This is a genomic window from Saccharothrix sp. NRRL B-16348, assembly GCF_001280085.1.
Classification (GTDB): Bacteria; Actinomycetota; Actinomycetes; order Mycobacteriales; family Pseudonocardiaceae; genus Actinosynnema.
Genome location: NZ_LGED01000240.1, coordinates 1 through 57,671 on the forward strand (window position 1 = coordinate 1; position 57,671 = coordinate 57,671).

Annotated in this window: 50 protein-coding genes (1 of these 50 running past the window's edge); 26 read left to right on the plus strand and 24 right to left on the minus strand. The window is 71.4% G+C overall.

Going from position 1 to position 57,671, the window contains the following annotated elements; all coding sequences use genetic code 11:
* Positions 1-447 precede the first annotated feature (447 nt).
* The 5 genes from ADK67_RS37715 (at position 448) to ADK67_RS37735 (ending at position 5,923) form a co-directional block, all read left to right on the plus strand.
* Entirely contained in the window at positions 448-1,416 is a 969-nt protein-coding gene (locus ADK67_RS37715) for an MASE1 domain-containing protein (RefSeq protein ID WP_053721361.1), read from the plus strand.
* Complete coding sequence (locus ADK67_RS37720; protein WP_053721362.1) at positions 1,417-2,499, plus strand: lycopene cyclase family protein; 1,083 nt, start codon at positions 1,417-1,419, stop codon at positions 2,497-2,499.
* Between the two features lie 41 nt (positions 2,500-2,540).
* On the plus strand, positions 2,541-4,244 hold the full coding sequence (locus ADK67_RS37725) for a GGDEF domain-containing protein (RefSeq protein ID WP_053721363.1): 1,704 nt from the start codon (positions 2,541-2,543) through the stop codon (positions 4,242-4,244).
* A gap of 83 nt (positions 4,245-4,327) precedes the next feature.
* Positions 4,328-5,440, plus strand: coding sequence for a carboxylate-amine ligase (locus ADK67_RS37730; RefSeq protein ID WP_082404426.1), 1,113 nt, complete (start codon positions 4,328-4,330; stop codon positions 5,438-5,440).
* Between the two features lie 69 nt (positions 5,441-5,509).
* Positions 5,510-5,923, plus strand: a complete 414-nt coding sequence (locus ADK67_RS37735) for a CBS domain-containing protein (protein WP_053721364.1) — start codon at positions 5,510-5,512, stop codon at positions 5,921-5,923.
* Between the two features lie 357 nt (positions 5,924-6,280).
* On the opposite strand, the gene ADK67_RS37740 is transcribed toward ADK67_RS37735, so the two are convergent.
* From ADK67_RS37740 to ADK67_RS37775, 8 genes are all read right to left on the minus strand, one after another.
* Entirely contained in the window at positions 6,281-6,640 is a 360-nt protein-coding gene (locus ADK67_RS37740; RefSeq protein WP_053721419.1) for a metal-sulfur cluster assembly factor, read from the minus strand.
* Between the two features lie 77 nt (positions 6,641-6,717).
* Entirely contained in the window at positions 6,718-7,161 is a 444-nt protein-coding gene (sufU, locus tag ADK67_RS37745; protein ID WP_053721365.1) for a Fe-S cluster assembly sulfur transfer protein SufU, read from the minus strand.
* Between the two features lies 1 nt (position 7,162).
* A complete protein-coding gene (locus ADK67_RS37750) occupies positions 7,163-8,440 on the minus strand; it encodes a cysteine desulfurase (protein ID WP_053721366.1) in 1,278 nt (425 codons plus the stop codon).
* Positions 8,441-8,486: 46 nt separating this feature from the next.
* Positions 8,487-9,260 (minus strand): Fe-S cluster assembly ATPase SufC, encoded by a 774-nt coding sequence (gene sufC / locus ADK67_RS37755; protein ID WP_053721367.1) that lies wholly within the window; start codon positions 9,258-9,260, stop codon positions 8,487-8,489.
* 34 nt (positions 9,261-9,294) lie between these two features.
* Positions 9,295-9,615, minus strand: a complete 321-nt coding sequence (locus ADK67_RS37760; protein ID WP_053721368.1) for a non-heme iron oxygenase ferredoxin subunit — start codon at positions 9,613-9,615, stop codon at positions 9,295-9,297.
* Positions 9,612-10,787, minus strand: a complete 1,176-nt coding sequence (gene sufD, locus ADK67_RS37765) for a Fe-S cluster assembly protein SufD (protein ID WP_053721369.1) — start codon at positions 10,785-10,787, stop codon at positions 9,612-9,614. The genes ADK67_RS37760 and sufD overlap by 4 nt, the downstream gene beginning before the upstream one ends.
* 1 nt (position 10,788) lies before the next feature.
* Positions 10,789-12,234, minus strand: coding sequence for a Fe-S cluster assembly protein SufB (sufB, locus tag ADK67_RS37770; protein WP_053721370.1), 1,446 nt, complete (start codon positions 12,232-12,234; stop codon positions 10,789-10,791).
* Positions 12,231-12,932 carry a helix-turn-helix transcriptional regulator gene (locus ADK67_RS37775; protein WP_053721371.1) on the minus strand — a complete coding sequence of 234 codons (702 nt, stop codon included), beginning with the start codon at positions 12,930-12,932 and terminating at the stop codon, positions 12,231-12,233. The genes sufB and ADK67_RS37775 overlap by 4 nt, the downstream gene beginning before the upstream one ends.
* Before the next feature lie 110 nt (positions 12,933-13,042).
* Here ADK67_RS37775 and mptB point away from each other — a divergent pair, with 110 nt between their 5' ends.
* Positions 13,043-14,611 (plus strand): polyprenol phosphomannose-dependent alpha 1,6 mannosyltransferase MptB, encoded by a 1,569-nt coding sequence (mptB, locus tag ADK67_RS37780; protein ID WP_197289810.1) that lies wholly within the window; start codon positions 13,043-13,045, stop codon positions 14,609-14,611.
* 229 nt (positions 14,612-14,840) lie between these two features.
* Positions 14,841-18,488: a patatin-like protein gene (locus ADK67_RS37785; protein WP_053721372.1), complete on the plus strand. Its 3,648-nt coding sequence runs from the start codon at positions 14,841-14,843 to the stop codon at positions 18,486-18,488.
* A gap of 162 nt (positions 18,489-18,650) precedes the next feature.
* Here ADK67_RS37785 and ADK67_RS37790 read toward each other — a convergent pair whose 3' ends face one another.
* Together ADK67_RS37790 and ADK67_RS37795 are read right to left on the minus strand one after the other, a co-directional pair.
* Positions 18,651-20,672 (minus strand): glycosyltransferase, encoded by a 2,022-nt coding sequence (locus tag ADK67_RS37790; protein ID WP_053721373.1) that lies wholly within the window; start codon positions 20,670-20,672, stop codon positions 18,651-18,653.
* Positions 20,669-21,310, minus strand: coding sequence for a DUF998 domain-containing protein (locus ADK67_RS37795; protein WP_231648550.1), 642 nt, complete (start codon positions 21,308-21,310; stop codon positions 20,669-20,671). The genes ADK67_RS37790 and ADK67_RS37795 overlap by 4 nt, the downstream gene beginning before the upstream one ends.
* Before the next feature lie 122 nt (positions 21,311-21,432).
* On the opposite strand from ADK67_RS37795, the gene ADK67_RS37800 reads away from it, so the two are divergent.
* From ADK67_RS37800 to ADK67_RS37810, 3 genes are read left to right on the plus strand one after another with little or no spacing between them, the layout of a single operon-like run.
* Positions 21,433-22,371 carry an ABC transporter ATP-binding protein gene (locus ADK67_RS37800; protein WP_231648551.1) on the plus strand — a complete coding sequence of 313 codons (939 nt, stop codon included), beginning with the start codon at positions 21,433-21,435 and terminating at the stop codon, positions 22,369-22,371.
* 59 nt (positions 22,372-22,430) lie between these two features.
* On the plus strand, positions 22,431-23,150 hold the full coding sequence (locus tag ADK67_RS37805) for an ABC transporter permease (RefSeq protein ID WP_082404436.1): 720 nt from the start codon (positions 22,431-22,433) through the stop codon (positions 23,148-23,150).
* A 46-nt stretch (positions 23,151-23,196) separates the two neighbouring features.
* Complete coding sequence (locus ADK67_RS37810) at positions 23,197-24,150, plus strand: COX15/CtaA family protein (protein WP_053721376.1); 954 nt, start codon at positions 23,197-23,199, stop codon at positions 24,148-24,150.
* Here ADK67_RS37810 and ADK67_RS37815 read toward each other — a convergent pair.
* The 4 genes from ADK67_RS37815 to ADK67_RS37830 all read right to left on the minus strand — a co-directional run bounded on the left by ADK67_RS37815 (position 24,087) and on the right by ADK67_RS37830 (position 28,426).
* Positions 24,087-24,551, minus strand: a complete 465-nt coding sequence (locus ADK67_RS37815; protein WP_053721377.1) for a GbsR/MarR family transcriptional regulator — start codon at positions 24,549-24,551, stop codon at positions 24,087-24,089. The genes ADK67_RS37810 and ADK67_RS37815 overlap by 64 nt on opposite strands.
* 200 nt (positions 24,552-24,751) lie before the next feature.
* On the minus strand, positions 24,752-25,279 hold the full coding sequence (locus tag ADK67_RS37820; RefSeq protein ID WP_082404438.1) for a DUF742 domain-containing protein: 528 nt from the start codon (positions 25,277-25,279) through the stop codon (positions 24,752-24,754).
* 7 nt (positions 25,280-25,286) lie between these two features.
* Complete coding sequence (locus ADK67_RS37825) at positions 25,287-25,730, minus strand: roadblock/LC7 domain-containing protein (RefSeq protein ID WP_053721379.1); 444 nt, start codon at positions 25,728-25,730, stop codon at positions 25,287-25,289.
* Positions 25,727-28,426, minus strand: coding sequence for a sensor histidine kinase (locus ADK67_RS37830; protein WP_053721380.1), 2,700 nt, complete (start codon positions 28,424-28,426; stop codon positions 25,727-25,729). Before ADK67_RS37830 ends, ADK67_RS37825 begins: the two co-directional genes overlap by 4 nt.
* A gap of 330 nt (positions 28,427-28,756) precedes the next feature.
* On the opposite strand from ADK67_RS37830, the gene ADK67_RS37835 reads away from it, so the two are divergent.
* From ADK67_RS37835 to ADK67_RS37845, 3 genes are all read left to right on the plus strand, one after another.
* Complete coding sequence (locus ADK67_RS37835; protein ID WP_053721381.1) at positions 28,757-29,173, plus strand: DUF485 domain-containing protein; 417 nt, start codon at positions 28,757-28,759, stop codon at positions 29,171-29,173.
* Positions 29,173-30,747: a solute symporter family protein gene (locus ADK67_RS37840; protein ID WP_053721382.1), complete on the plus strand. Its 1,575-nt coding sequence runs from the start codon at positions 29,173-29,175 to the stop codon at positions 30,745-30,747. The genes ADK67_RS37835 and ADK67_RS37840 overlap by 1 nt, the downstream gene beginning before the upstream one ends.
* Positions 30,748-30,839: 92 nt before the next feature.
* Positions 30,840-33,335, plus strand: a complete 2,496-nt coding sequence (locus ADK67_RS37845; protein ID WP_157621324.1) for a tetratricopeptide repeat protein — start codon at positions 30,840-30,842, stop codon at positions 33,333-33,335.
* A 5-nt stretch (positions 33,336-33,340) separates the two neighbouring features.
* On the opposite strand, the gene ADK67_RS37850 is transcribed toward ADK67_RS37845, so the two are convergent.
* Genes ADK67_RS37850 through ADK67_RS37860 form a run of 3 tightly spaced genes read right to left on the minus strand, consistent with a single transcriptional unit; the run spans position 33,341 to position 35,337 of the window.
* Positions 33,341-34,192, minus strand: a complete 852-nt coding sequence (locus ADK67_RS37850; RefSeq protein WP_053721384.1) for an ATP-grasp domain-containing protein — start codon at positions 34,190-34,192, stop codon at positions 33,341-33,343.
* On the minus strand, positions 34,189-34,476 hold the full coding sequence (locus ADK67_RS37855; protein WP_197289808.1) for a hypothetical protein: 288 nt from the start codon (positions 34,474-34,476) through the stop codon (positions 34,189-34,191). Before ADK67_RS37855 ends, ADK67_RS37850 begins: the two co-directional genes overlap by 4 nt.
* 60 nt (positions 34,477-34,536) lie before the next feature.
* Positions 34,537-35,337 (minus strand): nucleotidyltransferase domain-containing protein, encoded by an 801-nt coding sequence (locus tag ADK67_RS37860; RefSeq protein ID WP_053721423.1) that lies wholly within the window; start codon positions 35,335-35,337, stop codon positions 34,537-34,539.
* A 108-nt stretch (positions 35,338-35,445) separates the two neighbouring features.
* On the opposite strand from ADK67_RS37860, the gene ADK67_RS37865 reads away from it, so the two are divergent.
* Both ADK67_RS37865 and ADK67_RS37870 read left to right on the plus strand, forming a co-directional pair.
* The gene (locus ADK67_RS37865) at positions 35,446-37,068 is read left to right on the plus strand and encodes a DUF885 domain-containing protein (RefSeq protein ID WP_231648552.1); all 1,623 of its coding nucleotides are present in this window, start codon (positions 35,446-35,448) and stop codon (positions 37,066-37,068) included.
* 94 nt (positions 37,069-37,162) lie between these two features.
* The gene (locus tag ADK67_RS37870) at positions 37,163-38,134 is read left to right on the plus strand and encodes a quinone oxidoreductase family protein (protein WP_053721386.1); all 972 of its coding nucleotides are present in this window, start codon (positions 37,163-37,165) and stop codon (positions 38,132-38,134) included.
* Positions 38,135-38,227: 93 nt separating this feature from the next.
* Here the strand turns inward: ADK67_RS37870 and ADK67_RS37875 are convergent, their stop codons facing one another.
* Positions 38,228-38,815 (minus strand): FKBP-type peptidyl-prolyl cis-trans isomerase, encoded by a 588-nt coding sequence (locus ADK67_RS37875; protein ID WP_053721387.1) that lies wholly within the window; start codon positions 38,813-38,815, stop codon positions 38,228-38,230.
* Between the two features lie 221 nt (positions 38,816-39,036).
* Here ADK67_RS37875 and ADK67_RS37880 point away from each other — a divergent pair, with 221 nt between their 5' ends.
* Genes ADK67_RS37880 through ADK67_RS37890 form a run of 3 tightly spaced genes read left to right on the plus strand, consistent with a single transcriptional unit; the run spans position 39,037 to position 41,408 of the window.
* Entirely contained in the window at positions 39,037-40,044 is a 1,008-nt protein-coding gene (locus ADK67_RS37880; protein ID WP_053721388.1) for a hypothetical protein, read from the plus strand.
* A 6-nt stretch (positions 40,045-40,050) separates the two neighbouring features.
* Positions 40,051-40,698: a hypothetical protein gene (locus ADK67_RS37885; protein WP_053721389.1), complete on the plus strand. Its 648-nt coding sequence runs from the start codon at positions 40,051-40,053 to the stop codon at positions 40,696-40,698.
* 59 nt (positions 40,699-40,757) lie between these two features.
* Positions 40,758-41,408, plus strand: coding sequence for an HD family phosphohydrolase (locus tag ADK67_RS37890; protein WP_157621326.1), 651 nt, complete (start codon positions 40,758-40,760; stop codon positions 41,406-41,408).
* Between the two features lie 503 nt (positions 41,409-41,911).
* On the opposite strand, the gene ADK67_RS37895 is transcribed toward ADK67_RS37890, so the two are convergent.
* The gene (locus ADK67_RS37895; protein WP_053721390.1) at positions 41,912-42,835 is read right to left on the minus strand and encodes a heme o synthase; all 924 of its coding nucleotides are present in this window, start codon (positions 42,833-42,835) and stop codon (positions 41,912-41,914) included.
* 255 nt (positions 42,836-43,090) lie between these two features.
* Here ADK67_RS37895 and tkt point away from each other — a divergent pair, with 255 nt between their 5' ends.
* From tkt to ADK67_RS37930, 7 genes are all read left to right on the plus strand, one after another.
* On the plus strand, positions 43,091-45,181 hold the full coding sequence (gene tkt / locus ADK67_RS37900) for a transketolase (protein ID WP_053721391.1): 2,091 nt from the start codon (positions 43,091-43,093) through the stop codon (positions 45,179-45,181).
* A 22-nt stretch (positions 45,182-45,203) separates the two neighbouring features.
* Positions 45,204-46,316 (plus strand): transaldolase, encoded by a 1,113-nt coding sequence (gene tal / locus ADK67_RS37905; protein ID WP_053721392.1) that lies wholly within the window; start codon positions 45,204-45,206, stop codon positions 46,314-46,316.
* A 25-nt stretch (positions 46,317-46,341) separates the two neighbouring features.
* Positions 46,342-47,958 (plus strand): glucose-6-phosphate isomerase, encoded by a 1,617-nt coding sequence (locus ADK67_RS37910; RefSeq protein WP_053721393.1) that lies wholly within the window; start codon positions 46,342-46,344, stop codon positions 47,956-47,958.
* Positions 47,955-49,496, plus strand: coding sequence for a glucose-6-phosphate dehydrogenase (zwf, locus tag ADK67_RS37915; protein ID WP_053721394.1), 1,542 nt, complete (start codon positions 47,955-47,957; stop codon positions 49,494-49,496). Before ADK67_RS37910 ends, zwf begins: the two co-directional genes overlap by 4 nt.
* Positions 49,493-50,662: a glucose-6-phosphate dehydrogenase assembly protein OpcA gene (gene opcA, locus ADK67_RS37920; protein ID WP_053721395.1), complete on the plus strand. Its 1,170-nt coding sequence runs from the start codon at positions 49,493-49,495 to the stop codon at positions 50,660-50,662. Before zwf ends, opcA begins: the two co-directional genes overlap by 4 nt.
* On the plus strand, positions 50,659-51,420 hold the full coding sequence (gene pgl, locus ADK67_RS37925) for a 6-phosphogluconolactonase (protein WP_053721396.1): 762 nt from the start codon (positions 50,659-50,661) through the stop codon (positions 51,418-51,420). Before opcA ends, pgl begins: the two co-directional genes overlap by 4 nt.
* 221 nt (positions 51,421-51,641) lie before the next feature.
* The gene (locus ADK67_RS37930) at positions 51,642-52,931 is read left to right on the plus strand and encodes a histidine kinase (protein ID WP_082404430.1); all 1,290 of its coding nucleotides are present in this window, start codon (positions 51,642-51,644) and stop codon (positions 52,929-52,931) included.
* Between the two features lie 175 nt (positions 52,932-53,106).
* On the opposite strand, the gene ADK67_RS52990 is transcribed toward ADK67_RS37930, so the two are convergent.
* Together ADK67_RS52990 and ADK67_RS37940 are read right to left on the minus strand one after the other, a co-directional pair.
* On the minus strand, positions 53,107-55,041 hold the full coding sequence (locus ADK67_RS52990) for a serine/threonine-protein kinase (protein ID WP_053721397.1): 1,935 nt from the start codon (positions 55,039-55,041) through the stop codon (positions 53,107-53,109).
* Entirely contained in the window at positions 55,038-55,847 is an 810-nt protein-coding gene (locus ADK67_RS37940; protein WP_157621328.1) for a hypothetical protein, read from the minus strand. Before ADK67_RS37940 ends, ADK67_RS52990 begins: the two co-directional genes overlap by 4 nt.
* Positions 55,848-55,951: 104 nt before the next feature.
* On the opposite strand from ADK67_RS37940, the gene ADK67_RS54185 reads away from it, so the two are divergent.
* Positions 55,952-56,800: a hypothetical protein gene (locus ADK67_RS54185; RefSeq protein ID WP_231648553.1), complete on the plus strand. Its 849-nt coding sequence runs from the start codon at positions 55,952-55,954 to the stop codon at positions 56,798-56,800.
* A gap of 73 nt (positions 56,801-56,873) precedes the next feature.
* On the opposite strand, the gene ADK67_RS37950 is transcribed toward ADK67_RS54185, so the two are convergent.
* From ADK67_RS37950 to tpiA, 3 genes are all read right to left on the minus strand, one after another.
* Positions 56,874-57,218, minus strand: coding sequence for an RNA polymerase-binding protein RbpA (locus ADK67_RS37950; RefSeq protein ID WP_015103628.1), 345 nt, complete (start codon positions 57,216-57,218; stop codon positions 56,874-56,876).
* A 74-nt stretch (positions 57,219-57,292) separates the two neighbouring features.
* Positions 57,293-57,526, minus strand: a complete 234-nt coding sequence (gene secG, locus ADK67_RS37955; RefSeq protein WP_053721399.1) for a preprotein translocase subunit SecG — start codon at positions 57,524-57,526, stop codon at positions 57,293-57,295.
* A 90-nt stretch (positions 57,527-57,616) separates the two neighbouring features.
* On the minus strand, positions 57,617-57,671 hold the 3' portion of the coding sequence (gene tpiA, locus ADK67_RS37960; protein ID WP_053721400.1) for a triose-phosphate isomerase. Its footprint extends 734 nt past the window's final position; 55 of the gene's 789 nt are visible here — the last part of the coding sequence; its start codon lies off the right edge, out of view; it ends in the stop codon at positions 57,617-57,619.

A 57,671-nucleotide genomic window follows, 5' to 3' on the forward strand; every position in this document is an offset into this window, starting at 1 on the left:
GGAAACCTCTTGACGAGGTTCATAAATTTACTGGCTATTCGGCACGCTGTTGAGTTCTCAAAGAACACGCGCTCACCATCTTGTCCCGCGTCTTACCGCAGTTCATTCCGGGGCTTTGTGTTTCCGGTGTTTCGCTTGCTGTGGTTGAACCTTAGCTCGTTCGTTTTCGCGGTGTCAAATCGGCCGGTTTCGGCTTTTCGGCTCCGCGACAAACTCGCTTAGCATTCAATTTGTTCTACCGTCCGGAGCCGAGGCAGCACGCTGTGCCGCTGATTCGTTCCGGGGGCTTGTGTTCGCCGCGCTCCGTTCCGGTCTCTCTCCGGCCCGTTCCGCGCTGGCAGAGAGAAAGTTACACCCCGGCCCACGCGGAGACAAATCGGGGGGTCGGTTCCGCCATCTCCGCAGCTAGGCGTGGTGCGACCCCCTGGAACGGTGGATGCTGGGCCGGTGCAGCTCTCGCCACGGTTCGGCCGGTACGCGCTCCACGTCGCCTTGGTCGCGGCTTGCTACTACGCGGGCGCTCGGATCGGTCTTCTTCAAGCACTGGTGAACGACCAGGTGACGCCGTTGTGGCCGCCGACCGGTGTCGCCGTCCTCGCGCTGCTGCTCGGCGGGCTGAAGATGTGGCCGGGCATCGCGCTCGGCGCGTTCGTCGCCAACTCGACGCTCACCGACCTCGGTGCGACGGTTCTCATCACCTCGGGCAACACGATCGGCCCCGTGGTCGCCTACCTCCTGCTCAGGCGAGTGGGCTTCCGGCAGGAGTTGGACCGCACGCGTGACGCGCTCGCCCTGGTGTTCCTGGGCGGGCTCGTGGGCATGGCGGTCAGCGCGTCCATCGGCTCGGGCACGCTGCTGTTGGTGGGCACGATCGACGGCGCGTTGTTCTGGACGACGTGGATGGTGTGGTGGACCGGTGACGCGTTGGGCGTGCTGGTGGTCGTGCCGATCGCCTTGGCGTTCCGCTCGCTGCGCCTGCGCAAGCACCCCGTGCGCCGGTGGTTGGAGGCCGTCGCCCTGTTGGTGAGCACGGCGGTGGTCATGGCCGTGGCGAGCACGTACGACCTGCGGCTGATGTACCTGGTGTTCCCGTTCCTGATCTGGGCGGCGCTGCGCTTCCAGCACCTGGGCACCGCGCCGTGCGCGTTGATCGCGACGACCCTGGCGGCACGGGGCGCGGCACGCAGCACGGGTCCGTTCGCGGATCTGGACCTGGTGGTGCGGATGGTGACGCTCCAGGCGTTCAACGGGACGGCGGTGTTGACGGCGCTGCTGCTGTCGGCGGTGATCTCGGAGCGCAACGCGGCGCGTGCGGCCATCGAGCGCACGGTGACGCAGCTGGCGGACGTGGTGGCGCGGTACCAGCCGCCGGCGTTGGGCAACCTCCTGCCGCCCAAGCCGCCGGAGAAGCGCTAAGTGGACGTGGTGGTCGTCGGTGGCGGGCCGGCGGGACGGGCGTTGGCGCGGGCGTGCGCGGCGAGGGGTCTGGGCACGACGTTGGTCGACCCGAGGCCGGAGCGGCCGTGGCGGGCGACGTACGCGGCGTGGGTGGACGAGTTGCCTGCCGACGCGCCGGTGGCGGTGCGCACGTCGAGGGCCCGTGCGGTGACGACGGCTGAACACGTGATCGCGCGGGGTTACGCCGTGTTGGACAACGAGCGGTTGCGGTGGCTCCCGGACGACGTCCGGGTGGTCGCCGGTCGGGTGGTGGCGCGCACCGGGACGACGGCGACGTTGGCCGACGGGCGGGTGGTGACCGGACGGGTGGTGGACGCGAGCGGCTCGGTGGGTGGTCGGGCGGCGCAGACGGCGGTCGGCGTGGTGCTGCCGGCGAGGTCGGCGACACCGTTCATCGGGGCGGATGGTTCCGATGAGGCGCTGATCATGGACTGGCGCAAGCCTCCCGCGGCCACGACCGGTGATCCGACGTTCCTCTACGCGATCCCGGTGTCGGCGGACGAGGTGTTGGTGGAGGAGACGTCGTTGGCCCGCCGGCCGGGTCTGCCGCTGCGCGAGCTGCGGTTGCGGTTGCACGCGCGCCTGGCCGTGCACGGCATCCCGGTGCCGGACGACGAGGAGCGGGTGCGCATCGCGTTGGACGGGCGGGCGCGGGACGGCGCGTTCGGCGCGGCGGCGGGGTGGGTCCACCCGGCGACGGGGTACAGCGTGGCGGCGGCGTTGCGGCGGGCGCCGGTGGTGGCGGACTTGATCGCGAACGGGCGGGAGGTGACGCGTTCGGCGGCGGAACGGGCGGTGCGGCGGTTGCGGTTGAGAGGGCTCGAGGCGTTGCTGGCGCTGCCGCCCGACGAGGTGCCGGAATTCTTCAACGGATTTTTCCAATTGTCCGACAGTCTTCAACGCGACTACCTCGGCGGGCACGATGACCTGCGCGGGACCGCCCGCGCGATGCTCCGGCTGTTCGGCTCGGTGTCGTGGGGCATGCGGGCCCGGCTGGCATTTCCTGTGCAATCGGCCAAAGTTGTGAGAACACCTGGTTAACGCTCTCGGCAAAAGAAGATCGACAGGGCACGATCGGGGCCGTGCCCGCCTTGCTGGATGACGTTCGCTTCGCCTTCCAGCCGTTGTTCAACCTCCACACCGGAGGGGTCGTGGCGGTGGAAGCGCTGGCCCGACCGCACGACGGCACCGTGCAGGACCTGCTGCGGATGGCCTTCCGCGCCGGGTACCTGGCCAACACCGACGTGGCCCTCGCGTGCCGCGCGGTCCGGCACGCGGCCGACCACGGCCTCGGCGTGCCGCTGCACGTCAACCTGCTCGCGTTGACGATCGCCGACAAGCCCGAGCTGATGGCCCCGCTCTACAGCGCGCTGCGCGAGGTCGGGCGCACCCCGGCCGACCTGGTGGTCGAGGTCGGGACGCCGTACTCGCGCGCGCCGCGCCGGCTGCTGGTCAAGGGCATCGAACGGCTGCGCGAGGACGGGTTCCGGATCGGCCTGGACGGCGTCGGCGAGGGCGACTCGCCGTTGTCGCTGCTGGCCGAGGTGCAGCCCGAGGTGATCAAGCTGGACCGCGAGGTGGTGGTGGCGCTGCCCACCGACCCCGCCCGGTACGCGCTGGCCCAGGCGTTGCAGCACCTGTGCGAGCAGATCGGGTCGCTGGTCGTGGCGGAGGGCGTGGAGACCGAGGCGCAGCTGGCCTCGCTGCGGCGGCTCGGTGTGCGGCTCGCGCAGGGCAACCTGCTGGCGAGCCCGCAGCGCCGCCCCAAGGTGGACGGCACGATCTCGGCGGTGTTGAGCGAGGTCAACGACCCGGAGGCGGTCACGAGCACGATGACCGCGCCGTTGCGGCGCAAGTCGGGGCCGAAGGTCACCGACTTCCTGCACCCGGCGACCACGCTGCCCGACTCGGCGACGTCCGAGGAGGTGCGCGACGTGCTCGCGAACCAGCCGACGGTCAGCGGCGTGGTGCTCGTGGACGACGACGGCAGGCCGCGGTGGACGGTGGACCGCAACCGGTTCCTGCTGGCGGTGACGGGGCCGTTCGGGCACGCCCTGCACGCGAAGCGGGAGGCGGCGCGGCTGGCGGACCGGCCGAAGCTGATCGGCTCGGACTCGAGCGCGTTGGAGCTGCTGGACGTGGTCGCGCACGCCAACCGTGAGCGCACCAACGACGACCTGGTGGTCGTGGACGACGACGACCGGTGCCTCGGCGTGGTGCGGGTCGCGGACGTGGTGCGCGGTGTCGCCGAGCTGAAGGTGGAGCAGGCGGCGGCGTTGAGCCCGTTGACGCGGCTGCCGGGCAGCGACTCGATCGCGCGCGAGGTGGACCGGCGCATCCTGGGCGGCGAGCTGTTCGCGGTGGGGTGGCTGGACGTGGACGCGTTCAAGCGGGTGAACGACTCGGCGGGGTTCGCGGCGGGTGACGACCTGATCAGGGCCATAGGGCGTGCGCTCACCGACGGCGCGACGTCGTTCCCGGGCGTGCAGGTGGGGCACGTCGGCGGGGACGACTTCCTGGTGGTGGCCGGGCTGGACGAGATCGTGCCGTTCTCGGCGGGTGTGCTGGACGTGCCGTTCGAGGCGGAGGGGCGCGGGGTGACGTTGTCGTTGGCGACGTTGATCTGCGCGGCCGGGTCGGTCGGGTCGTACCGGGAGGTGTCCCGGTTGCTGGCGCCGTTGAAGGAGCACGCGAAGTCGTTGCGGGGCACCAGTTGGGTGCTGGGGAGGCCGGGCAGCGACCACGTCGACGTGCTGCGCGGCGGGCCGCACCTGGCGGTAAGTTAGGAAAGTTCACCGCAAAGCCGCATGTGCCGCCCGATCGGTTACTCATAGCATCAGCCGGACTACCCAGCGTCGGGAGGTCCCTGGTGAGCGAGGTCACCGCCCTACCGCTTCCGCGAGTCGTCTCGGACCTGCCGCTCTCGGTGGGCGTCGAGGAGGAGTTCCTGCTGGTCGACGCGCGCACCGGGGTGCTGGTGCCGTTGGCGGGCGAGGTGTTGGGCGGCGCCCGTCCCGGGCTCGACCTCCAGACCGAGATGACGCTCTACCAGGTGGAGAGCGCGACCCGGGTGTGCCGGAGCATGGCCGAGGTGCGTGACCAGCTGCTGGCGGCACGCCGTGCGCTCGCCGCGCTGGCCGAGGCCGAGGGTGCGCGGATCGTGGCGACGGGGACCCCGGTGCTCGGCGGCGTCCACCCGCCGCCGCTGACCGACTCCGACCGCTACCGCACCATCGCCGCCGAGTACGGGTCGTTGGTCGACGGGCTGACCATCTGCGGGTGCCACGTGCACATCGGGATACCGGACGAGGACACCGGGGTGCTGATCAGCAACCACCTGCGGCAGTGGCTGCCGGTGCTGTTGGCGATCAGCGCGAACTCGCCGTTCTCGGACGGGCGGGACACGGGGTACGCGAGCTGGCGCTACCTGTCGTGGAGCCCGTGGCCGTCCGCGGGCGCGCCGCCGTGGTTCGAGTCGGCGGAGGACTACCACCGGGGCACGCGGGTGCTGCGGTCGGGCGGCGCCGCGCTGGACCCGGCGATGGTCTACTGGGACGTCCGGCTGTCGGACCGGCACCCGACGGTGGAGCTGCGGGTGTGCGACGTGGCGGCGACCGTGGACGAGGCCGTGGTGCTGGCGGCACTCGTGCGGGCGATCGCGCTGACGGCGCTGGCCGGGGTGCCCGCGCAGCACGTGCCGGACCTGGCGTTGCGGACGGCGTTGTGGCGGTCGGCGCGGGACGGGCTGGACGGCGCGGGGATCGAGCCGTTCAGCGGCCGGCTGGTGCCCGCGGCGGACATGGTGCGGGCACTCGTGGACTGGGCTCGCCCTGCTCTGCGCGAGACCGGTGACGAGGACCTGGTGGTCGACGGCATCGACCGGTTGCTGCTCGACGGCACGGGTGCGGTGCGGCAGCGGCGGGCGTTCCGGCGGCGCGGTTCGCTCCGGGACGTGGTCGAGATGCTGGTGGCGCAGACGTAGGCGCGCTGTCGAAGTGCTGGTCGCGCCCGGCCGGCGCATGCTTGGTCTACGCGACCAAGGAGGTTCGACATGACCACCGCACGGGAGATCATGAACGCCGGTGTCCAGTGCGTCAAGGAGGACCAGAGCCTGCTCGACGCGGCGCGGATGATGCGTGACCTGGGCGTCGGCTCGTTGCCGATCTGCGGCAAGGACGACAAGCTGCACGGCATCATCACCGATCGCGACATCGTGCTGCGCTGCGTGGCCGAGGGCCGTGATCCCGCAGCCATGAAGGCCGGCGACATGTCCGGGCACCTGCACTGGGTCGACGCGGACGACGACCTGTCACAGGTCCTGCGGACGATGGAGGACAACCAGATCCGCCGACTCCCGGTGATCGAGCAGCACCGACTGGTCGGCATGGTGTCCGAAGCAGACCTCGCCCGTCACCTGGACGAGTCCCAGATCGCGGAGTTCGTGGAACGCGTCTACGCCCGCTGACCGAATTTGTCAGACCCTGCACACGCACCCGTCCACTGGCACGCCTTCCCTCAAAGGGAGGGGTTCGTGTCATCCCGCCGACCTGGCGCAGCCCTACCGCACGTGTCAAGGGGGCGGCGTTCACCAATGCCCGCCCACATCCACTGTTGCCGCCCCCTTGACGCGTGTGGTTGCCCTTGTGGAGGTCGGCGGGATGACACGAAACCCGCACCACAACGGACCCGGACGCTTAACCACCAAACGAGGCGTCATCCTGCTGATCTGCCCGTCCGGCGAGGACATGCTTTCAAGCTTGTGATCTCTGGAAACAAAACAGGGACCCCCTTCACGGAGGCCCCTGCCCAAGCTGAAGCTGTCTCAGACCGTGAACCCAAGGGCCCGCAACTGCTCACGCCCGTCGTCCGTGATCTTCTCCGGCCCCCACGGCGGCATCCACACCCAGTTGATGCGGAAGTCGTTGACGATCCCGCTCGCCCCGCCACCGCCACCCACCAGCGCCGACCGCGTCTGGTCCTCGATGACGTCCGTCAACGGGCACGCCGCCGACGTCAGCGTCATGTCGATGAGCGCGACGTTCTCCTCGTCCACGCGGATGTCGTAGACCAGGCCCAGGTCCACGACGTTGATCCCCAACTCGGGGTCGACGACGTCGCGCATGGCCTCCTCGACGTCGTCCACCGCGGCCACGTCCGCCTTCGGCGCGGGCGGCTCGGGCATGCCCTCGATGCCGCGCACCACGTCTTCCTCGGCGGCCACGCCGCTGCTGTCGGTGGTCGTGCCGTTGCTCTCGGCGGTCATGCCTTCGCTCCCTCGCTGCGTGCCACCGCGTCCTTGAAAGCCATCCAGCCCAGCAGCGCGCACTTCACGCGCGCCGGGTACTTCGCCACTCCCGCGAACGCGATGCCGTCCTCCAGGACGTCCTCGTCGGGCTCCACCTGGCCGCGGCCCTGCATGAGCTCCACGAACGCGTCCATCTTCTCGAACGCCTCACCGAGCGGCTTGCCCACCACCAGGTCGGTCAACACGGACGTCGACGCCTGGCTGATGGAACAGCCCTGCCCGTCGTACGACACGTCGCGCACGGTGTCGCCGTCGAGCGAGACCCGCAGCGTCACCTCGTCGCCGCACGTGGGGTTGATCTGGTGCGACTCGGCGTCGTACGGGTCGCGCAGGCCGCGCCCGTGCGGGTTCTTGTAGTGGTCCAGGATGATCTCCTGGTACATCTGCTGGAGCTGCATCTCAGACCACCCCGAAGAACTTCTGCGCCTCGCGGACGGCGTCGACCAGGGCGGTCACCTCGTCCGGCGTGTTGTACAGGTAGAAGCTGGCCCGCACGGTGGCGGCGGCGTTCATCCGCCGGTGCAGGGGCCACGCGCAGTGGTGGCCGACGCGCACCGCGACGCCCAGGCTGTCGAGCACCTGGCCGGCGTCGTGCGCGTGGATGCCCTCGATGACGAACGACACCGCGCCGCCGCGGTCCACGGCTTCCGTCGGTCCGACGATCCGCACACCGGGCACCTCGGCGAGTTCGCGCAGCGCCTGCTCGGTGAGCTGGTGCTCGTGCGCGGCGATCCGGTCCATGCCGATGGCGTTGAGGTAGTCGACCGCCGCGCCCAGCGCCACGGCCTGCGACGTCATCGGCACGCCCGCCTCGAACCGCGCGGGCGGCGGCGCGAACGTCGACTGCGCCATGTGCACCATCTCGATCATGGACCCGCCGGTGAGGAACGGCGGCAGGGTCTCCAGCAGCTCACGGCGCCCGTAGAGCACGCCGATGCCGGACGGCCCGAGCATCTTGTGGCCGCTGAACACCGCGAAGTCCACGCCGAGTGCCTTGAAGTCGACCGGGCTGTGCGGCACCGACTGGCACGCGTCCAGCACGGTCAACGCGCCCACCGCGCGGGCCGCGTCCGCCAGCACCCGCACCGGCAGCACCGTGCCGAGCACGTTCGACTGGTGGGTGAACGCGACGACCTTCGTGCGCTCGTTGATCAACGAGTCGATCTCCGACAGGTCGAGCCGACCTTCGTCGGTGACGCCGAACCAGCGCAGCGTGGCGCCCGTGCGGGCGGCGAGCTGCTGCCACGGCACGAGGTTCGCGTGGTGCTCCATCTCGGTCACGACGATCTCGTCGCCGGGACCGACGCGGAACCGCTCGGCCTCGGGACCGGCCGTGGCCGCGTTGCCCATGGCGTACGCGACGAGGTTCACGCCCTCGGTCGCGTTCTTGGTGAACACGATCTCGCCGTACTCGACGCCCACGAAGTCGGCGACCTTCTGCCGCGCGCCCTCGTAGGCGTCCGTCGCCTCTTCGGCGAGTTGGTGCGCGCCGCGGTGCACCGCGGCGTTGGCGGTCTCCAGGAAGGCGCGCTCGGCGTCGAGGACCTGCCTCGGGCGTTGCGAGGTGGCGCCGGAGTCCAGGTAGACCAGCCGCTTCCCCTCCCGCACGGTGCGGCCCAGGATGGGGAAGTCCGCCCGGACGGTAGCGACGTCCAGTGGAGTAGCGGTGGTGGTCACTGGTCCGACGCCTCCTCTCGATACGTGTTCACGGACAGGTGCAACGTCAGGCGATGCCGGCTGCTTCCGGCTTTCCGATGTACTTCACGTAACCCTCGGCCTCGAGCTGGTCGGCCAGCTCCGGACCGCCGGACTCGGCGATGCGGCCACCGGCGAACACGTGCACGAAGTCGGGCGAGATGTACTTGAGGATCCGGGTGTAGTGCGTGATCAGCATGACGCCGACGTCACCGGACTGCTTGTACCGGTTCACGCCCTCGGAGACGACGCGCAGCGCGTCGACGTCCAGGCCGGAGTCGGTCTCGTCGAGGATCGCGACCTTCGGCTTGAGCAGCCCGAGCTGCAGGATCTCGTGGCGCTTCTTCTCGCCGCCGGAGAAGCCCTCGTTGACGGAGCGCTCGGCGAAGGCCGGGTCGATGTCCAGCTCGGACATCGCCTCCTTGACCTCCTTGACCCAGTGGCGCAGCTTCGGCGCCTCGCCGCGCACGGCGGTGGCGGCGGTGCGCAGGAAGTTCGACATCGAGACGCCGGGCACCTCGACCGGGTACTGCATGGCGAGGAACAGACCCGCGCGGGCGCGCTCGTCCACGGTCATGTCCAGCACGTTCTCGCCGTCCAGCAGCACGGTGCCGGAGGTGACGTCGTACTTGGGGTGCCCGGCGATGGCGTAGGACAGGGTGGACTTGCCCGAGCCGTTGGGGCCCATGATCGCGTGGGTCTCGCCTGCCTTGATGGTCAGGTCGACGCCTTTGAGGATCTCCTTGGAGCCCTCGTCGGTGTTGACCGAGACGTGCAGGTCCTTGATCTCCAGAGTGGCCATCGGTGCTTCGTTCTCCTGGTGTTGCGAGCGAAAGTCAGTTCGTGGTGGCGGTGACGTCCACGTAGACGTCGTCCCCGCGGAGTTCGACGGCGAACACGTCGACCGGCTCGGTGGCGGGCGGCGAGGACGGGCGGCCGGTGCGCAGGTCGAAGCACGACCCGTGCAGCCAGCACTCCACGCCCTTGCGCGTCACCTCGCCCTCGCTGAGCGCCACTTCGGCGTGCGAGCACAGGTCGCGCAGCGCGTGCACGGTGTCGCCGTCGCGGACGAGCAGGACCGGGGTGTACCCGTCGCCGACCTCGAACGCGGCAGGCTTGCCGTCGTCGAGGTCGGTCAGCGAGCACACCCTGATCACACGCCCACCGCTTCGAGCTCCGCCTCGATCGCGGCTTCCAGGCGCTCGCGCACCTCGGGAACGGCGATCTTGAGCAGGATCTCGTGGAAGAAGCCGCGCACGACCAGTCGGCGCGCCTGGTCCTCCGGGATGCCGCGGGCCTGGAGGTAGAACAGCTGCTCGTCGTCGAACCGGCCGGTGGCGCTGGCGTGGCCCGCGCCCTCGATCTCGCCGGTCTCGATCTCCAGGTTGGGCACCGAGTCGGCGCGCGCGCCGTCGGTGAGCACCAGGTTCCGGTTCAGCTCGAACGTCTCGGTGCCCTCGGCCGCGGCGCGGATCAGCACGTCGCCGATCCACACCGTGTGCGCGTCCTCGCCCTGCAGCGCGCCCTTGTAGACCACGTTGCTGCGGCAGTTGGACGCCGAGTGGTCGATGAAGGTGCGGTGCTCCAGGTGCTGGCCCGCGTCGGCGAAGTACAGGCCGAGCAGTTCGGCGTCGCCGCCGCGGCCGGTGTAGGTGACCACCGGCGTGAGGCGGACGACGTTGCCGCCGAGGGTGATGACGGTGTGCTTGAACGAGGCGTCGCGGCCCAGCTTGGCGTGGTGCGACGACACGTGCACCGCGTCGTCGGCCCAGTCCTGGATGGCGACCACGGTCAGGTGCGCGCCGTCGCCGACGACGAACTCGACGTTGTCGGCGTACGCGCCGGAGCCGCGGTGGTCGATGACGACGACGGCCTCGGCGAACTGCTTGGCGTGCACGTGCAGGTGGCCGTAGGCGACCTGGCCCTCGCCCGCGCCGGTCACCGTGATGGTGGTCGGCTCGGACTTCGCGTCACCGGGGAGGGTGACGACGGTGGCCTCGGTGAACGACGACCAGGCCTGGGCGGCGACGCGGTCACCGGGGGTGCCCGCGACGCCCAGCCGCTCGTCGCCGCGTGCCACGGTCTCGACCGTGACGCCGTCCGGCGCGTTGACCTCGACGTTCGCCGTGCCGGTGGCCTCGGCGCCGTTGTGCAGGTTCGCCAGGCGCTTCATGGGGGTGAAGCGCCAGATCTCCTCGCGACCGCCGGGCACTTCGAACGCGTTCACGTCGAACGACGTGAAGTGGTCCGCGCGCGAAGAGATCGGGGCACCCGCACCGTGCGAGTGGGCCGTCAGGCCGTGTTGTTCTTGATCGGTGGTGACGGCCATGTCAGCCGACGGCCCCTTCCATCTGCAGCTCGATCAGGCGGTTCAGCTCGAGGGCGTACTCCATCGGCAGCTCGCGCGCGATGGGCTCGACGAACCCGCGCACGATCATCGCCATGGCCTCGTCCTCGTTGAGACCGCGGGACATCAGGTAGAACAGCTGGTCCTCGGAGACCTTCGAGACCGTGGCCTCGTGGCCCATCGACACGTCGTCCTCGCGGACGTCGACGTACGGGTAGGTGTCCGAGCGGCTGATGTTGTCCACCAGCAGCGCGTCGCACTTGACCGTGGACTTCGAGTGGTGCGCCCGCTTGTTGACCTGGACCAGGCCGCGGTAGGAGGTGCGGCCACCGCCGCGCGCCACCGACTTCGACACGATCGTGGACGACGTGTAAGGCGCCATGTGGACCATCTTCGCGCCGGCGTCCTGGTGCTGGCCCTCGCCCGCGAACGCGATCGAGAGGACCTCGCCCTTGGCGTGCTCGCCCATCAGGAACACGGCCGGGTACTTCATGGTGACCTTGGAGCCGATGTTGCCGTCGATCCACTCCATGGTCGCGCCCTCTTCGGCCTTCGCGCGCTTGGTGACCAGGTTGTAGACGTTGTTCGACCAGTTCTGGATGGTCGTGTAGCGGCAGCGACCACCCTTCTTGACGATGATCTCCACGACGGCGGAGTGCAGCGAGTCCGACGAGTAGATCGGCGCGGTGCAGCCCTCGACGTAGTGCACGTACGCGCCCTCGTCGACGATGATCAGCGTGCGCTCGAACTGGCCCATGTTCTCGGTGTTGATCCGGAAGTAGGCCTGGAGCGGGATGTCGACGTGGACGCCCTTGGGCACGTAGATGAACGAGCCGCCCGACCACACCGAGGAGTTCAGCGCGGAGAACTTGTTGTCACCCGACGGGATGACGGAGCCGAAGTACTCCTTGAACAGCTCCGGGTGCTCGCGCAGCGCCGTGTCCGTGTCCAGGAAGATGACGCCCTGCTCCTCAAGGTCCTCGCGGATCTTGTGGTAGACGACCTCGGACTCGTACTGGGCCGCGACGCCGGACACCAGGCGCTGCTTCTCCGCCTCCGGGATGCCGAGGCGGTCGTAGGTGTTCTTGATCTCGTCGGGCAGGTCGTCCCAGGTCGCCGCCTGCTTCTCGGTCGACCGGACGAAGTACTTGATGTTGTCGAAGTCGATGCCCGACAGGTCGGAGCCCCACGTCGGCATCGGCTTGCGGTCGAACAGCCGCAGCGCCTTCAGCCGGAACTCCAGCATCCACTCGGGCTCGTTCTTCTTCGCCGAGATGTCCCGAACGACGTCCTCGTTCAGGCCCCGGCGAGCGCTCGCGCCTGCCACGTCCGAGTCGGACCAGCCGAACTCGTAGTTGCCGATGCTCGCCAGGGTCTCTTCCTGGGTGAGCGGGGCTGTGGTGGTGCGCTGCTCGGCAGCGGCAGTCATGCGGGCTCCCCTCCATCTGGGATCCGGGGTGTGTTCGGGATGTGCGTCGTGCACACGGCATCGCCGCGGGCGATGGTGGCCAGGCGCTGGACGTGCGTGCCGAGCAGGTCGGCGAACGCCGCCGTCTCGGTCTCGCACAACTGCGGGAACTCCGCCGCGACGTGCGCCACGGGGCACAGGTGCTGGCAGAGCTGCTCGCCCGCCCCCACGTGACGCGCCGAAGCAGCGTAGCCCTCCCTGGTCAGCGCCACGGCGAGGGCCTTGGCCCGCTCCGCGGCGTCGGGCTGGGCCACGATGGCCGCTCGGTGCCGGTCGACGAAGGCGGACACCCGTCGTTCGGCGAAGGCTCGTACCGCCTCCTCCCCGCCCTGTTCGGCGAGGAACCGCAGCGCGGCGGCGGCGAGGTCGTCGTAGGCGTGCCCGAAGCGGGCCCGCCCCTGCTCGGTCAGCAGGAAGAGCTTGGCCGGGCGACCCCGGCCGCGCTGACCCCGTCGCGGGGCCTCCCTGCTGGTCGCCTCGCCGTCGGCCACCAGCGCGTCGATGTGCCGGCGCACCGCCGTGGGGCTCAGGCCGAGCTGTTCCGCGACCGAGGCCGCGGTCACCGGGCCCTGCTCCAGGAGGAGCCGTGCGACGGCGTGCCGGGTACGGCCGTCGTGCCCGGACGGCACAGCGGTCGAATGGGTCCCGGCGTTTTTCACAACACCAGTGTTGCGTATTTCGCGGGCAGTCGCAAAGATCGACCCTCGTCGGGTGACCCGAGTCACGCGTTCCGGCCGGTCGCTACCCTTCGGGCGTGGCGGCGGGCGGAATGGTGATGGCGAACCGGAGCGAGATCGGCGAGGCAGCACCCCTCGACGCGCCCGAACGGCGGCAGCTCGACGTGATCCGCCGGTGGGGCACGGTGGGCGCGCTGCTGCTGGCGGTCGGCTCGCTCGGGTCGGGCGCCGCGCCGATCTTCAGCCCGCTGCCCGGCACGCCGCTGCTCGGGCTGTTCGTGCGGATGCCCAGCGCGTCCATGGCCGTGGTGTGGACCGGCATGTTCCTCATCGTGTCGGCGTGGCTGTGGCTGGGCCGGTTCGCCCGGCCGGGTCGTCCCCGGCTGATGTCGCGCAGCCAGCTCGACCGCACGCTGCTGATGTGGATCACGCCGCTGGTGTTCGTGCTGCCCATGTTCAGCCGGGACGTCTACAGCTACCTGGCGCAGTCGCAGATCGCGGCCAACGGGCAGGACCCGTACGAGCTGGGGCCGGCGACGGCGCTGGGCGTCGAGCACGACCTGACGAAGAACGTGCCGAACATCTGGCGCGAGACGCCCGCGCCGTACGGGCCGCTGTTCCTGGCCGCCGGTCGGGTCATCTCGATGGTGACCGGCGACAGCGTGCTGCCCGGCATCTTCCTGCACCGGCTGCTGGGGCTGCTGGGGCTGGCGATGATCGTGTGGGCGCTGCCCCGGCTGGCGCGGCGCTTCGGCGTGCCCCCGGTGAGCGCGCTGTGGCTGGGCGCGGCGAACCCGCTGGTGCTGTTCCACCTGGTCGTGGGCGTGCACAACGAGGGGCTGGCGATCGGCCTGATGCTGGTGGGGCTGGAGTTGGCGTTGCGGAAGATGCCGCTGGTCCCGGGCACGCCGATGACGCGTGAAGAGCTGCTGTGGATCGTCCTCGGGGCGACCATGATCACGTTGGGCGCGGCGGTGAAGATCCCGGCCGCGCTGGCGCTCGGGTTCCTGGGCGTGCTGATCGCGCGGCGGTGGGGCGGGCGGTTCTCCGACCTGGTGCGGTCGGCGTTGTTGTTGCTGGTCATCTCGGGTGTGGTGATGGTCGGGACGTGCGTGGGCACCGGGCTCGGGTTCGGGTGGGTGGAGACGCTGAACGTGGCCGGCACGGTGAAGAGCTGGATGTCGCCGCCGACCGCGATGGGGTTCATGGGCGGCGGGCTGGGGCTGGCGCTCGGGCTGGGCAACCACACCGAGTCGGTGATCGTGCTGATGCGGATCGTGACGCAGGCCGTGTCGGTGGTGATCGTGGCGACCCTGCTGTGGAAGGCGTTCCGGGGTCGGATCAAGGCGGTCAACGGCCTGGGCGCGGGGTTGGGCGCGGTGCTCGTGCTCGGGCCCGTGCTGCAGCCGTGGTACGTGCTGTGGGCGGCGTTGCCGCTGGCCACGGCCGTGCTGGCGCGCCGGTTCCGGGTCTTCGCCACCACCGCCAGCGCCGTGATCGCGGTGATCCTGCCGCCGACGGGCTCGGCGTTCGACGGTCGCGCCTACATCGTGCCGCAGGCCGTGACGGGCGCCGTGATCGTGTTCGCGGTGTGCCTCTTCGTGGCCCGCAAACAGGTCATCCCCTTGATCAAACGCGACCCCCTCCCCGGCTCCGCCTGACCCTCACTTTCGAGAGTCCTACCTTCACACCGCGTGAGTCCTACGTTCAGAACGCGAGTGTCCTACGTTCAGAACACCTGAGTTCAACGCTCAGCACGCGCGGCACGGCGTCGGGGCTGCGCTGAGCGTTGAATTCACGCACCCCGGACGTAGGACTCTCGCGCGCTGAACGTAGGACTCTCGCGGTGTAGCTGGGAGGATCGGGCGCAATCCGGGGAGGGAGTGCGTGATGGTCGACGTGCCGAGGGAGCAGATCCGGTTCGCCGTCGTGCTCAACGGGGGTGTGAGCCTCGCCGTGTGGATGGGCGGGGTCGTGCTCGAACTCGACCGCCTGACCAGGGGTGACGGCCCGTACGCCGACCTGCTGGACATGGTCGGCAGCACGGCGCGCGCCGACGTCATCACGGGCACGTCCGCAGGCGGCATCAACGGCGCCGCGTTGGCGTTGTCGCAGGTCAACGCCAACGCCCGGCTGGAACGGCTGCGTGACCTGTGGGCCGAGCAAGGCCGGATGGAACAGCTGCTGCGCACCCCGTTCCGGGGCCAACCGGCGTCACTGCTGCGCGGCGATGAGTTCTTCCTCCCGAGGCTCCAGGAAGCCCTCGAACGCCTGACCACCGACTTCGCACCGCAAGAAGACCGGCCGGTCGACCTGCGCATCACGACGACGCTGCTCGCGGGCGTGCCCACGGTCACCCACGACGACCTCGGCCAGACCCTCGTCCAGTCCACCCACCAGGGCAGCTTCTCGTTCCGCCGCGACCCCGGCGGCCGGGACGACTTCACCGCCGACAAGCTCCCGACGCTGGTCAGCCGGATGGCGCTGGCCGCCCGCTCGTCCGCGTCGTTCCCGTTCGCGTTCGAGCCCTCGTTCATCCCGGTCGCACCCGGCGCGCCCGACGGCGACAAGCCCAACATGGCCGAGGTCGCGTCCTGGGCCAACGACACCGACAACCGGTCCCGCTACGCCGTCGACGGCGGCGTCCTGGTCAACACGCCCACCAAGGAGGCGTTGGAGGCCATCGACCGGATGCCCGCCGAGGGCCCGGTGCGGCGGGTGATGCTGCTGGTGTTCCCGCACGCCCCCGAGGCGGTGGTCGAGCCGGTCGCCCCGGTGGACGGCGCCCTGCCCAGCACGATGGCCACCGGCGGCAAGCTGCTCGGCGCGCTGACCAGCCAGAGCGGCCGGACCTACGTCGAACGCATCGAGGAGCACAACCGCAACGCCGCCTCCCGCCGCGGCGGGCGCAACGCCCTGCTGGACCGGCTCGCGTCCGGCGGCTCGGTCACCGGGAAGGTGTACGCGCTGGCCGAGACCCTGCACGACCACTACGAGGACGTGCGCATCCGGCACGCCGCCCGCGACGTCACGTCCCGCCAGTTCGAGGTGCCGGGCGCGAACGCCGCCGGTTGGACGTTCGAACGGGTCCGCGCCGCGGCCGAGGCGGCGCAGCGCGAGTACCGCGCCGACCACAGCAAGCTGCCGTACGTGCCGACCCGGCCCCAGCCCGCCGCGCTGCCCGACCACGGCTGGCCGTGGGGCATCACGATGGCCGAACGGCTCGCGTCCGCCGCGATGGACGTGCTCAAACGCCTGGTGTGGGTGATGCCGGACGCCCAGCGGCTCGCGATGGCCCGCACGAACCTGTTCGACGTGCGGGCGAGGCTGCGCGCCGCCCGGATCGAGCTGGACGGGCACTGGACCACCGAGGGGACCGAGGAGCTCGACCAGGCGTACTGGGAACGGCGGGTCCACCGGTTCGCCGAGAAGATGCTGGACGAGCCGGACGGCGTCGGGCAGCGGGTGCGCGAGCAGGTGGAGCGGATCGCGGGCGTCCTGGGCGACGCGCACGACATCCTCGACCAACTGGAGGACGAGCAGCTGCGGGTCGGCGAGCTGCGGTCGTGGCACCGGCTGCTGACGGAGCCGCGCACCGACGCGGAGGCCGAGGCGGGGCTCGTGGCGGGCGAGCTGCTGCTGTCGCGGGTGCTGGCCCTGGAGGTCGCGACGACGTGCCTGGCCGACGACACCCGCGGCGGCCTCGACCAGGCCGTCGAGCTGGTGCAGATCAGCCTGCAGACGCGCAACGCGTTCGCCGAGTACAGCATCACCGCCGAGGACAAGGCGGGCGGCGCGTCCCTGCACCGGTTCTCCGGGTTCCTCAAGCGGTCCTGGCGGGTCAACGACTGGATCTGGGGGCGGCTCGACGGCGCGTCCATGCTGTGCAAGGTGGTGTTCGACCCGAAACGGCTGCTGCGCGTGGACCGGCTGACCGGTGGTGGCGGCGATCCCGTCGAACGGGCCGCGGCCAAGGTCGACGAGCTGGTGGTGCAGCTGTTCGGCGACGGCGTGCCGGACGAGCTGGCGCCATACGCCGAGCGGGCGAAGGCGGAGCTGGGGAAGGTTTACGCGAACCCGGACGGCGACCACCCGCCGACGTGCGCGGCGCTGGCGGAGCTGGCCGCGTGGGGCCTGCACGTCCGGATCATCTGCGAGGAGCTGCCCGCGCTGCGCGCCGCGATCCTGGCCGACCGGCACGAGGGCGCGGACCGGCGTTCGCGCGGCGAGCTGTTCCTGGAGGAGCAGGCCGCGCTGCTGGCCCGGCTGCCCGTGCGGACGGACGCGGAACGGGTCGAGGTGGGCGTGCGGGGGTTGAGCGCGTTCGACCGGGCGGGCATCGGGCGTGAGCCCCTGGTGCAGGAGGCGAGCAGCGACCAGGTGATCCGGACGGCGGCGACGGCCGCGGCGGTGGCGATCACCGTCGCCGACAGCGACAACTCCGGTCTCGGCACGGCGAAACCACTGACCAGGACGTTGCGCGGGGCGGCGCTGCTGCCGTACTGGACGATCACCGGGCTGACCAGGGGCGGCCGGTTGGCGCAGTTCCTCGGGCTGCTCGGGTTCGCGCTGGGCGGCGCGCTGCTGGTGCTGTCGTTGTTCGACCTGCTGCCGCCGTGGGCGGTGGGTCCGGCGGCGGCGTTCGGCGGGGGCACGCTGCTGGCCGCGTTCGGCTACGCGGCGCTGCGATCCGGCACGCTGCTGCACGGCCTGGTGCTGCTGTCGCCGGTGATCCCGCTGGTGACGGTGGCGATCGACCGGACCAGGAACGCGTTGGCGTCCGGCGAGACCGGCGACCAGGCCGTGACGGGCATGGTGGCCGTCGGTGGCGTGCTGCTGGTCGTGGTGGGGTTGCTGATCATCGGCAGCCTGCCCGCGCCGGTGGGCACGCCGTTGGCCGTGCTGGGCAAGATCCGGCTCAAGCCGCGGCTGCTGGTGCGGGTGCTGGTGGCCGCGGCGATCGTGGTCGGCGTGTGGGCCGTGGTGCGGTACCGGCTGTACGACCTGAGCCCGGCGCTGGTGGTCGTCGGGACGGTGGTCGCGATCGTGTTCGGCGCGGTCACGTCGTACGTGCTGGGCAGTTCGCTGCGGCGATGGCGGCAGGTGGACGGGGTGTGGGACACGGAGGCCGCCGAGCCGCCCGCGTCCGCGACCGCCGGGTGGGCCGCCGTGTACGGGACCGTGCTGCTGGTGATCGCCGCCGTGGTGCAGGTGTTCTCGCTGCGGTTCACCGGGTGGGAGGCGGTGCTGGGCACGGCGTTGGCGTTCGGGTTGGTGCTGCTGCTGGTGACGACGTGGTGGGTGCCGTTGCGGGCGCGGCGGACCATCGCCACGTCACTGGTGGAGCAGATGTCCATTGTGGACTTCGAGCCGGACGACGTGGCCGACGTGCTGCTGAAGCGGTTGGAGGGTCACGGGATGCTGTTCAAGTTCCTCACCGAGCTGGACGACACCGGCAAGCCCCGCCTCAGCACCGGCGGCCACCGCGTGGCGCACCGCGCGGCCTACCGCTCCGTCACAGGTTCCGACGTCGACTGACCCGCGTGTCCTACACCCAGAACGCGCGTGTCCTACGTTCGGAACAGGCGAGTTGAGCGTTCAGAACACCCAGAGGGCCTGGCTCTCGTGTTCTGAGTGTTCAACTCACGCGTTCTGAACGTAGGACACGCGTGTTCTGGAGGTAGGACACGCGGGGGGTGGTTAGGCGGCGAGGGCGGTGGGGCGGACGGAGGGGAGGCCCAGGGCGCGGGCGTAGAGGGACTCGAAGGTCTCCAGGGTGGCGTCGATGGCGTGCGCGGCGATCATCTCGCTGCTCGCGGCACCCATCCGGGCGGTCACGGTCGGGTCGACGGTGACGGCGTGCAGGCGGTCCGCCAGGCCCCGCACGTCACCCGGCGTGAACAGCCAGCCGTTGCGACCCGGCTTGCACAGGTGCGGCAACGCCATCGCGTCCGCCACCACCACCGGCTTGCCCGCGGCCATCGCCTCCATCGTCGCCAGGCTCTGCAGCTCCGCGATGCCCGGCATGCAGAACAGGTCGGCGGCGGCGTACGCGTCCAGCAGCTCGGACTCGCTCACGAAGCCGCGGAACCTCACCCGGTCCGAGATGCCCAGGTCACGCGCCAGCAGCTCCCACTCCGCCCGGCACGACCCGTCGCCCACGATCTCGGCGTGCAGGCGCGGCACCAGCGCCAACGCCCGCAGCAGCTCGTCGACCCGCTTCTCCTCGTCCAGCCGACCCACGAACAGCACGGTCGGCGCGTCGGTGTGCCGCACGGGCCGGCGCAGCCGGTACCGGTCGATGTCGATGCCGCACGACACCGGCACGGCCCGCTCGGGGAACCCGTTGTCGTGCAGCAGCTGCACGGCCCGCGGCGTCGGCGCGGTCACCACGTCGGCCTCGCCGAACACCCGGCCGAGGTCGCGCCACGCCCACCGCGACGCCATCCCCTGCAACCACGCCGGCACGTGGGCGTGCCCGAACAGGTTCTCCGGCATGAAGTGGTTCGTCGCCACCGTCGCGATGCCCAGCGCCGCCGCCTGCCGCAGCACGTACCGGCCCACCACGAAGTGCGCCTGCACGTGCACCAGGTCCGGCCGCAGCTCCTCCAGCAGCGCGCCGACGTCCTTGCGCACCTGCCACGGCAGCCCGATCCGGAACGTGCGGTGGAACGGCGTGCGGTGCGAACGCACCCGGTGCACGGTGATCCCGTCGACGTGCTCGGTGCGGGCCGCGCCGTCCGGTGACACGGCGATGACGTGCACGTCGTGGTCGCGGCCCGCGAGACCGGTGGCGAGGCGGTGGGCGAACCGGGCCGCGCCGTTGACGTCCGGGGGGAACGTCTCCGCGGCGATGACGATCCGCATGGCGCGTCCGTTGGTCACTGTCGTCTCCGATCTGGTGGGAACTGCGGGAAGGGTTCGAGTGCGGGCCAGCGCGACGACACCGCCGACGGCGATCGCGGCGCACGCGACCTGGGCGGCGCCGACGAGCGGGCTGGTCCGGGTCGCCTCGCCGAGCAGCCCCGCGCCGATGCCGACGGCCACGAGCGGGTCCACCACGGTGAGGCAGGCGACCGCCACGTGCGGCGGTCCGCTGGCGTAGGCGTGCTGGATGAACCAGCCGCCGACGACGAGGGCGACGACGATGCCCGCCGCCGAGAACGCGGTCGTCCACGCGAGGCCGCCCTGCTGGACGTCCTGCGACACCGACCGCATGAGCACGGAGACGAAGCCGTAGGCGACACCGCCCGCCGCGCCGAAACCGAGGGCGCGCACCGCGGGCCGGGTCGACAGCACGCCGACCAGGCCCGGGGCCGCGATCAGGCCGAGCGCCAGCAGCGCGGCCTTCACCTCGGCCTCCGGCGCGACCGCGGTCGACGTGGCGCTGCCCGCGGCCAGGAGCACGAACGCCCCCACGCCGAACGTGGTCCACGCGACCGCGGGCAGCTCACGCCGGCGACCGTCGAGCACCGCGGTGATGCCGATCGCGACCACGCCGACCGGCTGCACCACGCTCAACGGCGCCATCCCCAACGCCGCCGCGTGCACACCGGCGCCGAGGACGAGCAACACCAGGCCCACCAGCCACCGCGGCCTGCGCAGCAACTCCAGGACCCGCAACGTGCCTTGGCTGGCCCGCACCGCGTCGTGCTGCAGGCGTGCGGCGAAGGCGAAGAACACGGCGCCCAGCACCGCGAGCAGCACGGCGAGCCACGTCATGACGTCTCCTCGCGGCGCAGGACGGCGGAGGCCAGCGCGAACAGCAGGCCGTACAGCAACGCGAAGAGGACGCGCTCGAAAAGCCCGAGCACGACCGTGCCGCTGCCCGGGTAGACCACCGAGACGTGGCTGAGCATGAATGCCACCGAGGTGATACCCGCGGCGACGGAAAAACGGCGCAGCGTGGTACTGGAGATGAACGTCCGGGAAATCAGCCACCCGGCCAGCGGCAGGCTGGCGAACATCACCGCGCCCGCGTAGCGGTGCACCGCGCCGGAGAACGACGTGGGCGTGCCGGTCGGGTCGGTGGGGAACACCGTCGCCACCGCCAGCCCCGCCGACCACAGCCCCAGCAGCACCGCCACCGGCCCCCGCCTGGGCAAACCGGACCGGACCAGGGCGACGAGCAGGCCGACCGACGCCGCCGCCAGCGTCAGCGAGGTGACGGCGAGCAGCCCGCTGCCGTTGTCCACGAAGATGTAGTCGCTGATCGTGTGGGTGATCGGACTAAGCTCGCCGACCGACGCCACGTGCAGGTAAACAATCGGGAACAGCGACAGGACAAGCCCCACAACAGCCAGCGGCAACACCGCCGTCCGTCTTTTCCCCCGGATCTCCACCACGAGGAAAATCTTCACCCGGAATGGTGACGGAAGATATCGGGAACACCCCCTAGACGACCCTGAAGCCACCCGGAGAACCCTGGTAGGGCTGACCCCACCACCGGGTGGGGCCGGGCGACGCCCTAGGCTTCCGCGTCGTGAGCCCGCACCCCCAGCACCCTGCCGTGGAAGTGTCGGGGCTGGTCAAGCGCTACGGCTCCACCGTCGCGGTGAACGGACTCGACCTCACCCTGGAAACCGGCACGGTCCTCGCGCTCCTCGGCCCCAACGGCGCCGGGAAAACGACGACCGTCGAGGTGTGCGAGGGATTCCGGGCGGCCGACGGCGGCGAGGTCCGCGTCCTCGGGCTCGACCCGAAGCGCGACGGCGACCGGCTGCGGCCCCGCATCGGCGTGATGCCGCAGGGCGGCGGCGGCTACCCCGGCGTGCGGGCCGACGAGATGCTGCGGCTCGTGGCCGCCTGCGCCGCCAACCCCCTCGACCCCGCGTGGCTGCTCGACGTGCTCGGGCTGTCGTCCTCGGTGCGCACCCCGTACAAGCGGCTGTCCGGCGGGCAGCAGCAACGCCTGTCGCTGGCGTGCGCCCTCGTCGGACGGCCCGAGCTGGTGTTCCTCGACGAGCCGACCGCCGGCATGGACCCGCAGGCCCGCCGCCTGGTGTGGGAGCTGGTGTCGGCGCTGCGCGCGGACGGTGTGAGCGTGCTCCTCACCACGCACCTGATGGACGAGGCCGAAGCCCTCGCCGACCACGTCGTCATCGTCGACGCCGGCCGCGTCGTGGCGCAGGGCAGCCCCGCCGAGCTCACCGAGCACCACGCCGACGACCGGCAGCTCCGCTTCCGCGCCCGACCCGGGCTGGAGCTGACGCTGCTGCGCGCCGCCCTGCCCGAAGGGCTGCAGGTGCGTGAAGCCAGCCGCGGCACCTACCTGGTGCACGGCACCATCGACCCGCAGGTCCTCTCCACGGTCACCTCGTGGTGCGCACAGCAGGGCGTGCTGGCCGAGGAGCTGACCGTGGCCAGGCGCAGCCTGGAGGACGTGTTCCTGGAGCTGACCGGCAGGGAGCTGCGCTCGTGACCGAACGTTTCGCACCGGGCACGTTCACGCCCGCGCCCGGACGCGGGAAGCTCGGGCGGATGCTGCTCGCCCAGGCCCGCACCGAGACCCTGCTCACCCTCCGCAACGGCGAGCAGATCCTGCTGACCGTGCTCATCCCGGTGGCGCTGCTGGTCGCGATGAGCCTCATGGACGTCATCCCGGTGCCCGAACCGCGGGTCGGCTCGGCCACCGCGCGCATCCTCGCGCTGGCCGTGATCTCGTCCGCGTTCACCGGGCAGGCGATCGCGCTCGGCTTCGACCGGCGCTACGGCGTGCTCAAGCGGCTCGCCGCGACCGCGCTCCCCCGCTGGCTGCTCGTCGCCGGGCGGGTCGTCGCGGCGCTGGCCGTGGTCGCCGTGCAGGTCGTCGTCATCGCCGTGATCGCCCTGCTGCTGGGCTGGCAGTTGCCCGCCGCGACCGGCCTGCTGTGGGCGGCCGTGCTGATCCTGCTCGGCACGCTGTCGTTCGGCGCGCTCGGCGTGCTGCTCGGCGGCGCGCTGCGGGCGGAGATCGTGCTCGCGCTGGCCAACATCGTGTGGTTCGCGCTGCTGCTCATCGGCGGCGTCGCGCTCGGCGTGGACACCCTGCCGGCGTGGCTCGCGACCGTCGTGGAGGCGTTGCCGTCCGCCGCGCTCGCGCTCGCGCTGCACGAGGCCGTGGTCGAGGGGACGGCTCCTGGTCCCGGTCACGTCGCCGTGCTGGTGATCTGGGGCGTGGCCGCGGGCGCGCTGGCGATGAAGACCACCAAGCTCGGCTGACACCCCCGGGCGGCGGTTCTCAGCCAGTGGTACCTACCATCGGGTCGTGTCCGTCCCATCCTGGTTCACCACCTTCCTGAGCACGTTCCAGCGCGCGTTCGCCATCGCCGTCGTGATCGCCCAAGGCGGCATCGCGGTCACCGGCTCGATCGTGCGGGTGACCGGATCGGGCCTCGGCTGCCCCACCTGGCCGCAGTGCTTCGAAGGCAGCCTCGTGCCGGTCGAGCACCCCGAGGTGGCGTCGCTGCACCAGTGGGTCGAGTTCGGCAACCGGACGTTGACCGGCGTGGTCGGCGTCATCGCCGGGCTGTGCGTGCTGGCGGCGTGGTTCAACCGGCCGCGGCGCAAGCGGGTCGTGGTGCTGGCGCTGGTGCAGTTCGGCGGGGTCGTGCTGCAGGCCGTGATCGGCGGGTTCACCGTGCTCACCGGCCTGCTGTGGTGGACGGTGAGCGTGCACTTCCTGGTGTCGATGGCGCTGGTGTGGTTCGCCGTGCTGCTGGTCGCGGCGCTGGGCGAGGGTGACGAGCCCGCCCGGCCGCGCGTGCCGCGGGCGTTGCTGGCGTTGCAGGTCGTGCAGGCCGTGACGCTCGGGCTGCTGCTGATGGCCGGGACGTTCGTCACCGCCGCCGGACCGCACGCGGGCGACGCGGCCACCCCGCGCCTGGACGTGTCGGTGGACACGTTGTCGCAGGTGCACGCCGACCTGCTGTTCCTGTTCCTCGGCATGCTCATCGCGCTGGGCTTCGCGTTGCGCGGCCAGCCCGTGCCGCGGCGGCCGTACTACGCGTTGGTGGCCGTGGTGCTCGCGCAGGGCTCGCTGGGCATGGTCCAGTACTGGACCGGCGTGCCCGAGGTGCTCGTGTCACTGCACGTGCTGGGCGCGGGCGCGGTGGTCGTCGCCACCGCGGCCCTGTGGGTGTCGACCCGCGAACGCCCTCACCGCGAGGACGCGGGCCTGCGCTCCCAGACCGCGGGCAGCTCCGTCGCCAGCCACGTGTAGAGGTCGTCCACGGTCCGCAGCCGCACGGCGCGTTCCGGGTCGCCGCTCATCAGCCGCATCCCGGCCTCGGTCAGCTCCCGCACGCTCACCAGGGCGTCCAGCTTGCGCTGGATCAGGTCGACCCACCGCTTCTCGTTGATCCGGTACTGCGCCGCCTGCCTGCCGCGGCGCGTCCGCTTCGTCACCAGACCGGCGTTGACCAGGAACTTCAGGTTCGTGCTGATCGAGCCGCTGCTCGCCTCCAGCTCCTGGGACAGCTCGGCGGCGGTCCGTTCCGTCGGCTGGCACACCAGCAGGTAGCCGAGGATGCGACCGCCGATCAGCGGGATGCCCTCCTCGGCGAAGTGCGCCGCGAACCGCTCGATCCACGCCGACAACCGCGTTTCCCGTCCGACGCTCATCCGACCCCCTCGGCTCGACGTCCGACTCTTCGGTCGGCACTGAAGCCACGATAGGTCGTGTGCTGATCATCACGCAAAGGTGGCGCGCCGTGCTGAGCGTTGAATTCAGGGCTCCTGGACGTAGGACACGCGTGTTCCGAACGTAGGACACGCGCGGTCTGGAGGTAGGACTCACGCGAGCTGGAGGTAGGACTCTCGGGTCAGAGGCGGCGGAGGCCGGCCAGGACTCGTTCCATCAGGCCCAGGTCAGGCAGTTCGCCGTCGGTGGTCGCGGTGCGGTGGACGTCGATCAGGCCCCGTTCGGCCATGTCGCCGAGCAGCACCTTGGCCACGCCGAGGGGCAGGCGCAGGAGGGCGGCGATCTCCGCCACCGACCGCGGCCTGGCCACCAGGGCGATCACCTCGTGGTACTCGGCCTTCATGGCTCCCGGGTAGTCCCAGTCCACCGCCGACACCAGCGTCTCGATCTCCAGCTGGAACGACGACGTGGTCCGGCCGCCGGTCCACGAGTAGGCGCGGACGATCGACGCCGCCTCCTCGCGCGGGTACTCGAAGTCGTCGTCATCGTCGAAGACCGGCCGGTGGGGCTTGGTGTCCCCCGGCTCGGTCTCGTGGCGCTCGGGCTTCGGCTGCTCCTGCTTGCGACGGCGGGAGGAGTCGAGGCTGAACCCGTTGAGCAGGGCGGCGAACGTCTCGTCCGACGCCCCGGTCTCCTCGTTCCGGTCCATGACCACCTCACGCAGACGGGCGGGCCATCATCCGCTTCGCGCCGTGGAGCTGGGCGCGCAGCTCGGGGGTCAGGAGCTGGCCGACCTGGTCCACGACCACGGTCATCTCGTAGGCGACCTGGCCGACATCGGCGTCCGGTGCGGCCAGCACCGCGAGGCACGAGCCGTCCCTGATGGACATCAGCAGCATGATCCCGTACTGCATCTCGATGACCGAGCGCAACACGCCGCCGCCGTCGAAGCACCTCGCCGCCGACTCGGTCAGGCTCGCCATGCCGGCCGCGATCGCGGCCAACTGGTCGGCCCGGTCGTCGGGCAGCCCGTTGGACGCGGTCAGCAGCAGGCCGTCCACCGAGATCACCACGGCGTGGGCCACCCCGGGCACGCGATCGGCGAAGTTGCTCACCAGCCAGCCGAACTGGTCGACCTGTCGCGACTTCTGCGTGCTCATCCGTTCTCCTGCCCAGCTCGATTCTCACCGGAACCCCGCACACCTTGCCGGATCCCGGTCTGGTAGCTGGCGAGGAAGCCGCGTGTCGCCTGCGGATCCCTCCGTACGGGTGCCACCGCGTCGGGCGCACTCGGCCGTTCGGCCACCAGATTGGTCCGCGGCTGCCTCTTGGGCAGTTCCGCCGGAATGTCGTTCACGGGCTTGTCGTTCACGGGCGCCTCCCCGCGCGCGTGGATGTCCGCGGCGCGGTGCCGCGCCGGTTCCCCCTGCCCGGACGGCGCCGGTGCGCCGCCGAACCAGGTCGAGGCCGTCCGGCGCGGCGGTGAGGCCGGCGCGGCGGGCGGTGTGGCGGCCGGCTCGTCGACGGTGCGCCCCCGGAACGGGGACCACCCGTCGTCCTTCAGCGGCACGGCGGGCGGCAGGACCGGCTGCGGCAGAGCGGGCGGCGGCACGGCGGCCCGCGGCAGGACCGGCTGCGGCCCGGTCGACGGCGGCAGCGCCGGCTGCGGACCCGTGGCTCGCGGCAGGGCCGGCTGCGGCCCGGTGGGGTAAGGCGTCGTGGAGTGCTGACCACCGGCGTGCTGCCCGGCGGAGTCGGAAACCGAGGAGTAAGGAGCGGAGTGCGTCACCGTCGTGTGCGGCAGAGCAGGCAGTGGCACAGAAGAAGGCTGTGCGCCCGCGGCGCGTGGCAGGGCGAGCTGCGCGCCGGTGGACGGGGACGGCGCCGGGATGGACGCCTGGGCGGCCAGGGCGCGGGACGGCGTCGAGCCGGTCGGGCGCACCACCTCGGCGGGCAGCGCCACGACCGCGCGCAGTCCGTCGCCCTGCTCGCGCAGCCCCACGTCGATGCCGTGCCGCCCGGCGAGCCTGCCGACCACGTACAGGCCGAGCTGGCGTGACACGGGCAGTTCGCCGGAGTCCTCCGACGCGGCCAGCGCGATCCGGCGGTTGGCCTGCGCCAGGTCCTCCTCCGACATGCCGACGCCGACGTCGACCACGTCGACCAGCACGCCGCCGCCGGGCCGGGGCCGTCCGCCGACGATCACCTGGGTGCGCGGCGGCGAGAACGTGGTGGCGTTGTCCAGCAGCTCGGCGACCAGCCGGACCAGGTCGCCCGCGGCGTAGCCGACGACCTCGACCGACGGCGTGGTCTGCACGACGACCCGCTGGTACTGCTCGATCTCGGACGCGGCGGCGCGCAGCACGTCGCCCAGCGGCACGGGGCGGGTGAAGCGGCGGGCCACGTCGCTGCCGGACAGCACCATCAGGTTCTCGTTGTTGCGGCGCATCCGGGTGGCGAGGTTGTCCAGCTTGAACAGGTTCGCCAGCTGCTCGGGGTTCTCCTCCTGCCGCTCCAGCTCCTCCATGAGCTTGAGCTGCCGCTCCACCAGGCCCTGGCTGCGGCGGGACAGGTTGATGAACGCGTTGCGCATGCCGGTGCGCAGGTCGGCCTGCTCGGCGGCGGAGCTGACCGCCTGCCGGTGCACCGCGTCGAACGCGCGCGCCAGCTGGCCCAGCTCCTCCCTGGTGTGCACGGGCACCGGCGTGACGCTCACGTCGTGCGCGGCGTTCTCCCGCAGCTGCGCCACCAGGGTGGGCAGGCGGTGCTCGGCGACGTCCAGCGCGGCGGTGCGCAGCGCGCGCAGGGAGCGCAGCAGGTAGCTGCCGATGACGTAGCCGACCGCGGCGGCGGCGAACATCGAGGCGAGCAGGATCACGGACGCCGCGCCCGCCCGGTCGCTGGTGGCGTCCTGCAGCCGGCCCGCGGTGGCGGTCAGCTGGCCCTCCAGCGACCGCAGCACGATGCCGATCTGTTTGAGGGTGGCCTCTGAGCCGCGGTTCCAGTCGTCGGCCTTGACGAACAGCTCCACGGCGGTGGAGTTGACGCGGACCTGCTGGAACAGGCTGTTGCGGAGGTCGACGTCCTGGCCGGACACGGTGCTGCGGTAGTCGGCCTGCTGCTGCGGCGTGGCGACGGCGGAGAAGTCGGCCAGCTTGTCCTGCTGGCGGGTGTAGGACTGCTCCAGCGCGGTGACCTCGGAGTCGAGCAGCCGGACGCGGCTGATGCCCGCCTGGACCGTCGCGTGCTGCCAGGACACCTGCTCGCCGGCCATGGCGAGGTTGTGCAGCGCGGTCGCGGTGCCGGACAGCGCCGGGTCGCCGAAGTCGCCGACCATGGCCTGGTCGAAGTCGAGCAGGGCGCGCAGCACCACGGTGTAGCCGCCGATGGCGCCTTCCAGGTCGACGCTGCCCGACACCACCCGTTCGCGCAGCTGCGGCAGGCCGTCGAGCTGGACGACCACGTCGCGGAACCGGGCGTTGGCGACCTCGCCGAGGGTCGTGGTGCGCTCCATCAGGTTCCGCACGCCGGCGGCGGCGTTGTCGGTGGCGCGCGTCAGGTCCCGGAAGTCGGCGTCGGTCACGCCGGCGCCCTCGGCCCGCTGCGCCGACCGCGCGCGTTCCGCCTGCACGCCCGCGATCAACGGGTCGATGCCGGCACGGAGCGTGACGATGCGCTGCATCGAGGCGTAGGTGTCGGCGCTCTTGACGTACCCGCGGATCTGCACCACGCCCGCGCCGACGGCGACGAGCACGGGCACCGCCAGGACGGCGGCGAGCTTGACCGGCAGGCGCCAATTCCGCCAGTCCGCGACGGCCTTCCACCACTGCCCGCGCGCGTTGTTGTCGCCAGTCACCAGACAAGCCCCGGAAAGTCCGTAGTTGTTTCGAAGTTGAACGACGTCGACGTATTGATGACCGACGAGCGTGATGTTGCTGGGCGGATAGTAGGTGGTGGACAGGCGTGGGACAACGACCTTGCGGTAGGTCCTCATCCGATCGGCGCAGCGTGACGACCCGGGGTGGCTCGGACGCCAATCGAGACAACGGTCCGGCATCGACTGAGCAGCGGTGACACGACCGTTGGCGTCACGTCGTTGACTGGCGGCCCAACGCGGTTACGCTGAGCGCTCGCCGGCGGCCCGCGCATCCGCGTGCACGGCGAGGCAAATCCCCGTGGAGGATTGATGACGAAGGCGATCCTGCCTCCGACGGATTCCAGACCCGCTCGCGGCGGGCGCGGCTTCGCCACTTTCGACGACCCGGGGTCATCCCTGTTGGTCGACGAAGCGGGCGACCCGGACTTCGTCGCGCTACAGGCGAGCGCTGATTTCCGCGAGCTCCGCCGGCGGACAGCGATCTTCGTGGTGCCCGCCACGTGCGGGTTCCTGCTGTGGTACCTGGGTTACGTCGCGCTGTCGGCGTACGCGCCGGACTTCATGGGCACGCCGGTGTGGGGCGTGATCAACATCGGCCTGCTGTTCGGGCTGCTCCAGTTCGTCTCCACGATCGCGCTGACGCTGGGCTACGCCCGCTACGCGCGGCGCAAGCTCGACCCGCAGGTCGACACCGTCCGCTCGCTCACCGCGGAGGACCAGGCCTGATGGGCGGCAACACCGCGATCAACCTCGGCGTCTTCGGCGTCTTCGTGTTGATCACCCTCTACATCGTGTACCGGGCGGGCAGCCGCAACGCCACCGCGTCGGACTACTACGCCGCGGGCAGCAGCTTCACCGGGCCGCAGAACGGCATCGCGCTCTCGGGCGACTTCCTGTCCGCCGCGTCGTTCCTCGGCATCTCCGGCAGCATCGCGGTCAACGGCTACGACGGGTTCCTCTACTCGATCGGCTGGGTCGTGTCCTGGCTGCTCGGCCTGATGATCATCGCGGAGCGGTTGCGCAACACCGGCCGGTTCACCCTCGGTGACGTGCTGGCGTTCCGGATGAGGCAGCGCCCGGTGCGCGCCGCGGCGGCCAACGTGACCCTGGTGATCTCGCTGTTCTACATGATCGCGCAGATGGCGGGCGCGGGCGCGCTGATGGCGCTGCTGCTGGACGTGCACAGCAAGGTCGGCCAGTCGGTGATCATCGCCGTGGTGGGCATCGTCATGGTGCTGTACGTGCTGCTGGGCGGCATGAAGGGCACCACGTGGGTGCAGATCATCAAGGCCGTCTTCCTGATCATGTGCGTGACCCTGCTGACGGTGTTCCTGCTGGGCAAGTTCGGGTTCAGCCTGTCGGCGATCCTGGAGACGGCGTCGCGGAACACGCCGCTCGGACCGGAGGTGCTGGAGCCGGGCGTGCGGTACGGCGCCACGCCGACCAGCCGGCTCGACTTCATCTCGCTGGCGCTGGCCCTGGTGCTCGGCACCGCGTCGCTGCCGCACGTGCTGATGCGGTTCTACACCGTGCCGAACGCCCGCGAGGCGCGCCGTTCGGTGGTGTGGGCGACGTGGATGATGGCCACGTTCTACCTCTGCACGCTGGTCATCGGGTTCGGCGCGCTGGCGCTGGTCGGCTCGAAGGAGATCGCGGCGGCGCCCGGCGGCGAGAACTCGGCCGCGCCGCTGCTGGCCTACGAGGTCGGCGGCGCGGTGCTGCTCGGCGTGGTGAGCGCGGTGGCGTTCGCGACGATCCTGGCGGTGGTGGCCGGGCTGACGTTGACGGCGTCGGCGTCGTTCGCGCACGACGTGTACGCGAACGTGATCAAGCGTGGCCAGGCCGACCCGCGGTCAGAGGTCCGGGTCGCCCGGTTGACCGCGGTCGTGGTCGGCCTGCTGGCGATCGCCGGCGGCATCGCGGCGAACGGGCAGAACGTGGCGTTCCTGGTGGCGCTGGCGTTCGCGCTGGCGGCGTCGGCGAACCTGTCGACGATCATCTACTCGATGTTCTGGAAGCGGTTCAACACGCCGGGGACGCTGTGGGCGGTGTACGGCGGGCTCGGGTCGTGCATCTTCCTGCTCGCCTTCTCCCCCGCCGTGTCCGGCGCGAAGTCCTCGATCTTCCCGGACGTCGACTTCGCCTGGTTCCCGCTGAGCAACCCGGGCCTGGTGTCGATCCCGTTCTCGTTCCTGTGCGGCTACCTCGGCACGATCCTGAGCAAGGAGAAGTCCGACCCGGCCAAGCAGGCCGAGATGGAGGTCCGGTCGCTGACCGGCATCGGCTCCGGCCTCAAGTAACGGCCCGTCGCGCGACACCTGTCGGGTAACGCCTCCGACCGCGAGTCGGATATCCCGGACCAACGGGACATCCGACCGGACGGAGCGTGGTGGTGGACGGTTTAGAGGTGCGGCAGGCCGCGGTGGCGTCAGGATCGGCGGACGTGCTCCAGGCGGGCCGCGACCTCCACGTCCATCAACGGCCTGCCGTGTCCGGACCAGGGCGCGGCTCGGCGGCCGTGCCCTCGGGGCAGCTCGACCACCAGGTGCGCGGTCGGGTCGACCTGTTGGCGGAGTTGGGTTCGCGGGTGCGCGCCGGCGGCCACGTGGTGGTCCTGCACGGCGCGGGCGGGTACGGCAAGACGACGCTGGCGCTGGCCGAACAGGTCCGCGACGAGGTCGTGATCTGGTGGGTCGACGCCACCGGCGCCGCCGCGATCAGCGAAGGGCTGCGCGAGGTGGCGCTGCGGGCGGGCGCGAACGCGGAAGCCGTCCGCGCGGCGTGGTCCGGTGAGATGTCGGCGCCCGACCTGCTGTGGCGCGAACTCGACCGGACGCCTTGGCCGTGGCTGCTGGTGCTGGACAACGCCGACGACCCCGAGGTGCTGGGGTCGGCGGCCGCGGGCCGGGGCTGGCTGCGGCACCCCGGACCAGGACGGACCGTGCTGATCACCAGTCGGGACGGCGGCGCCGCGACGTGGGGCAGGCGCGCGGCGCTGTTGCCGGTGCGGCAGTTGGCCGACGACGACGGCGCGGCGGTGCTGCTCGACCTCGCGCCGGACGCGGGCACCGATGCGGAGGCGCGGGCGTTGGCCGGGCAGTTGGGCGGTCTGCCGCTGGCGCTGCGGCTGGCCGGCACCTACCTGGAGTCGACCGCGCGCAGCCCGGCGTTGCCCGGTTTGTCCGTGCCGCGTGGTTTCCGCGAGTACTCCGCGGCCTTGGCCGCCCGGTTCGTCGAGTCGACCGAGGCGGTGAGCGCGGGGTCGCGGCACGAGCGGCAGGTGCTCAGCCGCACCTGGGAGCTGTCGCTGGACCTGCTCGCCGAACGCGGACACCCGTTCGCCCGGCCGTTGTTGAGGTTCCTGTCCACGCTGGCCGCCGCGCCGGTGCCGTACGCGTTGCTCGACGCGGCACGCCTGGCCGAATCACCGGTGTTCGGCGGGCTGACGCCGCAGCGGCTGGCGGACACCCTCGGCGCGTTGCTGGGCATGGGATTGGCCGACCAGAACCCGGGCGCCGTCGTGCTGCACCCGCTCCTGCGCGAGATCAACCGGCACCAGGCCGACGCGCTGGACCACGCGGCGCAGTACCGGTCGGCCCGGCTGTCCGTGCTGGACGGCGCGACTGGCGGCCTCGACCCGGCCGACCCGGCCGGGTGGCCTCGCTGGCACATGCTGTTGCCGCACTGCGCGGCCGAGCACGAGCACGACGAGCTGGGCGCACGCGTGCACCGGCGCGCCGCGCTGTACTGCGAGGCGGCCGGCAGGTACGGGCTTTGCGAGGACCTGTACCAGCGGGTGCACCGGGTGAACTCACGGGTGTTCGGCGCGGACCACCCGGTCACCCTGGAGTCGCACCACCACGTCGCCGACGCCCTGCGCATCCGCCGCGCGCTGGCGGACGCGGAGCGGGAGTACCGGCACGTGCTGGCGGCGCGGACCGAGGTGCTCGGCGCGGGCCACCCGGACACCCTGGCGACCCGGCACGACCTCGCCAGGGTGCTCCACCAGCGGGGGGACACCCGGACGGCGTTGGCGGAGTACCGGGAGGTGTTGGCCGGGTGGGAGGAGTCGCTCGGACCCGACCACCACCAGGCACTGCGCACCCGGCACCGCGTGGCGGGCACGCTGCGGGCGCTCGGCATGCTGGACGAGGCCCTGGCGGAGTACCGCGTGGTGCTCGACGCCCGCACGTCGGCACTGGGGCCGGAACACCGCGACACCCTCGACACGCGGTACGACGCGGCGGGCGTGCACCTCGACCACGGCGACTTCGACTTCGCGCTCGCCGAGTACGAGGCCGTGTTCGAAACGCGGCGGAGGCTCTTCGGCACGGAACATCCCGTAACGCTGTCGGCCGCGCACAACGTCGTCTACACGATCTGGAAGCGCGGCGATCTGCCTCTCGCCGAGAGCGCGCACCGCGAACTGCTGGCGGTCCGCACCAGGGTGCAGGGCAGCGAGCACAACGGCGCGCTGATCACCCGGGCCAACCTCGCGGGAGTGCTGCACGACCTGGGCCGCCACCCGGAAGCGGAGGCCGAACTGCGGGAAGTGCTGGCGATCCGCAAGCGGGTCCTCGACGTGGACCACCCGTCGACGCTGATCACCGGGCGGCTGTTGGCGCGACTGCTGATCCGCACCGGGCGGATCGCCGAAGCCGACTCGATGTGCCGGTACCTAGTGCCGGCCGCCGTCCGCGTGTACGGGCCGGAGCACCCCAGGACCTTGCGGGTCCGGGCGACGTTCGCCGACGCGCTGCTCGCCGGCGGCCGGCGGGCCGAAGCGGAGGCGGAGTACCGGGACGTGCTGGCGATCGCGCGGGAGCGGTTCAGCGCCGGGCACCCGGTGATCACCGACGTCGGCGCCGCGTTGGCGAAAATGGGCTGACCGGCCTACCGCCGGGCGAGGGCCGCCCGGACCGCCGAGGCGAAGCGGAGCGGTGCGGTGGCGTCGGTCTGGCGGAAGCCCAGCGAGGGCTCGACCAGTTCCAGCTCCAGCAGCAGCGGCGCGCCGTCGGCGCCCGGGATCAGGTCCACCCGCGCGTACAGGAGTTCGTCGCGGCGCAGGCCGATCAGCGCGGAGGCGGCGTCCATGACGTCCTCGGCGACCCGGCGTTGCGCGGGTGACGGCGCCGCGCCGGACAGGCGTTCCACCACGTACAGGCCGGACTCGTCGAACTCGGCGTCCGCGGTGAGCATGGCGCCCTTGGTGAACGCGTGCGAGTACTGGCCGCCCAGGAACACCATCGCGGTCTCGCCGACGGAGTCCACGTGCGACTGGTACGGCTGCACGAGCGCGGGCACGCCCAGCGCGTCCAGGTGCGCGGCGGCCGTCTCGTGGTCGCCCGCCGCCACGCGCAGCGCGCCGCGGGAACCGGCGCCGACGGTCGGCTTCACCACGAACTCGCCGTCGGGCCAGTCGGTGAAGCCGGGCCCGGCCACCGCCGTGGGCACGACCGGCACGCCGTGGCGCGCCAGCTCCACCAGGTACGTCTTGTCGATGTTCCACCGCACCACCGACGCCGGGTTCACCAGCGCGGGCTCGGCGTCGCACCACGCCAGGAACTCCGGCAGCCGCTCGGGGTAGTCCCAGGTGGACCGCAGCACGACCAGGTCGGCCTGCGCCGGCGCGCCCCACGCCGTCCACTCCGCGTGCACGCCGACGTCGGCGAGGGCGTCCACCAGGGCGGCGTCGTCGCCGTCGCCCTCGGGCAGCGTGTCGCAGGTCGCGAAGAGGACCTTCATCGGCCGGCCATCTTCCGCCGGTGCGCCGGCCCGATCCGCACCGCGGCCGTCGTCTCGCGGTCCCACTCGTGCCGCTCCAGGTCGGCGACGGACTCGACCAGCGCCTCCGCCGACGCCACGTCCGGCAGCACCACGTCGCCCATGGCACCGTCGTCGCCGACCAGCACGACCCGCGCGCCCGCCCGCCCGACGTTCTGCACGACCGCGCGGGCGGGCTTGCCGTGCGCGGCCACGAACGCCGTCGCCGTCTTCACCGCGCGCCCGATCCTCTTGTCCTCTGCCACGTCGGCCAGACTAGAACCTGTCGGTAGCTTCCGCGCACGTGACGACACTCACGGCCCTGGTCAGGACGACGACCACACCGTCGACCAGACCGATTCGTAGGCCTCGACGAGCCACTTGTCGGCCCGCGCGTGGTCGGGCCGCTCCGGCAGCGACGAGTCCGCGGTCAGCTCCTCCAACCGGGCCTCCAGCGACTCGGCCGCGTCCATCGCCTCCTGCTGCGTGTGCCGCCCCTGCCGCAGGTCGCGGATCCACGTCAGCCACGGCTCGGGCATCGGCAGCGTGATCCGGCCGGTCTCCAGCAGCTCGACGCCCTGGACGCCCAACCGCACCATGTGCGCCGCGTACTTCGTGTCGTAGCCGTGCCGCGCCACCAGCTCGGGCCGGTTGACGCGCTTGGCCACCGTGCCGTCGACCATGCGCCTGCGCTGGCTGTGCAGGTAGCCGATGAACCGACGGCCCGCCAGCCGGGACACGATCATGTCCGCGTTGTCGCGCAGGTCGCGCCCCAGGTCGGTGACCGAGACGATCTCGTGCTCGGGCGCGAACAGCGGCAGCAGCACGGTCGGGTTGCCCTGCAGCGCCAGGCGCAGCCACTTCCTCAGCGAGTACACGACCAGGTCCAAGTCACCGGCGGCGGACGGGGTGTTCAGCACGCCCGTGCGCTCTTCGGCGCTGCGGTAGATGTACTGCTCGAAGCGGCGCAGCCCGATGACGAACTCCGGCGGCTCGACGCACACACCCATCTCGTCGCGGTCGTCGGTGCCCTCGATGGCGGTCCCGTGCACGCCCGAACCCACCTGCGTGCGCAGGATCGTCGCGCGCCGGGCGATCTCGGCGAATTCCGGGTTGTTGTGCTTCACGGCCATTCTCCTGTCGTGGACGCCGAGAACTTAAAGCGTCAACAGGCAAAGCCCAAGGGAATTTCGGCGGCCTCCCGGACCGCCCGGCCGCCGGGTAGCTTGCGGGTCGTGACCGATACCCCCCACCTCACCCACCTGGTCGAACAGTTCCTCGCGTGGCACTTCGACCACAACCCGGGCACCGCCGCGATGCTCGGCTCACTCGCCCACGACCACACCCTCGGCGATTTCAGCGCCGGCGCGTTCACCGAATACGAACGCGGCGCGGACGCGTGGCTCGACCGGTTCGCCGCGGCCGGGGCCGACGACCTCCAGGGCTCGGTGGACCGGGACCTCGTCGTCGCCGTGCTGCGCGGCGTGCGGGCGAAGGCCACGTGGCCTTCGTGGCGGCGCGACCCGTCCGTCTACACCACCGCGGTGCTGTACCCGTTGTTCAGCGCGTTCCTCAACCGGCTGCGGCCGGAGCCGGAGCTGGTGGCGAGCGTGGTGAAGCGGCTGGCCGAGGTGCCCGCCGTGCTGGCCGCGTGCCGGGCGAACCTGGACCGGGGGCTGGCCGCGCCGAAGATCGTCAAGCGCGCCGCCGACCAGGCCCGCACCGGCCGGGCGTTCCTCACCGCCACGCTGCCCGCCGAGGTGACCGACCCGGCGCTGCGCGCGGAGCTGGCCGAGGCCGCCGAACCGGCCGCGCGGGCGTTCGACGAGCTGGCCGTGTTCCTGGACGAGTTCGCCGACCGCGCCGAGGGCGACTGGCGGATGGGCGAACAGCTGTACTCGACGCTGCTGCGCGAGCAGGAGGTGCTGGGTTACGGCGCCGCGGAGCTGCACGAGCGGGGCAAGGCCGCCTACGCCGAGCTGGACGCCGAGATGCGCGAGCTGGCCGGCACGGACGACTGGCACGCGGTGATGGCGTCGTTCCAGGACGACCACCCGCCGACGCCGGAGGCGATGCGCGCCGAGTACGAGGCGGAGACGCGGCGGGCGCGGGCGTTCCTGGTCGAGCACGGCCTGGTGACGTTCGCCGAGGGCGAGGAGTGCCGGGTGGTGCCGTCGCCCGCGTTCCAGCGCCCGGTCCTGTCGGTGGCGTCCTACATGTCGCCGCCGCCGCTGACCGACCAGCGGACGGGCCACTTCTTCGTGCCGTTCCCGCCGGACGGGTTCACCGCCGAGCAGACCACCCAGCGGCTGCGCACCAACTCCCGCGCCCAGCTGGCCACGATCGCGGTGCACGAGGCGTACCCCGGCCACCACTGGCACCTGTCGTGGCTGGCCGCGCAGGACCGGCCGGTGCGCAAGGTGTTCCGCACGCCGTACTTCTCCGAGGGCTGGGCGCTGTACGCGGAGAAGCTGCTGCGCGAGCACGGCTACTTCACCGCCGAGGTGGTCGGCGACGCGGCCAAGGCGCGGGCGCAGGAGTTGGCGCACGTCGAAGCGCGGTTGTTCCGCGCGGCGCGGATGATCGTGGACACCGCGCTGCACTGCGGCGACATGACCGTCGAGGAGGCCGAGGAGTTCATGACCACGAAGGCGTCGCTCACGCCGGGCACGGCGACCGGCGAGGTCAGCCGGTACTGCGCGTGGCCGACGCAGGCGCCGTCGTACCTGACCGGTGCGTTGGAGATCGAGAGCATCCGGTCCGAGTACACGGGGTCGCTGCGCGAGTTCCACGACACCATCGCGGGCGCGGGCGCGCTGCCGCTCGGCCTGGCCCGGAAGGTCGCTCTCGGCAGGTGAGACACGCCGGCGGAGGCGGTCGGAAGCGGAACACGCCGACCACCGCGGCGGTTGGCGTACAGACGTACGGACAGAGCAACAGGAGGACGACACGATGCCCAAGGCAGTGGTGGTGCGCGCGACCGGCGGACCGGAAGCGCTGGAGTTCACCGACGTGGAGGCGAAGTCGCCCGGCCCCGGCGAGCTGCTGGTGGACGTGGCCGCCGCCGGGGTGAACTTCATCGACTGCTACCACCGCGAAGGCCGCTACCCGCTGCCCCTGCCGTTCGGGCTGGGGCAGGAGGGCGCCGGCCGGGTGAGCGCGGTCGGTCCGGACGTCACAGGGTTCGCGGTGGGAGACCGCGTGGCCTGGGCGCAGTCCCTCGGCAGCTACGCGGAGCAGGCCGTGGTGCCCGCCAAGGGCGCGGTGCCGGTGCCGGACGGCGTGGACGACGACACGGCCGGCGCGTTGCTGCTCCAAGGCCTGACCGCGCACTACCTGATCGCGTCCGCGTACCCGGCGCAGAAGGACGACACGGTGCTCGTGCACGCCGCCGCTGGTGGTGTGGGGCTGCTGCTGGTGCAGCTGGCCAAGGCACGGGGCGCGCGGGTGATCGGCACGGTGTCCACCGCGGCCAAGGAGGAGTTGGCGCGCGAGGCGGGCGCCGACGAGGTGATCCGGTACGACCAGGTGGACTTCGCGCCCGAGGTGCGGGAGCTGACCGACGGCGTCGGCGTCGCGGCCGTGTACGACGGCGTCGGCGCGACCACGTTCGACGGGAGCCTGGCCAGCCTGAAGCCGCGCGGCGTGCTGGTGCTGTTCGGGGCGTCCAGCGGCGCGGTGCCGCCGCTCGACCCGATGCGGCTCAACAAGGCGGGCTCGGTGTTCCTGACCCGGCCGTCGCTGGCCGCGTACGTGGCCACCCGCGAGGAGCAGGAGTGGCGCACCGGTGAGCTGTTCGCGGCCGTCCTGGACGGTTCGCTGGCCGTGCGGATCGGCGGGCGCTACCCGTTGGCCGAGGCACGGCGGGCGCACGAGGACCTGGAAGGCCGCCGCACCACCGGCAAGCTGCTGCTCATCCCCTGAGCGCTCCTGCTTCAAGAGCCGGCAGGCGTCGAAGTGAGGAAGGGGCGGTCCCGGCGCGGGACCGCCCCTTCCGTCCGTCCGGTCGTGCGCCGGTCAGCCCTCGACCTTGACCGCGTCGACCACGAAGATCAGCGTCTCGCCGGGCTGGATGTCGCCCTGCCCGTTCGGGTAGCCCTTGTCCGACGGCACGACGAGCAGCCGGCGACCGCCCTCCTTGAGCCCGATCAGGCCCTCGTTCCAGCCCTTGATCACGTTGGCCTGGCCGATGTTCTTCAGCTCGAACGGCTCGCCGCCGTCCCAGGACGCCTCACGGGTCTGCTGGTCGCGGAACGTCGCCAGCACGTAGTGCAGCTGGGCGGTCGAGCCGGGCTTGATCTCCGGGCCGGTGCCCTCGGCCAGGTCCTCGACCACCAGGCCGTCCTGCGGCGTGCAGCCCGTCGGGACGGTGATCGTCGGCTTCTCCCCCGGCGCGCCGGTCACCTGGTACTGCGTCACCTCGCACGGCGGGCCGCTCGGCTCCGGCAGGTCGGCCTCGGTGGGCTGACCCTCGGGCTGCGCGGCGTTCGCGGACGGGGTGTTGGTCAGGGTGGACGGCCGGTCGCTAGCGGTGCACGCGGTCAGCGCCAGACCGGCGGACAACAAGGAGACGAGAGCCAGGGCCGTACGGCCGACAGTACGCATGGTTGCCGAGCTTAGGGTTCACGCCCGCGCGCCGCGCCAGGGGCCCACCAGCAGGCCCAACGCCGATCACGGTGCGCTGTCAACGGGCCGCGAAACAATCCGCAAATGTGCCACTAATTACCGCTTCCGCCGTTGCGTACTCGCGCGTACAGTAACTCCGCGCACTTGATCGCATACCGAGAGCATTCGGCCGTTCGAGTGCCCACCAAGGAGGTGACATCGTGTCCGCGGAGCCGAAGGGCGTCCGCAGCAACCTGTTACAGGAATTGTTCTGGACCAGAACAGGGCTGCTCCTGCTGAGCCTAGTCGTCACTTCCGGAAGCACTCTGGCCATTTCCAGCGCAATGGATCAAGGAGCGCTGCGCACGTTCCTCACGTCGGTCGGCACCGGCACGTTGATCTCCGCCGTGGTCGGTTTCGGGCAGACGCTGATCACCAGTTCGGCCGCGCAGCGCGCGTTGGTCACACCGGTCGTGGAGGAGAGCCGCAAGGCGCTGCGCGACCTCACCGCCGAGTACCGGGCCCTGGACCGCGAGTTCTTCCCCACTCACGTGTTCGAGCCGACCGCACGGCCCGACCCGGCGTTCAACCAGGTCATGATGCAGGACCTGGAACGCACCCGGCTGTACGTGTTCCGCGGTTTCGCGGGCCGGTACGCGGCCGGCCGACTGCTCCTGTCGCAGTCGGAGTGCGAGCTCAAAGCCGTCCTGGCCGATCCACGGGACGACGACGCGATCAGCGGGCGGGCACGTTACCTGCTGCGCAACGAAGGCGTGGACGGCGACTACGACGCGATCGCGGCGAGGTTGCGCGAGCAGATCTCCATCGGCCTGGTCGGCCTGTTCCTGGCCCGTGGCCGGTGCTCGCGGATCGACCTGACGATCGTGTCCGACCCGCCGTTGGACCGACTGGAGCTCTTCGACGACAGCGTTTGGCTCACCCTCTACAGCAACACCAGCGCGGGCGTCATCCGGCTCTACCCGCGCACGGTGCGGTTCGCGGAGGGCTCGTTCATCTACGGGATGGAACGCGCCGAGTTCCTGCGCATCAGCAATTCCAAGGCAGGGCTCCACATCGTCATCACACCGGGCACCAGTCGATCGGACTTCCTCGCCCTGTTCGAGAAGATCACCGGCAACCCGCTCACCGACGACGGGTTCCGGGCACTCGAGGAGAAGTTCCACCGATTCCGCAAAGAATTCTCCGCCTCCGCTCAGCTGGGGAGCTGATAAGTCGTGCTCACCGAGTTCACCGGGTTCTCCGCCCTCGCGGAGCTCGCCACGCTCATCGCCGTGGCCGACCCCCCTGTCGTCGACCACTGGGGACACGTCGAGAGGCGTTTCCAGGAGTGGGCGGGCCGACCCGGCCTGCGGGAGAGGCTGCGCGGGCACCTGCGCGCCCTCTCACCGCAGGACGAGATGCGCGTGGTGGCCAGATCCCGCGAGACGACGACCCACTTCGCGTGGTGCCTGCGGGACGAGCCGGCCGAACCGTTCACGTTCTGGCTGCACGAGTACAAGCCGCAGCGGGACTGGCGGCCGGGCTACGCCGACTCGATCCACAACCACCGCTACCACTTCTGCACCACCATCCTGTCGGGCTCCTACCTGCACGAACGCTTCACCGCGGACGTGGCCGACAACGGCAGGCAGATCGTGTCCACCACCCTGCTGCGCAGCGCCGAGGCCCACGAGGGCGCCTCGGGCACGATGCTCGCCCACGAGTTCCACCGCATCCCGAAGGCCGCCGACGACACCATGACGTTCCTGGTCAAGTCGCGCGCGGTCAGCCCGTGGAGCCTCAGCTACGACCCCGACACCCGGACCAGCCACCGGCACGTGCCGGTCGAGGCGAGGTTGGAGGACCTGACGAACAACCTGTAACCCGCGCCAAGGATCATCGCGCGCCCCTACCATCGGCCCACCCGGCACGGGAGGGTCCAATGAGTACGGTCACGAAGGCAGTCACGGCGCACGCGATCTCCGAGGTCGAGGGCGAGGTGTGGCTGCTGTGCCGCGACCTCGCCGCGAAACTGCAGTTCCACGGCTGGCACCACGTCAGCTTCGTGCGGGACAAGGCCGTCCACTTCGCCCGGCGCAACGGTTCGGACGTGTCGCTGGTCGAAGTGGCCGCCCTGGTCCACGACGTCAACTACATGGTCCGGCGCAACTCGCTGCCGGTCGACGGCAGGCGGCTGCGCCTGGACATCCTGGCGCGCGCGGGCGTGCCGGACGACGTCGCGGCGAGGGTCGACGAGGTGGTCGAGGAAGCCGAGATGCGCACCCGCCACCGCGACATCTCGCTGGAGGCGCAGGCGCTGTCCGACGCGGACACGCTGTTCAAGGCCCTGCCGGTGACACCGGTGGTGCTCGCGCCCAAGTACCTCGAAGAGAACGGCATCACGCTCAAGGAGCTGGCGCACAAGATCGTCGGCGAGCAGCGGGGCAAGCACGACGACGGGTACTACTTCTACGACCCGGAGGCGGCGGCCACCTACTCGCGGTGGGCCACGGCGAACTTGGAGCTTTGGTCGTGCATCGTGGAGTCGCTGGACGACCCCACCGTCACCGAACTCCTGTCAGCCGTCTCTTAGAACACGACCACCAAGACGCGCCCACCGCACCACCGCCGAGGTCTCTGTCGCCCATCCGGTCCACGACGGACCCGCAACCGCCCCGCAGAGGCCCGATTTGACATGGGTTCGGGTGCTTTAGGCTGGTCGAAGCCGGGCAGGCTTGGCGGACGCTCTTCCCGCCAAGCCGGACTTGAGCGAGACCACCGGAGGGCTTTCAGCCCAAGCCCGAAAGATCAAGAACCGAAAGATCAAAAGCCAAAGAGTCCTCGCCGGACGGGCAGATCAACAGGATGACCCAACTGCCCGGTCAAGCGCCGGGTCCGTTGTTGGTCCGGGTTTCGTGTCATCCCACCGACCTCCCTCCGGGCTACCACACGCGTCAAGGGGGCGCGCGACATCAGTGCAAGCCGCGGGCATCGGTGAACACGCGCGCCCCCTTGACACGCGCGGTAGGGCAAAGCCAGGTCGGCGGGATGACACGAAGCCCTCCCTTTGTGGGGAAGGGCGGAGGGTGTGCCAGGTCAGAACGGCCAGCCGAGGGCCGGGAGGCCGATCACGGCGTCCACGGCCAGGCCGCAGAACACGAGCATCAGGTACAGGTTCGACATGTGGAAGAACTTCATGGTGTTCGTCGAACCCCCGCGGCGGACGACGCCGTGCAGGCGGTGGGCGAAGACGGCGAACCACACGCCTGAGATCGCGGCGATCGCGACGTAGATCCAGGAGGTCACCGGTGCCAGCAGCAGGGTGCACACGACCGTGATCCACGAGTAGATGACGATCTGGCGGGTGACCTGCTGGGCCGTCGCCACGACCGGCAGCATCGGGACGCCGGCGCGTGCGTAGTCCTCCTTGAACTTCATCGCGAGCGCCCACGTGTGCGGTGGCGTCCAGAAGAAGATCACGCCGAACATCACCAGCGCCGGCCACGCGACGGTGCCGGTCACGGCGGACCAGCCGATGATCACCGGCATGCAGCCGGCCATGCCGCCCCAGATGATGTTCTGCGACGTGCGGCGCTTGAGCACCAGGGTGTAGACGAAGATGTAGAAGAGGATCGTGGCCACCGCGAACACGGCGGACATCAGGTTCGTGGTCAGCCACAGGAACCCGAACGACACGACGCCCAGCACGATGCCGAAGATCAGCGCGTTGCGCGGCGGGATGGTGTCCTTCGCCAGCGGTCGGGCGCTGGTGCGCTTCATCACCGAGTCGATGTCGGCGTCGACGTAGCAGTTCAGGGCGTTCGCCGAGCCCGCGGCCAGGGTGCCGCCGGCCAGGGTGCACGCGATCAGCCACAGCGGCGGGAGGCCGCGGGCGGCCAGGAGCATCGCCGGGATGGTGGTGATCAGCAGCAGCTCGATCACCCGTGGCTTGGTCAGCGCCACGTAGGCGCCGACGACCTGCCGGGGCGACCGCGCCGGAGCCTCGGTGACGGCACTCATGGCGTCGCGCTCCTCGTCAGGTCAGGGGATGGACAGATGGTAACCGCGCGTTGTCCGAGCAGCCCGTTCGGGTACTCCCTGAACGCACCATCCACGCCTGTGCGTACACCCACAGAGCGTGAGTGGTACGAGCGTCCGCTCGTCGGACTAGGCTGGCCGGCGGACCTTGGTAGCCGCGGATCGGGCCTGACGGGATCGATTAAGTTCACGCCGGCCGTCACAACCGCCGCCTAGTGAGTTTGGAGCTGGAAGTCAGTGTCCGTCACCGATGACATCGCCCGGTTGACCGAAGCCCGCCTGCCCGAAGAGTGGACCGACCTCGACAAGCGCGCGGTCGACACCGCCCGCGTCCTGGCCGCGGACGCCGTGCAGAAGGTCGGCAACGGCCACCCCGGCACCGCCATGAGCCTCGCGCCGCTCGCGTACACGCTGTTCCAGCGGGTCATGCGGCACGACCCGGCCGACGCCGACTGGATCGGCCGCGACCGGTTCGTGCTCAGCGCGGGCCACTCGAGCCTGACCCTCTACATCCAGCTGTTCCTCAACGGCTACGGCCTGGAGCTGGACGACCTCAAGGCGCTGCGCACGTGGGGCTCGCAGACACCGGGTCACCCCGAGGTCGGCCACACGCGGGGCGTCGAGACCACGACCGGCCCGCTGGGCCAGGGCCTGGCGAACGCGGTCGGCATGGCGATGGCCGCCCGCCGCGAGCGCGGCCTGTACGACCCGGACGCGCCGGTCGGCGAGAGCCCGTTCGACCACCACATCTTCGTGATCGCCTCCGACGGCGACATCGAGGAGGGCGTCACGTCCGAGGCGTCGTCCCTGGCGGGAACCCAGAAGCTGGGCAACCTCACGGTGATCTACGACGACAACAAGATCTCCATCGAGGACGACACGACGATCGCGCTGTCCGAGGACACCGCGAAGCGCTACGAGGCCTATGGCTGGCACGTGCAGGTCGTCGAGGGCGGCGAGAACGTCACCGGCATCCTCGAAGCGCTGGAGAACGCCAAGGCGGAGACCGAGCGCCCGTCGTTCATCCTGCTGCGCACGATCATCGGCTACCCGGCGCCGAACAAGCAGAACACCGGCGCGGCGCACGGCGCGGCCCTCGGCGGGGACGAGGTCGCCGAGGTCAAGCGCATCCTGGGCTTCGACCCGGAGCAGACGTTCGAGGTCGCCGACGAGGTGCTGGAGCACACGCGTTCGGTGATCAAGCGCGGCGAGGCGGCCAAGTCCGAGTGGCAGAAGTCGTTCGACGCGTGGGCGCAGGCGAACCCGGAGCGCAAGGCGCTGCTGGACCGCCTGGTCGCCCGCGAGCTGCCGGAGGGCTGGGCGGACGCGCTGCCGTCGTGGGAGCCCGACGCCAAGGGCGTGCCGACCCGCAAGGCGTCCGGTCAGGTGCTGTCCGCGCTCGGCCCGGTGCTGCCGGAGCTGTGGGGCGGTTCGGCCGACCTGGCCGAGTCGAACCTGACCACGATCAAGGGCGCGGACTCGTTCGGCCCGGAGGCGATCTCCACCAAGATGTGGTCGGCCAACCCGTACGGCCGCACGCTGCACTTCGGCGTTCGCGAGCACGCCATGGGCTCGATCCTCAACGGCATCGCGCTGCACGGCCCCACCCGCCCGTACGGCGGCACGTTCCTGGTGTTCAGCGACTACATGCGCCCGGCGGTCCGGCTGGCCGCGATCATGCAGGCCGCGGTCACCTACGTCTGGACGCACGACTCCATCGGCCTGGGCGAGGACGGTCCGACGCACCAGCCGATCGAGCACCTCGCGGCGTTGCGCGCCATCCCGGGCCTCACCGTGCTGCGCCCCGGTGACGCGAACGAGACCGCCGCCGCCTGGAAGGCGACGCTGGAGCAGACCGGCCCGGTGGGCCTGGCGCTGACCCGCCAGAACATCCCGGTGCTCGAGGGCACCAAGGAGAGGGCCACCGAGGGCGTCGCGCGCGGCGGCTACGTGCTGGAGGGCGACGGCGAGCCGGAGCTGATCCTCATCGCGACCGGCTCGGAGCTGCAGATCGCGGTCGAGGCGCGCCGGGTCTTCGAGGCCGAGGGCGTCGCCACCCGGGTGGTGTCCATGCCGAGCGTCGAGTGGTTCGACGCGCAGGACAAGAGCTACCAGGAGCAGGTGCTGCCGTCGTCGGTGAAGGCGCGCGTGGTGGTCGAGGCGGGCATCGCCCAGCCGTGGCAGCGGTTCGCGGGCGACGCGGGCGAGATCGTCTCCATCGAGCACTTCGGCGCGTCGGCGGACTACCAGACGCTGTTCCGCGAGTTCGGGTTCACGACGGAGAACGTCGTCGCGGCGGCCCGCCGCTCGCTGTCCCGGACCAAGTAGAGACTTCAGGGGAGTTGACGAGATGAGCACCAATCCGCTGGCCGCGCTCAGCGACGCGGGCGTGTCGATCTGGCTGGACGACCTGTCCCGCGAGCGGCTGGACTCCGGCAACCTGGCCGGTCTGGTCGCCGAGCAGCACGTGGTGGGCGTGACCACCAACCCGACGATCTTCGCCGCGGCCCTGTCCAAGGGCTCGGCCTACGACGAGCAGGTGCGCGAGCTGGCCTCGCGCGGCGCCGACACCGACGCGGCCGTCCGCGAGATCACCACCACGGACGTGCGCAACGCGTGCGACCTGTTCCGCGACATCTACACCGCCACCGACGGCGTCGACGGCCGCGTGTCGATCGAGGTCGACCCGCGGCTGGCCAACGACACCGAGGCCACCGTCGCCGAGGCGCTCGACCTGGCCAAGGCCGTGGACCGGCCGAACCTGCTGGTGAAGATCCCGGCCACGGTCGAGGGCCTGCCCGCGATCACCCGGGTGATCGCCGAGGGCATCAGCGTGAACGTGACGCTGATCTTCTCCGTCGAGCGCTACCGGCACGTGATGGAGGCGTTCGTCGCGGGCCTGGAGCAGGCCAAGGCCAACGGCCACGACCTGCGCGGCATCCACTCGGTGGCGTCGTTCTTCGTGTCCCGGGTGGACAGCGAGATCGACAAGCGGCTGGACGCGCTGGACACCCCGGCGGCGGCCGGGCTGCGCGGCAAGGCGGCCATCGCGAACGCGGTGCTGGCCTACGCGGCGTACGAGGAGACGTTCCGGGGCGAGCGCTGGGAGGCGCTGGCCGCCGCGGGCGCCCGCGCGCAGCGTCCACTGTGGGCGTCCACCGGCGTGAAGGACCCGCAGTACTCCGACACCCGGTACGTGGACCAGCTCGTGGTGGCCGACACGGTCAACACGATGCCGGAGAAGACCCTGCACGCGGTCGCCGATCACGGCAAGATCGAAGGCGACGTGGTGACCGGGCGCGCGGCGCAGGCGCAGGAGGTCTTCGACGGGCTGGTCGAGGTCGGCATCGACCTGGACGACGTGTTCGTCGTGCTGGAGACCGAGGGCGTCGACAAGTTCGAGAAGTCGTGGGCCGAACTGCTCGACACGGTGACCGGACAGCTGAACCAGGCCAAGGGCTGAGAGCCGAGAACGGGACAGGACTGACATGACCGAGGTGATCTCCGTGGAGATCGTCCGCACACCGAACCAGAACCAGGTCGACACCGTGGTCGGCGACCTGGTCCGGGATTCGGCTCCGAGCAGGCTCACCGGGGGTGACGCCACCCTGTGGGGCGCCGAGGCGGAGTCGGAGGCGTCGATCCGCCTGGCGTGGACGACGCTGCACGAGACGTCCCGCCCGCTGGTCGCGGAGATCACCGCGCTGCGCGACGAGCTGCTCGCCGACGGCGTGGACCGCGTGGTCCTCGCCGGCATGGGCGGCTCGTCGCTCGCGCCCGAGGTGATCACGGGCACCGCCGGCGTGCCGCTGGTGGTGCTCGACACCACCGACCCCGGCCAGGTGGCCGAGGCGTTGGCGGGCGACCTGCAGCGCACGGTGGTCGTGGTGTCGTCCAAGTCGGGCGGCACCGTCGAGACCGACAGCCACCGGCGGATCTTCGAGGCGGCGTTCGAGGCGGCGGGCATCGACGCGGCGTCGCGGATCGTCGTGGTGACCGACCCGGGCTCGCCGCTGGAGGCGGCGTCGCGGGAAGCGGGCTACCGCAAGGTGTTCCTGGCCGACCCGCACGTCGGCGGCCGGTACTCGGCGCTGACCGCGTTCGGCCTGGTGCCGTCCGGCCTGGCGGGCGCGGACGTCGGCAAGCTGCTGGACGAGGCGGCGTCGGCCGCGCCGCTGGTGTCGGCCGACTCGCCGGACAACCCGGCGGTGGTGCTGGCGGCGACGTTCGCGGTGGCGCACGCGCACGGCGCGGAGAAGATCGTGTTCGCCGACACCGGCTCGGGCATCGCCGGGTTCGGCGACTGGGCCGAGCAGCTGATCGCCGAGTCGACCGGCAAGAACGGCACCGGCCTGCTGCCCGTGGTGGTCGAGGGTCCGGGCGCGCCCGGTTTCGTGGACGCCCGCACGGACGCCACGACCGTCGCGATCGGACCGGCCACCGGCTCGTCGACCATCGCGGTCGAGGGCTCGCTCGGCGCGCAGTTCCTGGTCTGGGAGTACGCGACCGCGCTGGTGAGCCGGGTGCTGGAGATCAACCCGTTCGACCAGCCCGACGTCGAGGCGGCGAAGAAGGCGTCCCGGTCCCTGCTGGACTCCCCCGCCGCGTCGTCGGTCGAACCGGCCTTCGTGGACGGTCCGATCGAGGCCTACCCCAGCGAGGGCTGGCTGCCCGCGGACGTGAAGACGGTCGCCGAGGCGCTGAAGGCGCTCGTCGCCGCCGCCCCGGAGCACGGCTACCTGTCCGTGCAGGCCTACCTCGACCGGGTCGACGACGCGTCGTTCGCCCTCGTTCGCCCGGAGTTGGCGCAGCGTTCACACCTGCAGACCACCTTCGGGTGGGGGCCGCGCTTCCTGCACTCGACCGGCCAGTACCACAAGGGCGGTCACCAGAACGGCGTGTTCCTGCAGCTGACCGGCGCGTCCGAGACGCGGTTGGACGTGCCGGGCAGGCCGTACGACCTCAGCACGTTGCAGTTGGCCCAGGCGCTGGGCGACGGCCAGGTGCTCGCCGAACGCGGTCGCCCGGTGCTGCGGCTGCACCTGACCGACCGCGTCGCCGGGCTCGCGCAGCTCGTCGAGGCAATCCAGGAGGATGGTTCGTGACTGCGCCCACCAAGCGCAACCCGCTGCGCGACCCGCGGGACAAGCGGCTCCCGCGCATCGCCGGGCCTTCCGGCCTGGTGATCTTCGGCGTGACGGGCGACCTGTCGCGCAAGAAGCTCATGCCCGCCATCTACGACCTGGCCAACCGCGGCCTGCTGCCGCCGGGCTTCGCGCTCGTCGGCTTCGCCCGCCGCGACTGGGCCGACCAGGACTTCATGCAGGTCGTGCACGACGCGGTCAGGGAGCACGCGCGCACGCCGTTCAGGCAGGCCGTCTGGGACCAGCTCGCCGAGGGCATCCGGTTCGTGCAGGGCACCTTCGACGACGACGCCGCGTTCGACTCGCTCGCCGCGACGCTCGCCGACCTGGACCGCGACCGCGGCACCGGCGGCAACCACGCGTTCTACCTGTCGGTGCCGCCCAGCGCGTTCACCACGGTGGTCAACCAGCTCAAGCGCGCGGGCCTGGCCACGCCGCCGACCGACAAGCCGGACCAGTGGCGGCGGGTGGTCATCGAGAAGCCGTTCGGCCACGACCTGACCAGCGCCAAGCAGCTCAACAAGACCGTCAACGACGTCTTCCCCGAGGAGTCGGTGTTCCGCATCGACCACTACCTCGGCAAGGAGACGGTGCAGAACATCCTGGCGCTGCGCTTCGCCAACCAGCTCTACGAGCCCATCTGGAACGCCAACTACGTCGACCACGTGCAGATCACCATGGCCGAGGACATCGGCCTCGGCGGTCGCGCGGGCTACTACGACGGCATCGGCGCGGCCCGCGACGTGATCCAGAACCACCTGCTCCAGCTGCTCGCGCTGACCGCGATGGAGGAGCCGGTGTCGTTCCGGCCCAGCGACCTGCGCGCGGAGAAGGTCAAGGTGCTGTCGGCGACCCGCTCGATCGGGCCGTTCGACGAGACCACCGCCCGCGGCCAGTACACCGGCGGCTGGCAGGGCGGGCAGAAGGTGCTCGGGCTGCTGGAGGAGGGCGGGTTCGCGAAGGACTCGGTCACCGAGACCTACGCGGCCATCACGTGCGAGGTGAACACCCGCCGCTGGGCGGGCGTGCCGTTCTACCTGCGCACCGGCAAGCGCCTGGGCCGCCGCGTCACCGAGGTGGCCGTGGTGTTCAAGCGCGCGCCGCACCTGCCGTTCGACGACACCGCCACCGAGGAGCTGGGGCAGAACGCCCTGGTCGTGCGCGTGCAGCCGGACGAGGGCGTGACCATCCGGTTCGGCTCCAAGGTGCCGGGCAACTCGATGGAGGTCCGCGACGTCACGATGGACTTCGGCTACGGCCACGCGTTCACCGAGTCGTCGCCCGAGGCCTACGAGCGGCTGCTGCTGGACGTGCTGCTCGGCGAGCCGTCGCTGTTCCCGAAGAACGACGAGGTCGAGCTGTCCTGGGAGATCCTGGACCCCGTCATGAAGCACTGGGGCGCCACCGGCGCGCCGGAGAAGTACAAGGCAGGCACCTGGGGACCGGCGTCGGCGGACGAGATGCTGGCCCGCACCGGCAGGCACTGGAGGCGTCCGTGATCATCGACCTGCCCTCGACCACCACGTCGCAGGTCAACAGCAAGCTCGTGCAGCTGCGCGAGGAAGGCGGCGCGGTCACCCTCGGCCGGGTGCTGACGCTGGTCATCGTGACCGACGACGGCACCAAGACCGAGGACGCCGTCGACGCGGCCAACGACGCCAGCCGCGAGCACCCCTGCCGGGTGATCGTGGTGGCGCGCGGCGCGCGCAAGGCCGCCCCCCGGCTCGACGCGCAGATCCGCGTCGGCGGAGACGCGGGCGCGTCCGAGGTCATCGTGCTGCGCCTGTACGGCGAGCTGGCCAACGAGGGCGCTTCGTGCGTCGTGCCGCTGCTGCTGCCGGACACCCCGGTGGTGGCGTGGTGGCCGAACGAGGCGCCCGCCGTGCCCGCCGAGGACCCCATCGGGCAGCTCGCGCAGCGCCGGATCACCGACACGGCGGCGGAGAAGAACCCGATCCGGGCGCTGGACCAGCGCAAGTCGGGCTACCGGCCCGGCGACACGGACCTGGCGTGGACGCGGCTGACGCTGTGGCGGGCGATGCTCGCGTCGGCGTTCGACCTGCCGCCGTACGAGAAGGTCACCGAGGCCGAGGTGAGCGGCGAGAGCGACTCGCCGTCGACCGACCTGCTGGCCGCGTGGCTCGCCGGGTGCCTGCGGGTGCCGGTGAAGCGCCTGAAGGCCACCCGCGGCGAGGGCATCGTCGACGTGCGGCTGGAGCGCCGGTCCGGGGTGGTGGAGCTGTCGCGCCCGGACGGCAAGGTCGGCACGCTGACCCAGCCCGGCCAGCCGGAGCGGCGGGTCGCGCTGCAGCGGCGGCAGGTGCGGGACTGCCTGGCCGAGGAGCTGCGCCGGCTCGACCCGGACGAGGTGTACGAGGCGGCGTTGCGGTCGCTGGGCAAGGTCGTGCGCGGCCGGACCGCGCCGACGAAGGCCGCCGCCGCGACGCGCAAGCCCGCGTCCGGCACTGCGTCCGGCGCTGCCAAGGCGAAGTCGGACGGCGGGCCCGGCGCCAAGGCCGCCGACGCTCCGGTGGACGGCAAGTCGGACGGCAAGGTGGACGCGAAGGTGACCGCGGACGCCAAGCCGGCGAAGGCCGCGTCGAAGACCGGTCCCAAGGCCGCGAAGGCCGCGCCCAAGGCGGCGAAGGCGAAGGCCGGCTCGTGAGCCGTCCCGAGGTGGTGGTGCACCGTGACGGCGACCTGCTGGCCGCCGCCACGGCCGCCCGCCTGGTCACCGCGCTGGTGGACGCGCAGACCGCGCGCGGGTCGGCGTCGCTGGTGCTGACCGGCGGGCGGACCGGCATCGCGGTGCTGGAGCACCTGCGCGCCACGCCCGCCCGGGACGCCGTGGACTGGACCCGGGTCGACTTGTACTGGGGCGACGAGCGGTTCCTGCCAGCCGGGCACCCCGAGCGCAACGAGACGCAGGCGCGAGAGGCGTTGCTGGACCACGTGCCGGTGCCGGTTTCGCGCGTGCACGTCATGGAGCCGTCGGACGGGCGGTTCGGCGACGACCCGGACGCCGCCGCCGAGGCGTACGCCGAGGTGCTCGCCGCCGGGTCCGAGGGCGACGGTTCCGTGCCGTCGTTCGACGTGTGCCTGCTCGGTGTCGGCGAGGAAGGGCACGTGGCGTCGATCTTCCCGGAGTCGCCGGCGGTGGCGGAGCGGGAGCGCGGTGTCGTCGCGGTGCGCGACTGCCCCAAGCCGCCACCGACCCGCGTGAGCCTCACCCTGCCCGCGATCCGCGCGGCGCGGGAGGTGTGGCTGATGACGACGGGTGCGGCGAAGGCACCGGCCGTGGCCACCGGCCTGACCGGCGCCGGCGAGGACCAGTTGCCCGCCGCGGGCGCCCGCGGACGGCAGCGCACCCTGTGGCTGCTCGACTCGGCCGCCGCCGCGCAGTTGGCCACCCCGTTGGCCTGAAACCCGGCCGTTCCGCTGCCGCCGTCGTCCTCCCGGGCACGGCGGCAGTGGCGTTCCGGGGGTGATTTCGCGCACTCGCGGACGGCCTTCACGCACGTTGTCCGCTTATCGGACGTTCGCGCTCGCAATTTTGTGCGGCGGCGGGCGTCCCGTTCGGGTAATCACAGCATCTCGAAGGGTGAGCGGGTCGTCCGAGCGGGTCGGGGGCGGAAAGGCGGGTCATGCCAAGCGTGATGACAGCGCAGTACGGTGAGGACCGGCGGACAGCTGACACAGGAGGTCGGACCCTGGCCGGCAACGCTGTCGAAAGGCTGCCGAGCGGTCGGGTCAACGGCGTTCCGACCGAGCGGGTGCGGCGTGCTGCGTTCCCGGGGGCGATCGGGCGGCTGGTCGGCCGGCACCGGCAGGTGGCGTTCGACGCGGCGGCCGTCGGCATCGCGGCGCTGGACGTGTGGCTGCGGGTCGTGCCCGAGGCCGAGCCGTACAACTACGTGCTGTCGGTCGTGTCGGTGGCGGCGGTGGCGCTGCGCCGCCGGTTCCCGTTCCTGGTCGTGCTGATCACCGTGCCCGGTTTCCTGGCCGGGTGGGCGCAGTTGGCGGCGATGATCGCGCTGGGGACGTTGGCGAGGCAGCAGCTGCTGTCCGCGCAGACCTACGTCGGCGCCGCGCTGGTGTGGCTGAGCCGGTTCTTCGTGTGGCCGCCGGACGAGTTCGTGGCGTTGGACTGGAAGACGCACGTCCACAACGCCATCTACGGGTGCATCGTCGCCGGGATGCCGATCGCGATCGGGTTGCTGGCGCACGCGCGGGAGGAGTTGTCGGCGCGGATAGCCGAGTTGGCGGCGAGCCGGGAGCGGGAGAAGGTGCTGCACGCGCGCGCGGTGCGGGCGGACGAGCGGGCCAGGTTGGCGCGGGAGATGCACGACGTCGTGTCGCACCAGGTGAGCTTGATCGCGATGCAGGCGGGTGCGCTGCGGATGGCGGCGGCCGACCCCAACGCCAAGCAGGTCGCCGGGACGATCCGGATGTTGAGCACGAGGACGTTGGACGAGCTGCGGCAGCTGGTGAGCGTGCTGCGGACGACGAACGGCGACGACTCGCCGCAGCCTCGACTGGAGGAGCTGGCGCAGTTGGTCGGCGCGGCGGGGATTCCGGCGACGTTGACCGTGCAGGGCCCGGTGGCTGATCTGCCGGCCCCGGTGTCGGGCGCGGCGTACCGGACGGTGCAGGAGGCGTTGACGAACGTGCGGAAGCACGCGTGTGGTGCGGCGACGGCGGTGCTGGTGGTCGCCGATGCCGATCAGCTGCGCGTGGAGGTGCGCAACGAGGCGCCGGAGGGTGCGGCGGTGGGGTCGGTGGACGCGGGGACGTTGCCCAGCGGCGGTCACGGCTTGGTGGGGCTGCGCGAGCGTGCGGCGTTGCTGGACGGTGAGCTGGAAGCGGGCCCGACGGACAGCGGCGGCTTCGCCGTCAAGGTAACGTTCCCGCTGGTCAGGACCCTGGAACCGTAACCCTCGGGTCCACTATCGAGTGAACCCGCAAAATGCCATCAACCAAAACGCCGTTATCCTCACCTTCGAACGTCGGTTGAAACAACGAGGACCGCCGACCAACCCCCGCCTATCCCAGCCTCACCGGCCACGTACCAGCCGCCTCAGCACATGAGCCGTGACCGGGCACCGGCCATCAGCGGAGAGCCGACCGCCGAGCAGCCACCGCCGTGCACACCGCCGCCACCACACCCAGCCCGCCGCACACCAACGCCGGCCCCAGGTCGGGCGTGTGGCGCAGCAGCACGGACGGCAGGAGCCACACCGCCACGCCGAGCAGGAAGCCCAGCGGCGCCGCCACGACCACCGCCGCCGTCCCCGCCTGACGCCGCCGCAACGACCGCAGGATCGACTCCAGGTACGCGAGCGCGAACAGCAGCAGCACCACGCTCCCCGCGCCCATGATGCTGACCATCGGGTGCGTGACCGGCTGGAGGGAGTAGTCGGCGGACTTGCCGCCGGCCGTCACCGTCGCCACCGCCGCGCCGCCCACGATCCACCGGCTCGCGCCCGGCAGCTCGAACGCCAGCGGTGGCGCGGTCGGAGTGGGGGTGTCGGGCTGTGTGCCGCCGGCGGCCGTCGGTGGGGTGCCGTCGGTGGGCGGGGAGGCGGGCACGTCGGCCAGCGTGATGCCGGCCGCCGTCACGGTGAGGCGCGCGGTCGACGGGTCGCCTTGGCCCACGGACACCGGCTTGCTCAGGTCGACGTCGAGGACCGGCAGGGCGCGGTCCGGCACGGCGAAGGGGACGGCGATCATCACGGCGGCCGCGAGGGCCGCGGCCAGGGCGAACCACCGGGTGGGCTTCGGGGCGGCCAGCAGTTGTGCGGCGGGCACGAGGGTTTGCGCGCCCAGCCGCACGGGGGTCGACGCGGTGTCCACGAAGGTCGCCCGGACGGGGATGTTGAAGGCGTCGTGCGGCGCGGATGGGCCGGTCGCGGGGTGGGTCGGGTGTGCCGACTGCGAGTGCGCGGAGTGGGTTGGGTGCGCCGAGTGGGTCGGGTGCGTGGGTTGGGTCGGGTGCGAGGGGTGGGCCAGGTCGGTAGTGCGAGCGGGGTCCGCGGAGTTGTTGAGGTGCGCGGGATTGGCGGAATGCGCGGGGTCGGCCAGGTCGGCGCGGCCGGCAGGGCCGGTGAGGTGGGCGCGGCCGGCAAGGTCGGTGAGGTGGGCCGGGCGGGTGGTCGCGGCGGCGACTTGGGGGCTCAGGTGGACCGGGGTGCCGAGGCGCAGCAGCCAGTCCCGGCCGAAGACCTCCGCCGCCGCGGCCGCCAGGTCCACGGCGAAGGTCTCCGCGTTGCGGTACCGGGCCTGAGGGTCGCGTTCAATCCCCCGCATGATCACTCGGGCGAGTGGATTTGGTACCTCGATCAGGGAACGGGGTTGTTGGTAGACGTGACGCTGGATCATCGCCAACGCCCCGCCGCCGCTGTCGAACGGCAGCCTGCCGCTCAGCAGCTCGTACAGCACCGTCGCCGCACCGTAGACGTCGGCCGCCGGGCTCAGCGGATTGCCCAACGCCTGCTCCGGCGACAAGTACGCGGGCGTGCCGAGCACCTGCCCGCCGTGCGTCACGAGCGTCGCCCCCTCGCTCACCACCTGCGAGATCCCGAAATCGGCGACCTTGAGCACCCCACCGGCGGTGAACAACAAATTCTTCGGCTTCACGTCCAGGTGCAGCACCCCTGCCTCGTGCGCGGCGTGCAGGCCGGCCAGCATCGCCAGGCCGTAAGCACACGACGTCGCCGGGGTGACACCTGAACCGGTGAACTTCGACCACACCGTGCCACCGTCGAGCTTCTCCATCACCAGCAGGTGCTCGCCGCGGTCCTGGACGTAGTCGTACACGGGCACGATGTGCGGGTGGTCGAGCCGCGCCAGCAACCGCGCCTCGTGCGCGAACCGGGCGCTCATCCGCTCGTCCGAAGCGAGCACGCCGGGCAGCCGCTTCACCGCCACCGCCCGCCCCAACGGCCGGTGCACGCCCGCGTACACGACCCCCATCCCGCCGCGCCCGACCTCCGCGCCGAGGTCGTACTGCGGCAGCGCCGCGACGACGTTCGCCGACACCGTCACGCCACACCGCCCGGCAACGGCCGCGTGATGCGCTGCGTGGCCTCCGGGTCGACCGGAGAAGAACCCGGGGGCAGGTGCGAGTCGTCCGCGTCCGGGTGCGGTGTCAGGTAGCCGAGGACGAACGCGACCGCCGCGGCCCCCACCACGAACGGGATCTCCGCGGCCGGCGACGGCGCCACGACCCGCAGCACGGACAGCGAGATCACCGCGACGAGCCCGGTGCCGACGCCGGCGGGCAGGAACCGCATCGCCCGCTGCCACCGGTTCGCGGGCAGCCGCCGCCGGGCCAGCGCGACCAGCGCGCCCGCCCACGCCAGCAGCGTCAACCCGAACACGGCCAGCCCGAACACCCCGTAGACCGACCACATCGAACCGCGCACGTCACCGGTCATGCCGATCGACGCGACCACGTCGCGGTTGGTGTCGAGCACTTCCAGCTCGGTCGGCAGCAGGCCGGTCGCCTGGGCGCCGAGCTGACCGAGGTCCAGCACGAACCCGCGCGTGACGCTTTCCTTGGCAGGCACGTCGAACGGCACGGTCGTGTCGTAGGAGAAGAACGTCAACGCGAGCGCCGTGCCGGACAGCCGGATCGTCTTGATGTGCCGCACCGTGTCCGTTCCGTTGTGGACGGTCACGGAGATGAGGGAGGAGCCGGACGGGTCGAGCAGCAACTCGTCCTCGCCGACCGGGGTGCCGTCCACCGTGGCGTCGATGGTGACCGTGTCCCCGGCGGCGTGGGCCGGGCCGACGCCGAGGAAGATCCCGCACAGGAGCAGTAAACCGACGCTGCTCATAATGCGTCTCACAAGGGCACCTCATCGGGGGGTAGCGGACTGGTCCGGGAGTCGGCATGCGATCGGCAGGAACACTAGCTTTACTCGGTGCCTTGGCATATGGCGTTACGGCGCTTGTGGCGGCACCGGTATCGGCGCAGCCGCAGGGCGTCGCGACGGCGAGCCCGGAGGCCGGTCCGGCGGGCAGCACGTTCACGCTGAGCTGGACCGGCGTGTACCTCGACCCGGACTGCTCGGACTACACCGTGCTGATCCTGTGGGACGGCGGGCGGGTGATCGGCGGCGGCCGGCACGCGGGTCGCGGCACGGGTTCGGGCACGGCGACCGTGCCGCCGGACGCGGGTGTCGGCGTGCACCGGGTCACGGCACGCCCGCAGTGCGCGGCCACGTCGAACCCGACGGACAACTTCACCGTGACGGCGAGGCCGACCACCACCACCGCGCCGCCGGTCACGACGACGACCGCTCCCCCGGTGACCACGACGACCACCACGCGGCGTCCGACGACCACCACGACCCCGCCGACCACGACCACCACCACGACGACGACCACGACGGGCAGCTCCGCGCCGACCACGACCGTCACCACGATCCCGCTCGACGGTGACGGGGCGCTCACGCTGGACAAGGACAACATCCAGCCGGGTGACCCGTTGACCGCCACCGGCACGGGCTGTGACCCGGGTTCGGCGGTGCGGCTCAGTTCGCTGGGCGAGGCCGTCGGCTCGGCGAAGGCGGACAACTCGGGCACGTTCAGCACCAGGGTCGAGTTCACCACGATCCAGCCGGGCCGCCACGTGATCCGCGCCGACTGCGGTGTAGTGCTGGTCGGCAGCGTGGACGTGGCGTTGACCAGTTCGACGGGCGGCACGACGTCCACCCTGGTGATCCTGGTGTTCTTCCTGCTGGTGGGCGCGATCATGGTCCGCCGCCAGTTCACCGGCCTGTTCACCAAGCGGGGCTGAGCGCACCGTGAACGACGACGGCCCCCGCGGGAAGTCCCGCCGGGGCCGTCGTGTCGTTCTCGCCTGAGCCTGACTAGGGCTCTTCGCGCTGCTTGCGCAGCTTGGTGAGCGCCTCTTCGAGGATCGCCTCACCGTCCGCGTCGGAGCGCCGCTCCTTCACGTACGCCAGGTGCGTCTTGTACGGCTCGTTGCGCGGCGGAGCAGGAGGTGCCTGCTCGTCGCGCCCGGCCGGCAGACCGCACCGGGGGCAGTCCCAGTTCTCCGGGATCTCGGCTTCGACCGCGAACGACGGCCGAGACTCGTGCGCGTTCGCGCACCAGTACGACACCCGACGTCGGGGCGCGGACTCGCCGCGCTCCGATTCGCCCATCGGGCCTGCGCCGACGCGGGTACCGCGAATCGCGTTACCACCAGCCATCGACCCTCACACCCCCACCACGTGGTTTCCCTGTGTCCGCGTCGGCCGACGCCGTCGGCGCCCGCCGACCTGTGTCAGTTGACCTTCATCAGCAGCCCGATGCCCACGATGGCGATGACCCAGACCGAGCCGACGAACAACGTCAGCCGGTCGAGGTTCTTCTCGACCACGCTGGAACCGGACAGGCTCGACTGCATGCCGCCGCCGAACAACGAGGACAGACCGCCGCCACGCCCGCGGTGCAGCAGCACGAGCAGGATCAGCAGCACGCTGGAGACGAGCAACAGGATCTGAAGGAACAGGATCATTTCTTCCTCGCTGTCAGGCAGGTGACGCCACAGAGTACCCGGTCGACTGCCGACCGTGGACCACCGCGGGTGGAGTGCGTGTCAATCACATCAGGGTAGAGGGCCGCCCGCGGCGAGCGCGCACAGCTTGGCGAACTCGTCCGCA

Coding starts and splice junctions, on each gene's coding strand:
- sufB (WP_053721370.1), bottom strand. CDS start 12,234: ATGACTGCCGCTGCCGAGCAGCGCACCACCACAGCCCCGCTCACCCAG.
- ADK67_RS37850 (WP_053721384.1), bottom strand. CDS start 34,192: ATGAAGGTCCTCTTCGCGACCTGCGACACGCTGCCCGAGGGCGACGGC.
- ADK67_RS37835 (WP_053721381.1), top strand. CDS start 28,757: ATGACGAAGGCGATCCTGCCTCCGACGGATTCCAGACCCGCTCGCGGC.
- ADK67_RS37820 (WP_082404438.1), bottom strand. CDS start 25,279: ATGGACCGGAACGAGGAGACCGGGGCGTCGGACGAGACGTTCGCCGCC.
- secG (WP_053721399.1), bottom strand. CDS start 57,526: ATGATCCTGTTCCTTCAGATCCTGTTGCTCGTCTCCAGCGTGCTGCTG.
- ADK67_RS37910 (WP_053721393.1), top strand. CDS start 46,342: ATGACCGAGGTGATCTCCGTGGAGATCGTCCGCACACCGAACCAGAAC.
- ADK67_RS37805 (WP_082404436.1), top strand. CDS start 22,431: ATGCTGCTCGCCCAGGCCCGCACCGAGACCCTGCTCACCCTCCGCAAC.
- ADK67_RS37740 (WP_053721419.1), bottom strand. CDS start 6,640: ATGCCCGAGCCGCCCGCGCCGAAGGCGGACGTGGCCGCGGTGGACGAC.
- ADK67_RS37890 (WP_157621326.1), top strand. CDS start 40,758: ATGAGTACGGTCACGAAGGCAGTCACGGCGCACGCGATCTCCGAGGTC.
- sufD (WP_053721369.1), bottom strand. CDS start 10,787: ATGGCCGTCACCACCGATCAAGAACAACACGGCCTGACGGCCCACTCG.
- ADK67_RS37790 (WP_053721373.1), bottom strand. CDS start 20,672: ATGACGTGGCTCGCCGTGCTGCTCGCGGTGCTGGGCGCCGTGTTCTTC.
- ADK67_RS37815 (WP_053721377.1), bottom strand. CDS start 24,551: ATGAGCGTCGGACGGGAAACGCGGTTGTCGGCGTGGATCGAGCGGTTC.
- ADK67_RS37840 (WP_053721382.1), top strand. CDS start 29,173: ATGGGCGGCAACACCGCGATCAACCTCGGCGTCTTCGGCGTCTTCGTG.
- ADK67_RS37735 (WP_053721364.1), top strand. CDS start 5,510: ATGACCACCGCACGGGAGATCATGAACGCCGGTGTCCAGTGCGTCAAG.
- ADK67_RS37950 (WP_015103628.1), bottom strand. CDS start 57,218: ATGGCTGGTGGTAACGCGATTCGCGGTACCCGCGTCGGCGCAGGCCCG.
- sufC (WP_053721367.1), bottom strand. CDS start 9,260: ATGGCCACTCTGGAGATCAAGGACCTGCACGTCTCGGTCAACACCGAC.
- sufU (WP_053721365.1), bottom strand. CDS start 7,161: ATGCAGCTCCAGCAGATGTACCAGGAGATCATCCTGGACCACTACAAG.
- ADK67_RS37875 (WP_053721387.1), bottom strand. CDS start 38,815: ATGCGTACTGTCGGCCGTACGGCCCTGGCTCTCGTCTCCTTGTTGTCC.
- ADK67_RS37825 (WP_053721379.1), bottom strand. CDS start 25,730: ATGAGCACGCAGAAGTCGCGACAGGTCGACCAGTTCGGCTGGCTGGTG.
- ADK67_RS37930 (WP_082404430.1), top strand. CDS start 51,642: ATGCCAAGCGTGATGACAGCGCAGTACGGTGAGGACCGGCGGACAGCT.
- ADK67_RS37870 (WP_053721386.1), top strand. CDS start 37,163: ATGCCCAAGGCAGTGGTGGTGCGCGCGACCGGCGGACCGGAAGCGCTG.
- tal (WP_053721392.1), top strand. CDS start 45,204: ATGAGCACCAATCCGCTGGCCGCGCTCAGCGACGCGGGCGTGTCGATC.
- ADK67_RS37785 (WP_053721372.1), top strand. CDS start 14,841: ATGGTCGACGTGCCGAGGGAGCAGATCCGGTTCGCCGTCGTGCTCAAC.
- mptB (WP_197289810.1), top strand. CDS start 13,043: ATGGTGATGGCGAACCGGAGCGAGATCGGCGAGGCAGCACCCCTCGAC.
- ADK67_RS37895 (WP_053721390.1), bottom strand. CDS start 42,835: ATGAGTGCCGTCACCGAGGCTCCGGCGCGGTCGCCCCGGCAGGTCGTC.